This is a genomic window from Mycobacterium sp. 1164985.4 (assembly GCF_001668575.1).
Lineage (GTDB): Bacteria > Actinomycetota > Actinomycetes > Mycobacteriales > Mycobacteriaceae > Mycobacterium.
Map to the genome: position 1 here is coordinate 56,090 of NZ_LZMD01000093.1, position 54,619 is coordinate 110,708.

At 67.7% G+C, this 54,619-nt stretch carries 59 protein-coding genes (1 of these 59 only partly in view); 33 read left to right on the forward strand and 26 right to left on the reverse strand.

Annotated elements, in window-relative coordinates:
• Positions 1–1,600, forward strand: the 3' portion of a protein-coding gene (locus A5650_RS21715; protein WP_067296565.1) for a DUF3556 domain-containing protein. The gene continues 143 nt to the left of window position 1, outside the view; the window shows 1,600 of its 1,743 coding nt (coding positions 144–1,743); its start codon lies beyond the left edge, outside the window; the stop codon is at positions 1,598–1,600.
• Between the two features lie 18 nt (positions 1,601–1,618).
• On the opposite strand, the gene A5650_RS21720 is transcribed toward A5650_RS21715, so the two are convergent.
• Entirely contained in the window at positions 1,619–2,410 is a 792-nt protein-coding gene (locus A5650_RS21720) for a FadR/GntR family transcriptional regulator (RefSeq protein ID WP_067296740.1), read from the reverse strand.
• Between the two features lie 298 nt (positions 2,411–2,708).
• Here A5650_RS21720 and A5650_RS21725 point away from each other — a divergent pair, with 298 nt between their 5' ends.
• The 3 genes from A5650_RS21725 to A5650_RS21735 all read left to right on the forward strand — a co-directional run bounded on the left by A5650_RS21725 (position 2,709) and on the right by A5650_RS21735 (position 5,907).
• Entirely contained in the window at positions 2,709–3,866 is a 1,158-nt protein-coding gene (locus tag A5650_RS21725) for a thiolase family protein (protein ID WP_067296569.1), read from the forward strand.
• The gene (locus tag A5650_RS21730; protein WP_067296572.1) at positions 3,863–4,660 is read left to right on the forward strand and encodes a crotonase/enoyl-CoA hydratase family protein; all 798 of its coding nucleotides are present in this window, start codon (positions 3,863–3,865) and stop codon (positions 4,658–4,660) included. Before A5650_RS21725 ends, A5650_RS21730 begins: the two co-directional genes overlap by 4 nt.
• Before the next feature lie 104 nt (positions 4,661–4,764).
• Positions 4,765–5,907, forward strand: coding sequence for an acyl-CoA dehydrogenase family protein (locus A5650_RS21735; protein WP_067296575.1), 1,143 nt, complete (start codon positions 4,765–4,767; stop codon positions 5,905–5,907).
• 66 nt (positions 5,908–5,973) lie between these two features.
• On the opposite strand, the gene A5650_RS21740 is transcribed toward A5650_RS21735, so the two are convergent.
• The gene (locus A5650_RS21740; protein WP_067296578.1) at positions 5,974–6,726 is read right to left on the reverse strand and encodes a fasciclin domain-containing protein; all 753 of its coding nucleotides are present in this window, start codon (positions 6,724–6,726) and stop codon (positions 5,974–5,976) included.
• 171 nt (positions 6,727–6,897) lie between these two features.
• Here A5650_RS21740 and A5650_RS21745 point away from each other — a divergent pair, with 171 nt between their 5' ends.
• From A5650_RS21745 to A5650_RS21755, 3 genes are read left to right on the forward strand one after another with little or no spacing between them, the layout of a single operon-like run.
• On the forward strand, positions 6,898–7,422 hold the full coding sequence (locus A5650_RS21745) for a gamma carbonic anhydrase family protein (RefSeq protein ID WP_067296583.1): 525 nt from the start codon (positions 6,898–6,900) through the stop codon (positions 7,420–7,422).
• 34 nt (positions 7,423–7,456) lie between these two features.
• A complete protein-coding gene (locus tag A5650_RS21750; RefSeq protein ID WP_067296587.1) occupies positions 7,457–8,605 on the forward strand; it encodes an NAD(P)H-binding protein in 1,149 nt (382 codons plus the stop codon).
• Positions 8,602–9,324: a type II CAAX endopeptidase family protein gene (locus A5650_RS21755; protein WP_082950884.1), complete on the forward strand. Its 723-nt coding sequence runs from the start codon at positions 8,602–8,604 to the stop codon at positions 9,322–9,324. The genes A5650_RS21750 and A5650_RS21755 overlap by 4 nt, the downstream gene beginning before the upstream one ends.
• On the opposite strand, the gene tet(V) is transcribed toward A5650_RS21755, so the two are convergent.
• Both tet(V) and A5650_RS21765 read right to left on the reverse strand, forming a co-directional pair.
• A complete protein-coding gene (gene tet(V) / locus A5650_RS21760; RefSeq protein WP_067296746.1) occupies positions 9,325–10,584 on the reverse strand; it encodes a tetracycline efflux MFS transporter Tet(V) in 1,260 nt (419 codons plus the stop codon). It lies immediately after the preceding gene.
• A 90-nt stretch (positions 10,585–10,674) separates the two neighbouring features.
• The gene (locus tag A5650_RS21765; protein WP_067296590.1) at positions 10,675–11,493 is read right to left on the reverse strand and encodes an enoyl-CoA hydratase; all 819 of its coding nucleotides are present in this window, start codon (positions 11,491–11,493) and stop codon (positions 10,675–10,677) included.
• An 87-nt stretch (positions 11,494–11,580) separates the two neighbouring features.
• Here A5650_RS21765 and A5650_RS21770 point away from each other — a divergent pair, with 87 nt between their 5' ends.
• From A5650_RS21770 to A5650_RS21780, 3 genes are read left to right on the forward strand one after another with little or no spacing between them, the layout of a single operon-like run.
• The gene (locus tag A5650_RS21770; protein WP_067296594.1) at positions 11,581–12,672 is read left to right on the forward strand and encodes a CaiB/BaiF CoA transferase family protein; all 1,092 of its coding nucleotides are present in this window, start codon (positions 11,581–11,583) and stop codon (positions 12,670–12,672) included.
• Positions 12,673–12,690: 18 nt separating this feature from the next.
• Positions 12,691–13,443 carry a 3-hydroxyacyl-CoA dehydrogenase gene (locus tag A5650_RS21775; RefSeq protein ID WP_067296597.1) on the forward strand — a complete coding sequence of 251 codons (753 nt, stop codon included), beginning with the start codon at positions 12,691–12,693 and terminating at the stop codon, positions 13,441–13,443.
• Between the two features lie 5 nt (positions 13,444–13,448).
• Positions 13,449–14,447, forward strand: a complete 999-nt coding sequence (locus A5650_RS21780; RefSeq protein ID WP_067296600.1) for an NAD(P)H-dependent flavin oxidoreductase — start codon at positions 13,449–13,451, stop codon at positions 14,445–14,447.
• Between the two features lie 113 nt (positions 14,448–14,560).
• On the opposite strand, the gene A5650_RS27565 is transcribed toward A5650_RS21780, so the two are convergent.
• A complete protein-coding gene (locus A5650_RS27565; RefSeq protein WP_090278021.1) occupies positions 14,561–14,692 on the reverse strand; it encodes a hypothetical protein in 132 nt (43 codons plus the stop codon).
• A gap of 118 nt (positions 14,693–14,810) precedes the next feature.
• Positions 14,811–15,353 (reverse strand): DoxX family protein, encoded by a 543-nt coding sequence (locus A5650_RS21785; RefSeq protein WP_067296603.1) that lies wholly within the window; start codon positions 15,351–15,353, stop codon positions 14,811–14,813.
• A gap of 152 nt (positions 15,354–15,505) precedes the next feature.
• Here A5650_RS21785 and A5650_RS21790 point away from each other — a divergent pair, with 152 nt between their 5' ends.
• Genes A5650_RS21790 through A5650_RS21800 form a run of 3 tightly spaced genes read left to right on the forward strand, consistent with a single transcriptional unit; the run spans position 15,506 to position 19,078 of the window.
• Positions 15,506–17,788 (forward strand): MMPL family transporter, encoded by a 2,283-nt coding sequence (locus A5650_RS21790; RefSeq protein WP_067296606.1) that lies wholly within the window; start codon positions 15,506–15,508, stop codon positions 17,786–17,788.
• Positions 17,785–18,462: a TetR/AcrR family transcriptional regulator gene (locus tag A5650_RS21795; protein ID WP_067296609.1), complete on the forward strand. Its 678-nt coding sequence runs from the start codon at positions 17,785–17,787 to the stop codon at positions 18,460–18,462. Before A5650_RS21790 ends, A5650_RS21795 begins: the two co-directional genes overlap by 4 nt.
• A complete protein-coding gene (locus A5650_RS21800; RefSeq protein ID WP_067296612.1) occupies positions 18,443–19,078 on the forward strand; it encodes a class I SAM-dependent methyltransferase in 636 nt (211 codons plus the stop codon). Before A5650_RS21795 ends, A5650_RS21800 begins: the two co-directional genes overlap by 20 nt.
• On the opposite strand, the gene A5650_RS21805 is transcribed toward A5650_RS21800, so the two are convergent.
• Complete coding sequence (locus A5650_RS21805) at positions 19,075–19,788, reverse strand: NAD-dependent deacylase (protein ID WP_067296614.1); 714 nt, start codon at positions 19,786–19,788, stop codon at positions 19,075–19,077. The genes A5650_RS21800 and A5650_RS21805 overlap by 4 nt on opposite strands.
• 36 nt (positions 19,789–19,824) lie before the next feature.
• Between A5650_RS21805 and A5650_RS21810 the strand changes: the two genes are divergently transcribed.
• Positions 19,825–20,190, forward strand: coding sequence for an Rv1152 family transcriptional regulator (locus A5650_RS21810; RefSeq protein ID WP_067296619.1), 366 nt, complete (start codon positions 19,825–19,827; stop codon positions 20,188–20,190).
• 7 nt (positions 20,191–20,197) lie between these two features.
• Here the strand turns inward: A5650_RS21810 and A5650_RS21815 are convergent, their stop codons facing one another.
• From A5650_RS21815 to A5650_RS21825, 3 genes are read right to left on the reverse strand one after another with little or no spacing between them, the layout of a single operon-like run.
• The gene (locus tag A5650_RS21815; protein ID WP_067296622.1) at positions 20,198–21,004 is read right to left on the reverse strand and encodes a class I SAM-dependent methyltransferase; all 807 of its coding nucleotides are present in this window, start codon (positions 21,002–21,004) and stop codon (positions 20,198–20,200) included.
• A gap of 59 nt (positions 21,005–21,063) precedes the next feature.
• A complete protein-coding gene (locus A5650_RS21820) occupies positions 21,064–21,585 on the reverse strand; it encodes a DUF1697 domain-containing protein (RefSeq protein ID WP_067296625.1) in 522 nt (173 codons plus the stop codon).
• Positions 21,585–22,421 carry a class I SAM-dependent methyltransferase gene (locus A5650_RS21825; RefSeq protein WP_231992726.1) on the reverse strand — a complete coding sequence of 279 codons (837 nt, stop codon included), beginning with the start codon at positions 22,419–22,421 and terminating at the stop codon, positions 21,585–21,587. The genes A5650_RS21820 and A5650_RS21825 overlap by 1 nt, the downstream gene beginning before the upstream one ends.
• A gap of 30 nt (positions 22,422–22,451) precedes the next feature.
• Here A5650_RS21825 and A5650_RS21830 point away from each other — a divergent pair, with 30 nt between their 5' ends.
• Positions 22,452–22,895 (forward strand): PPOX class F420-dependent oxidoreductase, encoded by a 444-nt coding sequence (locus tag A5650_RS21830; protein WP_067296750.1) that lies wholly within the window; start codon positions 22,452–22,454, stop codon positions 22,893–22,895.
• Between the two features lie 43 nt (positions 22,896–22,938).
• Positions 22,939–23,106, forward strand: coding sequence for a DUF5302 domain-containing protein (locus A5650_RS26980; protein WP_156744256.1), 168 nt, complete (start codon positions 22,939–22,941; stop codon positions 23,104–23,106).
• A gap of 39 nt (positions 23,107–23,145) precedes the next feature.
• Here A5650_RS26980 and A5650_RS21835 read toward each other — a convergent pair whose 3' ends face one another.
• The 4 genes from A5650_RS21835 to A5650_RS21850 all read right to left on the reverse strand — a co-directional run bounded on the left by A5650_RS21835 (position 23,146) and on the right by A5650_RS21850 (position 27,527).
• A complete protein-coding gene (locus A5650_RS21835) occupies positions 23,146–24,345 on the reverse strand; it encodes an MFS transporter (protein ID WP_067296629.1) in 1,200 nt (399 codons plus the stop codon).
• A 44-nt stretch (positions 24,346–24,389) separates the two neighbouring features.
• Entirely contained in the window at positions 24,390–26,021 is a 1,632-nt protein-coding gene (locus A5650_RS21840; RefSeq protein WP_067296633.1) for a monocarboxylic acid transporter, read from the reverse strand.
• On the reverse strand, positions 26,018–26,359 hold the full coding sequence (locus A5650_RS21845) for a DUF485 domain-containing protein (protein WP_156744268.1): 342 nt from the start codon (positions 26,357–26,359) through the stop codon (positions 26,018–26,020). The genes A5650_RS21840 and A5650_RS21845 overlap by 4 nt, the downstream gene beginning before the upstream one ends.
• Before the next feature lie 244 nt (positions 26,360–26,603).
• The gene (locus tag A5650_RS21850) at positions 26,604–27,527 is read right to left on the reverse strand and encodes an acyl-ACP desaturase (protein ID WP_067296641.1); all 924 of its coding nucleotides are present in this window, start codon (positions 27,525–27,527) and stop codon (positions 26,604–26,606) included.
• Between the two features lie 174 nt (positions 27,528–27,701).
• Here A5650_RS21850 and A5650_RS21855 point away from each other — a divergent pair, with 174 nt between their 5' ends.
• Entirely contained in the window at positions 27,702–28,280 is a 579-nt protein-coding gene (locus A5650_RS21855) for an HhH-GPD-type base excision DNA repair protein (RefSeq protein WP_067296644.1), read from the forward strand.
• Positions 28,281–28,355: 75 nt separating this feature from the next.
• Here the strand turns inward: A5650_RS21855 and A5650_RS21860 are convergent, their stop codons facing one another.
• Complete coding sequence (locus tag A5650_RS21860; RefSeq protein ID WP_067081675.1) at positions 28,356–28,745, reverse strand: recombinase family protein; 390 nt, start codon at positions 28,743–28,745, stop codon at positions 28,356–28,358.
• 144 nt (positions 28,746–28,889) lie between these two features.
• Positions 28,890–29,558, reverse strand: a complete 669-nt coding sequence (locus tag A5650_RS21865) for a nitroreductase family protein (RefSeq protein WP_067296647.1) — start codon at positions 29,556–29,558, stop codon at positions 28,890–28,892.
• Positions 29,559–29,606: 48 nt separating this feature from the next.
• On the opposite strand from A5650_RS21865, the gene A5650_RS21870 reads away from it, so the two are divergent.
• On the forward strand, positions 29,607–29,753 hold the full coding sequence (locus A5650_RS21870; RefSeq protein WP_067081668.1) for a DUF1059 domain-containing protein: 147 nt from the start codon (positions 29,607–29,609) through the stop codon (positions 29,751–29,753).
• A gap of 27 nt (positions 29,754–29,780) precedes the next feature.
• Here the strand turns inward: A5650_RS21870 and A5650_RS21875 are convergent, their stop codons facing one another.
• Both A5650_RS21875 and A5650_RS21880 read right to left on the reverse strand, forming a co-directional pair.
• Complete coding sequence (locus tag A5650_RS21875) at positions 29,781–30,764, reverse strand: Rv1157c family protein (RefSeq protein ID WP_067296756.1); 984 nt, start codon at positions 30,762–30,764, stop codon at positions 29,781–29,783.
• 62 nt (positions 30,765–30,826) lie between these two features.
• Complete coding sequence (locus A5650_RS21880) at positions 30,827–31,396, reverse strand: hypothetical protein (RefSeq protein WP_067296650.1); 570 nt, start codon at positions 31,394–31,396, stop codon at positions 30,827–30,829.
• A gap of 177 nt (positions 31,397–31,573) precedes the next feature.
• Between A5650_RS21880 and A5650_RS21885 the strand changes: the two genes are divergently transcribed.
• On the forward strand, positions 31,574–32,734 hold the full coding sequence (locus tag A5650_RS21885; RefSeq protein ID WP_067296654.1) for a mannosyltransferase: 1,161 nt from the start codon (positions 31,574–31,576) through the stop codon (positions 32,732–32,734).
• Here the strand turns inward: A5650_RS21885 and A5650_RS21890 are convergent.
• The gene (locus A5650_RS21890; protein WP_067296657.1) at positions 32,712–32,996 is read right to left on the reverse strand and encodes a 4a-hydroxytetrahydrobiopterin dehydratase; all 285 of its coding nucleotides are present in this window, start codon (positions 32,994–32,996) and stop codon (positions 32,712–32,714) included. The two genes, A5650_RS21885 and A5650_RS21890, sit on opposite strands and share 23 nt — an antisense overlap.
• A 27-nt stretch (positions 32,997–33,023) precedes the next feature.
• On the opposite strand from A5650_RS21890, the gene A5650_RS21895 reads away from it, so the two are divergent.
• Complete coding sequence (locus A5650_RS21895; RefSeq protein ID WP_067296661.1) at positions 33,024–33,413, forward strand: (deoxy)nucleoside triphosphate pyrophosphohydrolase; 390 nt, start codon at positions 33,024–33,026, stop codon at positions 33,411–33,413.
• A 17-nt stretch (positions 33,414–33,430) separates the two neighbouring features.
• Here the strand turns inward: A5650_RS21895 and A5650_RS21900 are convergent, their stop codons facing one another.
• A complete protein-coding gene (locus A5650_RS21900) occupies positions 33,431–33,694 on the reverse strand; it encodes a hypothetical protein (RefSeq protein WP_067296664.1) in 264 nt (87 codons plus the stop codon).
• Positions 33,695–33,832: 138 nt separating this feature from the next.
• Here A5650_RS21900 and A5650_RS21905 point away from each other — a divergent pair, with 138 nt between their 5' ends.
• A complete protein-coding gene (locus A5650_RS21905) occupies positions 33,833–34,912 on the forward strand; it encodes a hypothetical protein (RefSeq protein ID WP_067296667.1) in 1,080 nt (359 codons plus the stop codon).
• Positions 34,913–34,979: 67 nt separating this feature from the next.
• Here A5650_RS21905 and A5650_RS26985 read toward each other — a convergent pair whose 3' ends face one another.
• A complete protein-coding gene (locus tag A5650_RS26985; protein ID WP_156744258.1) occupies positions 34,980–35,150 on the reverse strand; it encodes a hypothetical protein in 171 nt (56 codons plus the stop codon).
• Between the two features lie 55 nt (positions 35,151–35,205).
• On the opposite strand from A5650_RS26985, the gene typA reads away from it, so the two are divergent.
• Complete coding sequence (gene typA, locus A5650_RS21910) at positions 35,206–37,095, forward strand: translational GTPase TypA (protein WP_156744259.1); 1,890 nt, start codon at positions 35,206–35,208, stop codon at positions 37,093–37,095.
• Positions 37,096–37,141: 46 nt separating this feature from the next.
• Positions 37,142–39,007, forward strand: coding sequence for an ABC transporter family substrate-binding protein (locus A5650_RS21915; protein WP_502687088.1), 1,866 nt, complete (start codon positions 37,142–37,144; stop codon positions 39,005–39,007).
• Here A5650_RS21915 and A5650_RS21920 read toward each other — a convergent pair.
• The gene (locus tag A5650_RS21920; protein WP_082950886.1) at positions 38,937–40,199 is read right to left on the reverse strand and encodes a chloride channel protein; all 1,263 of its coding nucleotides are present in this window, start codon (positions 40,197–40,199) and stop codon (positions 38,937–38,939) included. The two genes, A5650_RS21915 and A5650_RS21920, sit on opposite strands and share 71 nt — an antisense overlap.
• 40 nt (positions 40,200–40,239) lie before the next feature.
• Between A5650_RS21920 and mshB the strand changes: the two genes are divergently transcribed.
• From mshB to A5650_RS21940, 4 genes are all read left to right on the forward strand, one after another.
• Positions 40,240–41,136: an N-acetyl-1-D-myo-inositol-2-amino-2-deoxy-alpha-D-glucopyranoside deacetylase gene (mshB, locus tag A5650_RS21925; RefSeq protein WP_067296674.1), complete on the forward strand. Its 897-nt coding sequence runs from the start codon at positions 40,240–40,242 to the stop codon at positions 41,134–41,136.
• Positions 41,137–41,276: 140 nt separating this feature from the next.
• A complete protein-coding gene (locus tag A5650_RS21930) occupies positions 41,277–41,690 on the forward strand; it encodes a hypothetical protein (protein WP_502687089.1) in 414 nt (137 codons plus the stop codon).
• A gap of 88 nt (positions 41,691–41,778) precedes the next feature.
• Positions 41,779–44,358 carry a bifunctional FO biosynthesis protein CofGH gene (locus tag A5650_RS21935; RefSeq protein ID WP_067296678.1) on the forward strand — a complete coding sequence of 860 codons (2,580 nt, stop codon included), beginning with the start codon at positions 41,779–41,781 and terminating at the stop codon, positions 44,356–44,358.
• 170 nt (positions 44,359–44,528) lie between these two features.
• On the forward strand, positions 44,529–45,077 hold the full coding sequence (locus A5650_RS21940; RefSeq protein ID WP_067296681.1) for a YceI family protein: 549 nt from the start codon (positions 44,529–44,531) through the stop codon (positions 45,075–45,077).
• A gap of 3 nt (positions 45,078–45,080) precedes the next feature.
• On the opposite strand, the gene A5650_RS21945 is transcribed toward A5650_RS21940, so the two are convergent.
• A complete protein-coding gene (locus tag A5650_RS21945) occupies positions 45,081–45,692 on the reverse strand; it encodes a DUF1353 domain-containing protein (RefSeq protein WP_082950888.1) in 612 nt (203 codons plus the stop codon).
• Between the two features lie 235 nt (positions 45,693–45,927).
• Between A5650_RS21945 and fdxA the strand changes: the two genes are divergently transcribed.
• Both fdxA and dapC read left to right on the forward strand, forming a co-directional pair.
• Positions 45,928–46,251 carry a ferredoxin gene (fdxA, locus tag A5650_RS21950; RefSeq protein WP_067081631.1) on the forward strand — a complete coding sequence of 108 codons (324 nt, stop codon included), beginning with the start codon at positions 45,928–45,930 and terminating at the stop codon, positions 46,249–46,251.
• On the forward strand, positions 46,251–47,369 hold the full coding sequence (gene dapC / locus A5650_RS21955; RefSeq protein WP_067296685.1) for a succinyldiaminopimelate transaminase: 1,119 nt from the start codon (positions 46,251–46,253) through the stop codon (positions 47,367–47,369). Before fdxA ends, dapC begins: the two co-directional genes overlap by 1 nt.
• Here the strand turns inward: dapC and A5650_RS21960 are convergent.
• Positions 47,366–48,937 (reverse strand): PucR family transcriptional regulator, encoded by a 1,572-nt coding sequence (locus A5650_RS21960; protein WP_067296688.1) that lies wholly within the window; start codon positions 48,935–48,937, stop codon positions 47,366–47,368. The two genes, dapC and A5650_RS21960, sit on opposite strands and share 4 nt — an antisense overlap.
• Before the next feature lie 93 nt (positions 48,938–49,030).
• Here A5650_RS21960 and pruA point away from each other — a divergent pair, with 93 nt between their 5' ends.
• Positions 49,031–50,665, forward strand: a complete 1,635-nt coding sequence (gene pruA, locus A5650_RS21965; RefSeq protein ID WP_067296692.1) for an L-glutamate gamma-semialdehyde dehydrogenase — start codon at positions 49,031–49,033, stop codon at positions 50,663–50,665.
• Positions 50,665–51,630: a proline dehydrogenase family protein gene (locus A5650_RS21970; RefSeq protein WP_067296695.1), complete on the forward strand. Its 966-nt coding sequence runs from the start codon at positions 50,665–50,667 to the stop codon at positions 51,628–51,630. Before pruA ends, A5650_RS21970 begins: the two co-directional genes overlap by 1 nt.
• Here A5650_RS21970 and A5650_RS21975 read toward each other — a convergent pair.
• Together A5650_RS21975 and A5650_RS21980 are read right to left on the reverse strand one after the other, a co-directional pair.
• Positions 51,627–52,130 carry an Rv2253 family sensor-like surface protein gene (locus A5650_RS21975; RefSeq protein WP_197501947.1) on the reverse strand — a complete coding sequence of 168 codons (504 nt, stop codon included), beginning with the start codon at positions 52,128–52,130 and terminating at the stop codon, positions 51,627–51,629. The two genes, A5650_RS21970 and A5650_RS21975, sit on opposite strands and share 4 nt — an antisense overlap.
• A 126-nt stretch (positions 52,131–52,256) precedes the next feature.
• Positions 52,257–52,742 (reverse strand): NUDIX domain-containing protein, encoded by a 486-nt coding sequence (locus A5650_RS21980; RefSeq protein WP_067296778.1) that lies wholly within the window; start codon positions 52,740–52,742, stop codon positions 52,257–52,259.
• Between the two features lie 93 nt (positions 52,743–52,835).
• Between A5650_RS21980 and A5650_RS21985 the strand changes: the two genes are divergently transcribed.
• Positions 52,836–54,236: an acyl-CoA synthetase gene (locus tag A5650_RS21985; protein WP_067296699.1), complete on the forward strand. Its 1,401-nt coding sequence runs from the start codon at positions 52,836–52,838 to the stop codon at positions 54,234–54,236.
• The gene (locus tag A5650_RS21990) at positions 54,233–54,583 is read left to right on the forward strand and encodes a VOC family protein (protein ID WP_067296702.1); all 351 of its coding nucleotides are present in this window, start codon (positions 54,233–54,235) and stop codon (positions 54,581–54,583) included. The genes A5650_RS21985 and A5650_RS21990 overlap by 4 nt, the downstream gene beginning before the upstream one ends.
• Positions 54,584–54,619 lie beyond the last annotated feature (36 nt).

Below are 54,619 nucleotides of genomic sequence, written 5' to 3' on the forward strand. Positions count from 1 at the left end.
CGTCAAGATCCTGCTCTACATCCTCGGCGCATGGCTGGTCGCGCTCAGCACCACGGGCATCGACGGTTTCACCAATGTCGCCTCCTGGTACAACGAGCCGATCGTGTTCGAGAAGGTCGTGCTGTACACGATGCTGTTCGAGGTTGTCGGCCTCGGCTGCGGGTTCGGCCCCCTCAACAACCGGTTCTTCCCGCCGATGGGCTCGATCCTGTACTGGTTGCGGCCGAAGACGATTCGGCTGCCACCGTGGCCGACCCGCATCCCGCTGACCAGAGGCGACACTCGCACGCCGTTCGACGCGCTGCTCTACGGAGCACTTCTGGTGCTGCTCGTCGTGGCGATCTTCTCCGACGGCACCGGCCCGATACCCGAACTCGGCACGACCGTCGGCGTGCTGCCGGTGTGGCAGATCGGCGCCATCCTCGGGGTCCTCGCCGTGCTGGGCCTGCGCGACAAGGTCATCTTCCTGGCCGCGCGCGGCGAGGTGTACGCCTCGCTCGCGGTCTGCTTCCTGCTCGCCGGCCCCGACATCATCATCGCGGCCAAGCTCGTATGCCTGACGATCTGGCTCGGCGCCGCGATATCGAAGCTCAACAAGCACTTCCCGTTCGTCATCTCCACGATGATGAGCAACAACCCGGTGTTCCGGCCCAAGTGGATCAAACGCAGGTTCTTCGAACACTTTCCGGATGATCTACGGCCGGGCCGGGCGTCGCGATGGCTGGCGCACTTCAGCACCGCAATCGAAGGACTGATCCCGCTGGTGCTGTTCTTCTCCCACGGCGGCTGGCCCACCTACATCGCCGCGTTCGTGATGCTGGTCTTCCACTTCGGCATCCTGTCGTCGATACCGATGGGTGTTCCGCTGGAGTGGAACGTCTTCATGATGTTCTCGGTGCTCGCATTGTTTGTGGGGCACACCGACATCGGCCTCGCTGACCTGCAGAGCCCATGGCCGATCGTGTTGTTCGCCGTCGTCGCTGGCACCGTGGTGATGGGAAACCTGTTCCCGCGCAAGGTGTCCTTCCTTCCCGGCATGCGGTACTACGCGGGCAACTGGGACACCGGGCTGTGGTGTGTGAAGCCGTCGGCCTCACAGAAGATCGAAGAAAACGTGGTCTCGATCGCGAGCATGCCCCAGGCCCAGATGGAACGGTACTATGGCAGCCCGGAAACCGCGCAGATGTACTTGTACATGGGATATGCGTTCCGCGCCTTCAACTCTCACGGTCGAGCGATGTTCACCCTCGCGCACCGGGTGATGGCGGGGCACAACGAGGACGATTACGTCCTGACCGATGGTGAACGCATCTGCAGCACTGCGATCGGGTGGAACTTCGGTGACGGGCACATGCACAACGAGCAGCTGATCGACGCATTGCAGAAGCGCTGCCACTTCGAGCCCGGCGAGGTGCTCGTCGTGCTCATCGACGGTCAGCCGATCCACAAACAGCGGCAGGAATACCGGCTGGTCGACGCCGCCACAGGGGAATTCGAGCGTGGCTACATCAAGGTCGCCGACATGGTGACGCGCCAGCCGTGGGACGACACCATCCCCGTGCACGTGACGTGGCAGAGAGACAAGGCCGACGCGCCATAGCTAGGCCATGACGCCGGGCTAGCCCATGACGTCGCGGACCTTGACATCCTCGAGGCCCTGCAACAGCAGTTCCCGTGCGGTGTCGAGGTGCTTGCGCCAGTGCGCTTCCGCGGCTGCGCCGTCACCGGATCGCAACAGCTGCATCAGCTTTCGGTACGACCGCATCAACTTGTCGAAGTCGGTCCGGGAGACGGGACGGCGTTCCTTGAACAGGAAGGCGTTGTGACGCACGGTGATCTCGTGCAGCATCCCGGCGATAATGGACAGCGTCGCGTTGCCCGAAAGCTCGACGACGCGCAGATGGAAGTCGCCGGTCGTCTCGGCCAGGGTGTCGTTCTTCCAGCCCGACGGCACATGCTCTTCGAGCAGCCGGTCCAGCTCGTTGAACGACTCCTCGGAACCGGACTCGGCCAGCAGCCGCACCGCCATCGGCTCGATACCGGCGCGCGCGGTCATCAGGTCGGCGATCGTCGCACCGGACAACTCCAGCAGCAGGCCGGCGGGACGCGCCACGATCTCGGGGCCTGGCACCCGCACGCGCGCACCGGTACGCGAACCGCGCCGCACCTCGACGAGGCGCTCGGATTCGAGAACCCGCACCGCCTCCCGCAGGGTCGGCCGGCTCACCCCGAAGTGGGCCATCAGCTCGGCCTCGTTGGGGAGGAAGTCGCCGTCCTTGAGTTGGCCGTCGACCACCATGCGACGCAGCGTGCCCGCGACGAGCTCGGCGGTCTTCGGAGACCGGACCGTCGTTCCGGCACCGACGCCGTCCGGACCGATCATCGGCGCCAGCGGTGTACTTCGAGCCACCACATCTCCCCAAGCGATTCTGGCCGTCAGCCAGCTGTACAACTCAGTAAACCATGTGCGTCGGCCACTGAGAGCAAAGGACTCGGCGCGGGCGCCGCGACGCGACATGTCGGGAGGGACGAAACCTTATCCCGAATGACCAGGTTGCGCGACCCTCCGCTACGTTCGGCGGCACCCGCGGCGGACCAGCAGGACGCCGCCCACCAACCAGTAGGTTGACCTAGTAAACCTTGTTCGTTTACGTTCGGGGGTGGACCCCGCGTATGGGTGAATCATCGAACTTCGAAGGAGAAGTGTCATGGCTGAAGCCGTCATCGTCGAGGCAGTACGGTCGCCCGTCGGCAAGCGCAACGGCGGGCTGTCCGGGGTTCACCCCGGTGAGCTGTCGGCCCAGGTGCTCAATGGCCTCGTCGAGCGTGCCGGCGTGGATCCGGCCCTGGTCGACGACGTGATCTGGGGCTGCGTCATGCAGGCGGGCGAGCAGGCGCTCGACATCGCCCGTACCGCCGTCCTGGCGGCCGGATGGCCGGAGAGCGTCCCCGGTGTGACCGTCGACCGTCAGTGCGGCTCGAGCCAGCAGTCGGTGCACTTCGCCGCTGCCGGCGTGGTCGCCGGTCACTACGACGTCGTCGTCGCCGGCGGTGTCGAGGTCATGTCGCGCACCCCGATGGGCTCGTCGCTGGCAAACGGCGGCCATCCTTACCCGGAGGCGTTCCGGGGTCGCTACAGCCAGACCCCGAACCAGGGCATCGGCGCCGAGATGATTGCCGAGCAGTGGGGCTTCGACCGCACCACGCTCGACCAGTTCTCCCTCGACTCGCACGAGAAGGCGGCCGCCGCGCAGGACTCCGGCGCCTTCGACGACCAGATCGTCGGCATCAAGACCAAGGATGAGGACGGCAACGAGAGCGTTGTGCTCAAGGACGAGGGCATTCGCCGCGGCACGCCGATCGAGAAGATGGCTCAGTTGAAGCCGGCCTTCAAGGAGGACGGCGTCATCCACGCCGGTAACTCCAGCCAGATCTCCGACGGTTCGGCGGCGCTGCTGTTCATGTCGGCGGAGAAGGCCAAGGAGTTGGGGCTCAAGCCGATCGCCAAGGTGCACACCGCGGTGCTGGCCGGATCCGATCCGGTGATCATGCTGACCGCGCCGATCCCGGCCACCCAGAAGGCGATCAAGAAGTCGGGCCTGAGCCTGGATCAGATCGGTGTGTTCGAGGTCAACGAGGCGTTCGCGCCCGTTCCGATGGCGTGGCTCAAGGACATCGGCGCCGACGAGAAGAAGCTCAACCCGAACGGCGGTGCGATCGCGCTCGGCCACCCGCTCGGCGGTTCGGGTGCCCGCATCATGACGACGATGCTGTACCACATGCGGGACAACGGGATTCAGTACGGTCTGCAGACCATGTGCGAGGGTGGCGGCCAGGCCAACGCCACCATTCTCGAACTGTTGTGACGACCGAAGTGACGACGCCCGCGGCGCTCACCGAGCGCCGCGGGAACGTCATGCTCATCACCATCAACCGTCCCGAGGCGCGTAACGCCGTCAACAGTGCGGTCAGCACCGCGGTCGGCGACGCGCTGCAGGCGGCGCAGGACGATTCCGAGGTGCGCGCGGTGGTCATCACCGGTGCCGGTGAATCCTTCTGTGCCGGTGCCGACCTCAAAGCGATTGCGCGACGGGAGAGCCTGTTCCACCCGGAGCACGCCGAGTGGGGATTCGCCGGCTACGTGCAGCACTACATCGACAAGCCGACCATCGCGGCGGTCAACGGCACCGCGCTGGGAGGAGGCACCGAACTCGCGCTCGCCAGCGATCTGGTGGTCGCCGAAGAGCGTGCGAAATTCGGTCTACCCGAGGTCAAGCGAGGCCTCATTGCAGCCGCCGGTGGGGTGTTCCGCATCGTCGATCACCTGCCGCGCAAGGTCGCGATGGAGTTGCTGTTCACGGGCGAGCCGATGTCGTCGGCCGACGCGCTCAGGTGGGGTCTGATCAACCAGGTCGTGCCCGACGGCACCGCGGTCGAGGCGGCGCTCGCGCTCGCCGAACGCATCACCCGCAATGCGCCGCTTGCGGTTTGGGCGAGCAAGCGGGTGGCGATGGGTGTCGACGACGGCGTCATCACCGGCGACGAAGCCGGATGGTCGAGGACCATGCGTGAGATCTCGACGGTGATCCGGTCAGAAGACGCCAAGGAAGGACCGCTGGCGTTCGCCGAGAAGCGCCAGCCCGTATGGAAAGCCAAGTAAGCGCCCTGACGAGCGCTTGCGCGAGGAAGAGATAACACCGACGAGCGCTTGCGCGAGGAAGAGATGACACCGACGAGCGCTTGCGCGAGGAAGAGATAACACCGATGAAGAGAACGATCTACGAAGCCGAACACGAAGCTTTTCGGGAAACCGTCAAGGAGTACATCGAGCGCGAGCTCGTCCCCAACCACGAGAAGTGGGAGACCGAGCGCATCGTCGACCGGTCGGCGTACACCGCTGCGGGCAAGTACGGACTCATCGGCTTCAACATGCCCGAGGAGTTCGGCGGCGGCGGCTCCGACGACTTCCGGTTCAACGCGATCATCGACGAGGAGATCGCCAAGGCCGGTGTCCATGGACCCGCGCTGAGCCTGCACAACGACGTCGTCGGGCCGTACTTCAAGGACCTGACCAATGACGAGCAGAAGCAGCGGTGGCTGCCGGGCATCGCCAGCGGCGAGACGATCATCGCGGTCGCGATGACCGAACCCGGCGCGGGCAGCGACCTGGCCGGCATCCGCACCTCGGCGGTGCGCGACGGTGACGACTGGATCATCAACGGCTCCAAGACCTTCATCTCGTCGGGCATCAACTGCGACCTCGTCGTCGTGGTCGCGCGCACTGACCCCGAAGCCGGTCACAAGGGCTTCTCGCTGTTCGTGGTCGAGCGCGACATGGAGGGTTTCAGCCGCGGCCGCAAGCTCGACAAGATGGGCCTGCACTCGCAGGACACCTCGGAGCTGCACTTCGAGAACGTCCGCGTGCCGAACGCCAACCTGCTGGGAAAGGAAGGTCGCGGTTTCTACCACCTCATGACCAACCTGCCCTCGGAGAGGCTGTCGATCGCCATCTCGGCCATCGCCGGCGCCCGTGCAGTTTTCGACGAGACGTTGCAATATGCGAAGGACCGCAAGGCTTTCGGCCAACCGATCGGCAGCTTCCAGCACAACCGATTCCTGCTCGCCGAGATGGAGACCGAGCTCGAGGTCACCGAGAACTACATCGATCGCTGCCTGCAGGGCGTCGTCGACGGTGAGCTGACCGCGGTCGAAGCGGCCAAGGCCAAGTGGTGGGCGACCGAGGTCGCGAAGAAGGTCGTCGACCAGTGCGTGCAGCTGCACGGCGGTTACGGCTACATGATGGAGTACCGCGTCGCCCGCGCCTACGTCGACGGACGAATCCAGACGATCTTCGGTGGCACCACCGAGATCATGAAGGAAATCATCGGCCGCGATCTGGGCGTGTAAGTCCGGCCCAACGCCAAAGCCCCCGAAACAACGGAGTTTCGGGGGCTTTCGCGTGTCGCGTGACGATCAGGCGGTCGGAGCCTCAGCCGGGGCCGGCTCGGCCGGAGCGGCCGGCTCGGTGGTCTTGGTGGTCGTCTCGGTCGTGGTCGTCTCGCTGGTCGACGTCGCCGACGGCGTCATCGCGTCCGGCGGGCTGGCCGGATCGAGCACCGCGTCGATCAGATAGATCCGGGCGTTGGCCGCCTGGATGCCACCGCAGACCACCTTGGCGGTGTCGTTGATCGTCACGTCGGCGTTCTCACCGGTCACCTTGATCTCGGCGCCCTGCTGCGTCGGCCGCTGACCCTTCACGTCCTTGGGTCCGAGGATCCCGAGAAAGACGTGGTAGTAGTCGAAGTCCGTCAGCGCGGCGGGGTTGGCCTTCAGCGCGTCCAACTGCGCGGGCGGAAGCGCGGCGAACGCCTCGTTCGTCGGCGCAAAGACAACGTACGGGCCGTTCTCCAGGACGGGCACCACGTTGACGGCGGGATTGAAGCCACCCGAGATCGCGGAGTAGAAGGTGCTGGCGTCCGGGATTGCCTGCAGGGCCTGACCGACGGGAAGGTTGTTCAGCGACTTCCAGTTGGGCACGGCCTCCTTGAAGGCGTCACAGCCCTTGCCCTCCGGGTTCGGCATCTCGACCTCCTTCGTGGTGGTCGGCTCCGCCGGCTGCTCGGGCGCGGGCGGGTCGGCGTACGCGGTTACGGCCAGCGGCACCGAAAAGGCGATCGCGGCGATTCCGGCGGTGGCACCAAGAGCTTTGCTGGTGCGAGTCTTCACTTACGGCTCCTCAGCTAGACAGGTCGAAACGCATGTTAAAGGCAGCGCTACGCGACTGCCAAAGTCGTCACCTCGCCAAACGGCCCCCGCATGCGCTCTGACCTGCGCGTTGTCAATCTGCCCACATGGTGCTCCGAACGGCCGCAAAAGAGCGTGCATACGATGGCCCGCATGCCCGAGCCGCTGATCGTTGCCATTCGTGGTCGCAGACCCTCCCTGCACGCCGAGGCGTGGGCGGCGCCCAATGCCAGCCTGATCGGGCAGGTGACGCTCGCCGCGCGGGCCAGCGTCTGGTACGGCGCGACGTTGCGGGCCGAGGCCGAGCCCATCGAGATCGGTTTCGGCACCAACATCCAGGACGGAGTGACCGTCCACGTCGACCCGGAGTTCCCGGTGTGCGTCGGCGACGAGGTCAGCGTGGGGCACAACGCCGTGCTGCACGGCTGCGTCATCGAGGACGGGGCGCTCATCGGCATGGGTGCGGTCATCCTGAACGGCGCGACGGTCGGGCAGGGCGCGCTGATCGCGGCGGGCGCGGTGGTGCCGCAGGGATTCGTCGTGCCGCCGCGCACACTCGTCGCCGGCGTTCCCGCCAAGGTGCGCCGCGACCTCAGCGACGCCGAAGTCAACCACAACCGGTACAACGCGCAGGTGTATCAGCACCTCATCGATCTGCACCGCGACGCGTCCGCGTAGATTCTCCGGGGTTCGATCCGGGTACAGGCCTAGCGTGAAACGTCTCCGTACCCTGGTGACCGGCGCCTCCGGTTACGTCGGCTCCCGGCTCGTCACCGCTCTGCTCACCGAGGGCCACCATGTCGTCGCGGCAAGCCGAAACCCGGACAGGCTAGCCGATTTCGGATGGCAGGATCGCGTGACCGCGGTCGCGCTGGACGCCCACGACGCGGACTCGGCGCGCTCGGCGTTCGCCGACGCCGGCCCCGTCGACGTCGTGTACTACCTCGTGCACGGGATCGGGCAGCCCGACTTCCGCGAAGCCGACAACCGCGCGGCGGCCAACGTGGCCCAGGCCGCCAAGGACGCCGGCGTGCGCCGCATCGTGTACCTCGGGGGTTTCGTGCCCGACGGCGACGACCTCTCCGAGCACCTGGCGAGCCGCGCCGAGGTCGCCGAGGCGTTGCATGTCGACGGCGGACCCGACGTGGTGTGGCTCGGCGCAGCCATCATCATCGGGGCAGGGTCGACGTCGTTCGAGATGCTGCGTTACGTGGGCGATCGGTTCCTGATCATTCCCATGCCGGCGTGGTCGGCCAACCCGATCGACCCGATCTCGATCTGCGACGTGCTTCACTACCTCGTCGCCGCCGCGGACAGTGAGCGCGTGCCCGCCGGGGCCTACGACATCACCGGCCCCGAAACCACGTCCTACGCCGAGCTGCTGCGGACCTACGCACGGATAGCGGGGAAGTGGCGGGCCGAACTTCCGGTCAACGGCGTCGACACCGGTCTCGTCTCCTGGGTGACGGCGGCGGTGTTGCCGGTCCCGGGCGGGCTGGCGGCCGACCTCGTGCAGTCGCTGGACCATCCGATGATGGCCTCCGAGACCGGGCTGCGTGAGTTCGTGCCGGACCCGCCCGCCGGGCTCATCGGTATCGAGGAGGCCATCACGCGGGCGCTGGCCAGCCGTCGGCGCCGGCCCGTCGACGACCTCACCGACCCGCACCACCTCGCCGACACCGATCCCGGCTGGGCCGGTGGCGACACCCTGCGTCTGCGGCAGATGGCCGGTGCGGTCACACCGTCGATCGCGCGGCCCGCACTGGGGCTCATCGGCGGAGTGCCCGGGCCCGTCGCCGGCGCGGTGCGCACCGGGCTCGACACGCTGCTGCACTTCATGCCGAAGGTCGTTCCGACGTGACGGAGCCAACGCAGACGCGCCCGGGTTTGCTTCGGGAGATCCGCGACATTGTCGGCGCGTGTCCCGTTCCACATCACGAGCCGCCCCGCGTCGTACGACGTAGGCGCATTATCGTCGCGGTCGTGCTCGTCATCGGCGCCGCGCTGCTCGGGTACTCGCTGACCCGCCCGCCCGGCGACCAATCGTTCTACTGGTTGACGCTGGCGCTCGCCGGGGTGTGGGCGCTCGGCGCGCTGGTGTCGGGACCGTTGCACATGGGCTGCATCCGCTTCCGCGACCGCAACCAGCGACCGGTGATCACCGGTATCGCAATGGGTTTGGGCCTGGGTGTGGTGTTCCTCGTCGGCGGTCTTATCGCGCGTGAGATCCCCGGTGTGCGCGAGTACATCACGCGCGTACTGGAGTACGCCGACTACGGTCCGCTGGTACTGGTCACGTTCATCACCGTGATCAACGGCCTGGCCGAAGAGATGTTCTTCCGCGGCGCGCTCTACACCGCGTTGGGAACCGTGAAGCCGGTGCTGATCTCGACCGTCTTCTACGTGATCGCGACCGCGGCCACCACCGGCAACCCGATGCTCGGCTTCGCAGCGATCATCCTCGGCACGGTCTGCGCGTTCGAACGCCGGGCGACCGGCGGCATACTCGCACCGATGCTGACTCACTTCTTCTGGGGCCTGGTGATGGTGCTCGCACTGCCGCCGCTCTTCGGCGTCTAGTCAGCGCAGGGGATGGGCGAGCTCGTCTCGTCGCATCCGGGCCGCCCATACCGCGACGGCCGCGACCAATACCGGGACAATGCCTGCGACGAGGAAAATCGTCTGTACCGAAACGACTTTCGACAGCGGTCCGACGATCGCGAACGACACCGGCATGAACGCCAGCGAGACGAAGAAGTCGAGGCTCGAAACACGGCCCAGCATCGCCGTCGGCACCCGTCGCTGCAGCAGCGTGCCCCAGATGACCATTCCCGTCCCGTCGGTGAACCCGATGACGAACGTCGCAACCGCCATCACGACGAACGAGGACGTGAAGCCGAGCACGACCAGCGGTATGGCGCCCACGCTCCACATCGCCATCATCACCGACAGATACCGGCGCGGCATGCGGCCCGACGACACCGTGAGTGCGCCGAGTGCACTGCCCAATCCGAAGAATGCAAGGATGAATCCGTACGTGCGGGCCCCGTCGGCGAAGCGGTCCTTGGCGATGAACGGCAGCAGCACCTCGATCGGCCCCAGAACGACCAGCACAAATATGCTCGCGAACAACAGCGTCCACAACAGCCAGGGGGTGCCGAGCATGAACACGAAGCCGTCGCGCAGATCGCGCAGCACATGTGGGCTCTGCTGTGCTGCAGGCGGTTTCAGGGCCGGTCTGGTCGCCACCAGTAACGCCAGGCCAAGAGCGAACAAGACGGCGACCGCCACTGCCCCGACCGCGGGGAAGGTCGCGCCGACGATGACGCCGACGGCGGCCGGGCCGATTGCGCGCTGGAAGACCGGGCGCACCACGCCCTCCACGCCGTTGGCCGCGAGCAGCTGCTCGGGCGGAAGGAGCCGCGGCAGGATCGCGCTGTAGGCGGGAAAGAAGAACGCCGCCGCGGTTCCCAGCGCCGCTGCGCCCACTGAGAGGTGCCAAATCTGCAGCGCGCCAAACAGTCCCAGGACCGCGATCGCCGACGAGGCGACCACGTTGACCGTCTCGACCCCGATGATGACCGACCGCTGCGGGAAGCGGTCAGCGGCGATACCGCCGACCAACACGAACGCGACCAGGGCGCCGCCGAAGCAGGTCGTCACGATCGACAGCGACACGGGATCGTTGTTCAGTTCGATGACCTGCATGGCCAGCACCACCGCGAACATGCCATCGGCGAAGATCGACAACGTCACCGCCGCGATCAGCAGGCGGTACTCGCGGATGCGGAACGGTGCGAGCACGCGCCAACGACCGGCGATGTGCGCCGGCCGTTGAATGTCGAATTGCGTACTCACCTGTCGATGGTCGCGGAGGCGCGGCCGCCGAGTCCACCGATTTTCCGGGGGCGAGCGCTCAGCCCGAGATGCTCAGAAGTCGGAGAAGCTCGCCTTGCGGCGCTGCTGGAACGCGGTGATGCCCTCGATGAAGTCCGGCGAACTCAGCAGCGACAGCTGGCCCTCGCGTTCGCGGCCCAGCGCGGGCTCGAACTCGGTGAGCGTCGCGGCGTTGATGGCGTGCTTGGTCTTGCGCAGCGCCACCGCAGGGCCCGACTTCAGCGTGGTGAGCACCCTGTCGACCTCGGCGTCGAACTCATCGGCCGGATACACCGCCGCCGCCAGTCCCCAATCGTAAGCTTCACGCGCCGAGACCTTTTCGGCCAGCAGCGCCATCCGGGCCGCCCGGGTGCGTCCGACCGCCGCCGCCACCAGCGCCGAGGCGCCGCCGTCGGGCATCAGCCCGATCTTGGTGAACGCCAACATGAAATACGCGTTGTCCGAAGCCAATACGACGTCGCAGGCCAGAGCCAGCGATACGCCGACACCGGCCGCCGCGCCGTGCACCGCCGCGACCACAGGCTGGGGAAGATTGACGATCGCGCGGACCGCGTCGTTGGCGGCGTCGAGCACCGAGGCCGGGCCGTCGACGGTTTTCTGCGCCTGGTCGTCGCCGCTGATGCCGGCGCCCGAGCAGAACCCGCGACCCGTGCCACCGAGCCGTACCACCTTGACTCGTTGATCGGAGGCCGCGGTGTTGAGGGTGTCGGCGATACCGGCCAGCATCGCTCGATTCAGGGAGTTGAGGCTCTCCGGTCGATTCAGCGTCACCGAAAGCACGCCGTCGGCGAGCTCGACCGTCAGATCGTCGACACCGGCATACGCGGGTGCGCCCGAATCGAGGGTTGTCATGACTGCACCCTAGAACCGGACGACTTGGTTATACAAGTAAGCTATGTCGGCGATCCGGAAGCGATTGTCCAACGAAGGGCGGTAAGCATGGCGGGACCTCTGCACGGACTGCGGGTGATCGAACTCGCGAGCATCGGACCCGGCCCGCATGCGGCGATGATCCTCGGTGATCTCGGCGCGGACGTCGTCCGCATCGAACGCCCGGGCAAGCTCGGCGGGATCCCGACCAGCAAGCGCGAGGCCGCGCTGCGCAACCGTCGCTCGGTGGCCGCCGACCTCAAGAGCGACGAAGGCCGCGAGCTGGTTCTGCGCCTGGTCGCCAAGGCCGACGTGCTGATCGAGGGCCTGCGCCCCGGTGTCACCGAACGACTCGGCCTCGGCCCGGAGGACTGCGCGAAGGTCAACGAGCGGCTGATCTACGGACGCATGACCGGCTGGGGTCAGACCGGGCCGCGCCGGCTGCAGGCCGGCCACGACATCAACTACATCTCCCTCAACGGTGTGCTGCACTCGATCGGCCGGGCGGGCGAGCGACCGGTCCCTCCGCTGAACCTCACCGGTGACTTCGGCGGCGGCTCGATGTTCCTGCTCGTCGGCATCCTGTCGGCGCTGTTCGAACGCCAGACCTCAGGCAAGGGCCAGGTGGTCGACGCCGCGATGATCGACGGCTCGAGCGTGCTGGCGCAGATGATCTGGGGCTTTTTGCAGGACGGCCTGTGGACCGATCAGCGCGGGGTCAACATCCTCGACGGAGGTGCGCCGTACTACGACACCTACACCTGCGCCGACGGCCGCTACATCGCGGTGGGCTGCATCGAGCCGCAGTTCTATGCCGAGTTCCTCAAGGGCCTGGGCCTGGAGAACGCCGACCTGCCCGACCAGAACGATGCGAGCCGCTGGCCGGAGCTGCGCGCGAAGCTCAGCGAGGTCATCGTTAGCAAAGACCGCGACCACTGGGCCAAGGTGTTCGCCGAGAGCGACGCCTGCGTGACGCCGGTCCTGTCGTTCAGCGAGGTCGAATCCGAACCGCATGTCACCGAGCGCAACACCTTCTATCGCGACGGTGACCACCTGCAGCCGATGCCCGCGCCGCGGTTCTCCCGAAGCGTGCCGCCGGCACCGACACCACCCGGCCAAGCCGGCGCCGACACCGAAGCCGTCTTACGAGACTGGGCCTAGAGAAAGGAACACCCTCAAGTGGAGATCAAGGACGCCGTAGCCGTCGTCACCGGTGGCGCATCGGGCCTCGGCCTGGCAACCACCAAACGCCTGCTCGACAGGGGCGCATCCGTGGTCGTCATCGACCTCAAGGGCGAGGAAGCGGTCAAGGAACTCGGGGACCGCGCCCAGTTCGTCGAGGCCAACGTGACCGATCCGGAGCAGGTCAGCGCCGCGTTGGACGCGGCGGAGAAGATGGGCCCGCTGCGGATCAACGTCAACTGCGCGGGGATCGGCAACGCGATCAAGACGCTGAGCAAGGACGGGCCGTTCCCGCTGGACGGCTTCAAGAAGGTCATCGAGGTCAACCTGATCGGCACGTTCAACGTGCTGCGTCTGTCCGCCGAGCGGATCGCCAAGACGGAACCGATCAACGGTGAGCGCGGCGTCATCATCAACACCGCGTCCGTCGCGGCGTTCGAGGGTCAGATCGGACAGGCCGCCTACTCCGCGTCCAAGGGTGGCGTGGTCGGCATGACGCTGCCGATCGCGCGGGACCTGTCGCGCGAGTTCATCCGCGTCGTCACGATCGCGCCGGGTCTGTTCAAGACACCGCTGCTGGGTTCCCTGCCCGAAGAGGCGCAGCAGTCGCTGGGCAAGCAGGTCCCGCATCCGGCCCGCCTCGGTGATCCCGACGAGTACGGTGCGCTGGCCGTGCACATCGTCGAGAACCCGATGCTCAACGGCGAGGTGATCCGTCTGGACGGCGCGATCCGGATGGCCCCGAGGTAGACACGATGAGCATCAGGACGAAGTTCACCGAGACGTTCGGCATCGAGCATCCCATCGTGCAGGGTGGCATGCAGTGGGTCGGCCGCGCGGAACTGGTTGCGGCCGTGGCGAATTCGGGGGCGCTCGGTTTCATCACCGCGCTGACCCAGCCGACGCCTGCCGACCTGGCCAACGAGATCGCCAAGTGCCGCGAGCTGACCGACAAGCCATTCGGCGTCAACCTGACGATCCTGCCGACGATCAACCCGCCGCCCTATGACGAGTACCGGCAGGTGATCGTCGACTCCGGCATCAAGATCGTCGAGACCGCGGGCTCCAATCCGGCGCCGCACTTGCCGATGTTCCACGAGAACGGCATCAAGGTGCTGCACAAGTGCACCTCGGTGCGGCATGCGGTCAAGGCGCAGAGCCTCGGCGTCGACGGCATCAGCATCGACGGTTTCGAGTGCGCGGGTCACCCCGGCGAGGACGACATCCCGGGCCTGGTTCTGATCCCGGCAGCGGCGGCCAAGATCGACATCCCGATGATCGCCTCGGGCGGGTTCGCCGACGCGCGCGGTCTGGTGGCGGCGTTGGCGCTGGGCGCCGATGGCATCAACATGGGTTCGCGGTTCATGTGCACCGTGGAGTCGGCGATCCACCAGAACGTCAAGGAAGCGATCGTTGCCGGCACCGAGCTTGACACCGAGCTGATCTTCCGGCCGCTGCGCAACACCGCCCGGGTGGCCAGCAACGCCGTCTCGCGCGAGGTTGTCGAGATCCTCAACCGTGGTGGTCAGTTCGAGGACGTCAAGGACCTGGTCGCCGGCAAGCGCGGGGTGAAGGTCTACGAGGTCGGCGATCTCGACGCCGGCATCTGGAGCGTGGGCACCGCGATGGGCCTGATCAACGACATCCCGACCGTCGGGGACCTGGTCGCGCGGATCGTCGACGAGGCCGAGGAGATCATCAGCGGTCGGCTCAGCGACATGATCGCCGATGACGAAGAAGAGAATGTGGCTTAAAGAAGAGGATCGGAGTTAGCGGGCGGATTCGCCAAGAAGCACTATCGGGCCAGGCTCGGGCTCTGAGGCCGAACCGTCGGAGCGAACGCGCGACCCCTCGGCGCGCGTTCGGATCAGACGGCGGTGCGCAGGGGGTGCTCGTCGTCGAGCTGCTCCGAGGTGTCGCCCTCTACCAGGACATCGCCGTGGTAGAGCGCCTCGAAGTCAACCTTGATGACATCGGCACTGGTGTCGTCGATCCACATGTACTCGACAGTAAGTGTTACCTCTAAGGAATCTTTGAGTCACGATTCGGAATATCTTGGCAATTCTTACCCGTCGGTAGGGTCACGCACTACCCGCCGGTAGCTTTTTGCTGAGCGGCTAGGCTCGGGCCGTGAAGTGAATGGGGTTTGTGCCGAGCAAAGCCACCCAGGTCAGGATCGCCGCGGCGAGCGCCACGATCAGCAGGCCCACGGCGATCCGGCGTCCCCACGCCAGGCGGCCCAGCACCTTCGCGTCGAGCGAGTAGGCGCCTGCGCCGAGAAACAGCAGCGCAGCGGCCCCAATGCCGATCATGAACGGGACGTTGAACGGTTCGGACCAGAAGACGGACTCCGACACGTTGACGGCCCAGGCGTCGACCATCGCCGCGACCACCGCGCAGGCGGCCAGCGGCGTCAGCGCGCCGAAGATCAGTCCCAGACCGCCGAGCGTCTCGGCGGCAGTGACCATGAAGGCCGCCAGGGCGGGCAGGCGCCAGCCTGCGGCTTCCATGAATCCGACGGTGGCGCCGAAGTCGAAGAGTTTGATGAGCCCCGCCTGAAGAATCGCGGCACCGACGCCGATCCGCAGGATGAGCAGGCCGATGTCCGTCGCGGTGTTTCGTGTGCTGATCGCGGCCGTCGCCGCGTCCGTCGTTGTCATGCCGATAACGACTATCAGACGAGCCACAACTCATCGCGCGGATTCGCGGTGAACGCTGCAAGGCCCTGAACCGTGTCCGAAGGGGGCGTTGACGCGGTTGACTTACCGTTGTTAAGTTACCGGCGTTAGTCCGAGGAGCGAGAGGACGCGCAGTGCTGCAACGAATCGCGCAGCTGGCCATAGCGGCGCCGCGGCGCATCATCGCGATAGCCGTCCTCGTGATGGTGGCGTGCGCGGTGTTCGGGATCCCCGTCGCCAAGAACCTCTCGGCCGGCGGCTTCCAGGATCCGACGTCGGAGTCGGCGGAGGCCACCCGGCTGCTGGTGGACAAGTTCGGCCAGGGCGACATGGAGCTGATCCTGAGCGTGCACTCCGACGACGGTGCGCAGAGCCCGGCGGCGCGTGCCGTGGGCGAGGAACTCGTCGCCGAACTGCGTGCCGCGCCGTCGGTCGTTGACGTCACCTCGCTGTGGAACGCGCCGCCGACCGCCGCGCCGGCGCTGGTCAGCGAGGACGGGAAGACCGGGTTGATCGTCGCAGGCATCACCGGCGGTGAGGGCGGTGCGCAGAAGTATGCGAAGGAGCTCACCGAGCGGCTCGTACACGACCGCGACGGCGTCAGTGTGCGGGCCGGCGGCGAGGCGATGATCTACGTGCAGATCAACGGGCAGAGCGAGAAAGACCTCCTGAAGATGGAGGCAATCGCGATTCCGCTGTGCTTCCTGGCCCTGGTGTGGGTGTTCGGCGGACTGCTCGCCGCTGCGCTGCCGCTGGCCATCGGCGGCTGCGCGATCCTCGGTTCGATGGCGGTGCTGCGTGCGGTCACCTACGTCACGGACGTCTCGATCTTCGCGCTCAACCTCTCGGTGGCCATGGGGCTGGCGCTGGCCATCGACTACACGTTGCTGATCATCAGCAGGTACCGCGACGAGATCGCCGACGGTGCCGACCGCGAGACCGCGCTGGTGCGCACCATGGCCACCGCGGGACGAACGGTGTTGTTCTCGGCGCTGACGGTCGCGCTGTCGATGGTCGCGATGGTGTTGTTTCCGATGTACTTCCTGAAGTCGTTCGCATACGCGGGGATCGCGGTGGTGACGTTCGCCGCCGTCGCCGCGATAGTCGTGGCGCCCGCGGCGATCGTGCTGCTCGGCGAGCGGCTCGACGCGTTTGATGTGCGTCGCCTCGGCCGCCGCCTGTTCGGCAGGCCGGAGCCGGTGGGCAAGCCCGTGGAGCAGACGTTCTGGTACCGGTGCACGAAAGTTGTGATGCGCCGGTCGATTCCGATCGCGTTGGTGATCGTCACGCTGCTGCTGGTGCTCGGCGCGCCGTTCCTCAACGCGCGGTGGGGCTTTCCCGACGAGCGCGTGCTGCCGCAGTCCGCCTCGGCGCGGCAGGTCGGCGACGATCTGCGCGCCAACTTCGCCGTCGACTCGGCCCGCAATGTCGCGGTCGTCATACCGGACACCCAGGGCGTCACGCCCGCGATGGTTGATCGCTACGCCGCCGAACTCTCTCGTGTCGCCGACGTGTCCTCGGTCTCGGCACCCGGGGGCACCTTCGTCGACGGCACACCGGTCGGCCCGCCGTCGGCGGCGACGGGCCTCAAGGACGGCAGTGCTTTCCTCACGGTGGCCAGCACCGCGCCTCTGTTCAGCGATGCCTCCGAGGCGCAGCTCGACCGGCTGCAGGCCGTCGGCACGCCCGGCGATGTTCCGGTGCTGCTGACCGGCACCGCGCAGGTGAACCGCGACAGCGCCTCGGCGATCACCACGCGCCTGCCGCTGGTGCTCGGGGTGATCGGGGTCATCACGTTCGTGTTGCTGTTCCTGCTGACCGGAAGCGTCGTGCTGCCGTTGAAGGCGTTGGTGCTCAACGTCTTATCCCTGACCGCTGCGTTCGGCGCGTTGGTGTGGATCTTCCAGGAGGGTCACCTCGGCGCGCTGGGAACCACGCCCACGGGCACCCTGGTGGCGAACATGCCCGTGTTGTTGTTCTGCATTGCGTTCGGGTTGTCGATGGACTACGAGGTCTTCCTGGTTTCGCGGATCCGCGAGTATTGGCTGCAACTGGGCGACGACGGAACGCTTTCGGCCCGTGAGCGCAACGACGAGAGCGTCGCGCTCGGACTGGCGAAGACCGGCCGCGTCGTGACGGCGGCGGCGCTGTTGATGTCGATCTCGTTCGCGGCACTGATCGCGGCCGAGGTCGCGTTCATGCGGATGTTCGGTGTCGGGTTGACGCTTGCGATCCTCGCCGACGCGACGCTGGTACGGATGGGTCTGGTGCCGGCGTTCATGCATCTGCTCGGGCGGTGGAACTGGTGGGCGCCCAAACCGTTGGCGAAACTGCACGACCGAATCGGTTTGCGCGAGTCGGGCGAACCCGCGCCCGCAACCGCCGGGAGTCCGACCGAACCGGCGGGGACGCGATGAAACGGCGGCGCGCGCCGCGTGGATCCGGTGAGCAGCTGCGCGAGGAGATCCTCGACGCGACAACCGACCTGCTGCTCGAGGCCGGCACCGCGAAAGAGGTCTCGATCCGGTCGGTGGCGCAGCGGGTGGGCGTGACCCCGCCGTCGATCTATCTGCACTTCGCCGATAAGGACGCTCTACTTGACGCGGTGTGCGCGCGGTACTTCGAGAAGCTCGACGAGGAGATGCAGTCCCTGGCGGCCGGGCAGCCGTCGACGATCGAGGTGCTGCGTGCCCAGGGACTGGCGTACGTCCGGTTCGCGATGAAAACCCCCGAGCTGTACCGCATTGCGACGATGGGGGAGACCCGGCCGGGAAGCGATGTGGACGTGGCGTTGAACAGCTCGGCGTTCGTGCATCTGCGCGCCGCGGTCGAGGGCCTGATCGAGGAGGGAATCTATGCGCCGGGTGATCCGACGGCGATGGCGCTGGAGTTGATGACCGTCGCGCACGGGGTGGCCGCGATGCTCATCTCGAAGCCGTACCTACCGTGGGGTGATGTCGAGGAGTTCGCCGACCGGGTGCTGGCGGCTGTGTGCTTCGGTCAGATCGCCCGAGGCGCCGTCGACCTCGACAGGCCAGCGGAAGCCGTCGCACAGCTGAAAGGGGCGCTACATGTCGGACACGGTCGATAACCCGTTCTTCGCGCGGTTGTGGACGGTGATGTCCACCCACGAAACCGACGCCATCCGGCAACTCCGGCGAGAGAATCTCGCGGGGCTGTCCGGTCGGGTGCTGGAAGTCGGCGCGGGAACCGGGACGAACTTCGAGTTCTACCCCGACGCCGTGACCGAGGTGGTGGCCGTCGAGCCCGAGCGCCGTCTGGCCGAACATGCCCAGCGGGCCGCTGCCGCTGCGCCAGTGCCCGTCACCGTCACCAGTGACACCGTGGAACGGTTCATGGCTTCCGGCAACGAACCGTTCGACGCCGTCGTCTGCTCGCTCGTGCTGTGCTCGATCGAGGACCCGGAGACCGTTCTGCGGCAACTCCATTCGCTGATGCGGCCGGGCGGTGAACTTCGCTACCTCGAGCACATCGCCAGCGCAGACGGCCGCGGGCGGCTGCAGCGGATCGCCGACGCGACGGTGTGGCCGCGGTTGTTCGGCAACTGCCACACGCACCGCCACACCGAGCAGAGCATCGTGAGCGCGGGGTTCGACGTCGCAGGGTCGCGGCGGGAGTGGACGATGCCGCGGTGGCTGCCGCTGCCCGTATCCGAATTCGCGATCGGCCGCGCGGTCAAGCTCTAGCCGAGCAGGGCCGGAAGCCGCTGCAGCAGGTTCGGCAGTGCATTCGCCGCCGTCTCTCGCACGGAGGCCGTCGCGGAGTCCGACAGCGGTGTGGGTTCCGGATTGACCTCGATGACCGGGATGCCGTTGGCGAGTGCGATCTCGGGCAGGCCCGCCGCGGGATAGACGATCGACGAGGTGCCGACGACGATCACCAGGTCGGCGCCGCTGACCGCCTCGACGGACCGCTGCCAGGCGTCCTCCGGCAGCGCCTCGCCGAACCAGACCACATTGGGCCTGATGAGCCCGCCGCATACGCACCGCGGCGGGTCGACGGTCTCCACCGGTTCCGGCATGGCCGGCAGCTCGCCGGAGTACGTCCCCTGACAGTGGTCGCAGCGGAACTCGAACAGGCTTCCGTGTACGTGGTAGACCTTCTTGCTGCCCGCGCGCTCATGCAGGTCGTCGACGTTCTGGGTGACGACGTGCACGTCGGCGTAGTCCTGCCAGGCGGCCACCGCCAGGTGCCCGTTGTTCGGTTGCACCCCGCTCATCATGTAGTGGCGCCACAGATACCACGCCCACACCTTTTCGGGGTGGGCTCGCCACCCCTCCGAACTGGAGATTTCGTAGGGGTCGACCTTCGCCCACAGTCCGGTTTCGGCGTCGCGGAAGGTCGGCACCCCGCTCTCGGCCGAGATGCCCGCACCGCTGAAGACCGTTAGCTGCACATGACCAAACTAGCCCGTGTGGGCAATACTGGGCACGTGGCCAACTTGGGGGATTGGGTACGCATCGACCAGCGCTCTTCCGGCGCCCTGTTCGACCAGCTCAGAACGCAGATCATCGATGGCGTGCGCGACGGCAGGCTGCCGCCGGGCACCCGGCTGCCGACAGTGCGCGAGCTGGCGGGTCAGCTCGGTCTCGCGGTGAACACCGTGGCCCGTGCCTATCGCGAGTTGGAGTCGGCGGGAATTCTCGAAACCCGCGGCCGCTTCGGCACATTCGTCGCCCATAAGGATCCGGCCGACGCCGCGATGGCCACAGCGGCCAACACGTTCGTGTCGGCGGCCAAGTCGCTTGGAGTGGGCAAAGACGAGGCTCTGCGGTATGTGGAGACGGCGTTCGGATAGCGGATGCTCAACCGAATTCGAGGACGGTGAAGACCGGTCGCACGGAGTCGAGCCACGGGAGCCGCTGAGCGCTCCAGATCAGCGCGTTGAGCACCGTGCCCTGTCCCGGCGGCAACGCCACGTCGTGCACCGCGCGGATCCCGGGGATGTCGTTGACGAGGTCGGCGACCTGTGACGGTGTCATGTGGAACGGCATCGGCGGAACGCGGTACCCCAGCGATGGCCGCAACAGGCCGCTGCTGATCGCGCGGGCGAACCAGGCCGGCGGCAGTTCGAACATCATCTGGCCGCCGGGGAAGCGGGCCGCGCACTCACGGATCAGGCCGAGCGCCTCCTCCGGCTGCAGGTACATCAGCAGCCCTTCGGCGGTGATGAACACGCCGTGCTCGGTGTCGACGTGGTCCATCCAGCTGTAGTCCAGCGCCGACAGGGCCAGCATGCGCACGCGATCCGACGGCGGCAGCAAGCGGCGGCGCAGCTCGATGACGGGTGGCAGATCGACGGTGAGCCAACGAAATTCGTGCCCCACCTCGCCGGTGTCGAGCCGGTAGAAGCTGGTCTGGAGGCCCTCGGCGAGCGCCACGACCGTGGCGCGAGGGTGATCGGCGAGGTAGCGCCGTGTCTCGCGGTCGAAGCCCCGAGCGCGCACCGCCATGTCCTGACGGCGGGACGGCCCGAACTTCGCGAAGTCGAAGTCGATGGAGTCGACGAGCTGAATCGCCATCGGGTCATCGATCAGTCCGTCCGGGCGGGCGGCCTCCGTCGCTCGCACCTTCAACGTCATCAACGCTGTCTCGGAGACACCGGTCAGCATGGTCGCGTCGGCCCTGGCGGACGGGGCATTCGGTTTGGAACTCACGAGCTCGAATCTACCTAGCGCAGGACCTTGTCCAGCGTTCTCAGGTTTCTGGTGGTAGTCGAAGACTTGTAGCGCTTCTTACCCATCGTCTTGCCGATGGTGGTGTCCAGCGTCGCGGTCTTGGGCACCTGCCAGTAGATGACCCCGTCACCGCGCTCGATCTTCTCCTGAGGAGGGGCGTCCTTCGCCAGGTCGGCGAGTTCGTCGAGCACCTGTTCGTCGGTCACGAACGTGACATAGGAGTGGTGGTCGGGCACCTCGCGCTCGAACGGATAGGCGCGCGAGATGGCCGCCACCGTGTCGATCGGATAGGCCAGCACCCAGGCGTCGTAACCGAAGGAGTCGCGCAGCGCCTTCTCGGCCTTCTTCCGCACCGCGTCGACGCCTGAACCACTGTCGAAGAGCACGTTGCCGCTGGCGAGAATGGTTCGCACCGAACGAAATCCGGCGTCTTCGAGAGCCTTCGCGACGTCGGCCATCTTGAGGTTGACGCCGCCGACGTTGACGCCGCGCAGGAAGGCGGCATAGCGCGTCATCAGCCGAACTCCAGCAGAGTGTGGCTGGGCCGGCCGTGGCGCAGGAAGCCGATGCGGTCCCACGCATCCGATGCCAGCACCTTATAAGCGCCCCGCCCAGGCGGCAGGGGGACATCGTGGGCCGCGTGCACACCCGGGATGCACCCGGCAAGTTTCACGGCCTCGTCCGGGCTGAGCCCGAAGGGCATGGGCGGGGTGACGTAGCGATCGGAGAGTTTGAGCTTGCCGCGCACGGTGCGCCGGCTGAACCAGGGCGGGACGGAGTCGAACATCAACCGCCCGCCGGGGAAGCGCGCCGCGCAGTCGCGGATCAGGCCCAGCGCGACATCGGGATCGAGATACATCAGCAGCCCCTCGGTGGTGATGAAGACGCCGTTCGACGCGTCAACGCGGTCCATCCAGCTGAGGTCCAACGCCGATTGTGCCAGCGCAACGATCCGATCCTCGTATGGCAACAGCTGCTCGCGCAAGGCGATGACGGGCGGCAGATCGACGGAGTACCACGTCAATTCGTCGGTGACGCCGTGTCGCTGCAGTCGCCAGAAACTGGTCTGCAAGCCTTCGGCGAGTGCGACCACTGATGCCTTCGGATGCTCGGTCAGGTACTCCCGTGTGGCGGTGTCGAAAGCGAGGGCGCGCAGCGCATGTGCCTGTTTGGGTTTGCCGAACTTGCCGTAGTCGTAGTCGATCGTGTCCAGCAGCGTGACGGCCCACGGGTCGCGGATGACGCCGTCGGATCGCTTGGCCTCGGTTGCGCGGTAGTACAGCGTCCACAGTGCGGTCGCCGATACGCCCTCGAGAACGCTGCCGTCGATTCGCGATGCCGGACCGGTCACATCTCGATGGTAGAGACGTAGGCTCTTGGCATGGGACGCCATGTGTTCGACGATAAGCTTCTCGCACTGATCGGCGGAAACTCGCTGGGCGTCCTGGCGACCCTGAAGCGCGACGGGCGCCCGCAACTGTCGAACGTGTCGTACTACTTCGACCCGCGCGCGCTGACCATCCAGGTGTCGATCACCGAACCGCGGGCGAAGACCCGCAACCTGCGGCGTGACCCGCGCGCGTCGCTTCACGTCAGCTCGGACGACGGCTGGTCCTATGCCGTCGCCGAGGGGGACGCGATCCTCACGCCGCCTGCCGCGAGGCGCGATGACGACACCGTGGAGGCGCTGATCGCGTTGTACCGCAACATCGCCGGTGAGCATCCCGACTGGGACGACTACCGGCGCGCGATGGTCGACGACCGCCGGGTGCTGATGACGTTGCCGATCAGCCACGTTTACGGCATGCCGCCCGGCAAGCGCTGAAAAGCAGGCGACGGCCGGCGGATCGAGGGGCTAGGCTCCGGTCATGGCTGAAGAACCGGAAGACGACACCAAGCGCAAGTTCCGGGAAGCGCTGGAGCGCAAGAAGGCCAAGGCGGCCGGCGGCGGCGATCATAAGGACGGCGGAGCCAAGCAACCTCGGGTGCACGGCCCGGTCGAGCATCGCCGGGAGTTCCGGCGCAAGAGCGGCTGACCCGCCGGACGACGATCAAGCGGCGAGGAGTTCGGCCGGCTAACCCGAGCGCGCTTCGCGCAGCAAGATCGCCGCGAGGCAGATTCCCGCGAGCACGGCCACTGCCACCGCGAAACTCACACCCGCCGTGCGTAATCCCCACTGCTGGGCGGCCAGGCCTTCGCCGACGACGGGCACCGAGATCGCCACGTAACCGATGACGAAGAACGTGGAGTTGACCTCCGCGCGCCGGTCGGCCGGGCTGCGTTCGGAGATCGCCGCCAAGCCACGGCTGAAGCTCATGCCCTGCCCGATGCCCGACACGACGGCGGCCGCGATCAGCCCGATCAGCGACGACAGTTGCAGTGCCACAGCCAGAGTCGCCATGCCGACCACGAGGACTCCGCAGCCGACCGCCAACGCCCGCTGCGGCGCCATGGTGTTGGTGACGATCTGCGTCAGGGCGGAGGCGGCGAAGATCGAGCCGGCGATCAGGCCGGCGACCGCCTGGTTGTCGATGCCGACGACTTCGGTCACGAAAGAGGGCGCAACGGCGGCGAACAGACCCGTCACCGCGAACCCGGCGAATCCGGCGATCGCGGCGAGGACGAACACCGAACGCACCTCGGGCGGCACCGAAAGCCGCTGCAGGGCGATCCGTCCCGACCGCGGCGACGTCTCCGGTACCACCAGCACCGCCACGCCCGCGAGCGCCGCCAGGACGATGTGCACGATGAAGCTCAGGTGCAGCGGATGCGGCGCGTATTCGACGAGCACACCGGCCATCATCGGGCCGGCGCCGAGTCCGCCGATGTTGGCGACGGTTGCGACCGCGGCCGCCCGCGTGCGCCACCGCGGCGGCGCGGCCTCGACGACCGCCGCGGTGGCCGTCCCGGTGAAGACCCCCGCCGACAGTCCGGAGAACACGCGGCCGACGAGCAGCAGGGGCACCGAATCCGCGGCGAGGAACACCCCGGCACTGATCAACGCGGCGACCACACCGCCGAGCAGCACCGGCCGCCTCCCGATCGCGTCCGACCACCGGCCGAACGCCAGCAGCGCGAACAGCACGCCGCCCGCGTAGGCCGCGTGCACGACGGTGGTGGTCAGCACAGAGAAGTGCATCTGCTCGCCGTAGAGCGCGTACATCGGCGTCGGCATCGTGGTGCCGAGCATGATCGCGGCGAACGCGTACGCCAGGAGGCCGAAGGCCAGGCGTTGCGCGGTCACGGTGGGACCCGCGGGGGCGGCGTCGAGCATGTCTGTTGATAACCACCCCTGCGGGCGCCCTAATCCCCGTCAGGTCAGTGTGTGACCGCTTTCTCCGCGCCGATGCCGGTCAGCGAGCGCACCTCGAACTCGGCGTTGATCTCCGGGTCCCCCCGGTCGGATGAGCTCAGCGTGCCGATCGCGCCGAGCAGGAACGCCAGCGGGATCGACACGATGCCGGGGTTGGCCAGGGAGAACCACGCGAAATCGACACTGGACAGCATCGCGGTCTTCGACCCTGACACGGCGGGGGAGAAGATGATCAGCACGATTGTCGAGATCAAGCCGCCGTACATGCTCCACAACGCCCCGCGCGTATTGAAGCGCGGCCAGTAGAGCGAATACAGGATAGTCGGCAGGTTGGCCGCGGCCGCCACCGCGAACGCGAGAGCGACCAGAAACGCGATGTTCTGCTCTGCCGCCAGGATTCCGAGACCGATCGCGAAGACTCCCAGCACCACGACCGTGATCCGCGAGACCCGGACCTGTTCGTCCTCGCTGACCCCGTGGCTCTTCATCACGCTGGCGTAGATGTCGTGTGCGAAGGACGTCGCCGCGGTGATGGTCAGGCCGGCGACCACCGCGAGGATGGTCGCGAACGCGACCGCCGAGATGATGCCGAGCAGGATGACCCCGCCGAGCTGGAACGCCAGCAGCGGCGCGGCCGAGTTCTGGCCGCCGGGAGCGGCCAGGATGGTGTCGGGTCCGACGAGCGCGGCGGCGCCGTATCCGAGTGCGAGGGTGAACAGATAGAACGCGCCGATGAGCGCGATCGCCCAGACCACCGAACGGCGTGCCTCCTTGGCGGTCGGCACGGTGTAGAACCGCATCAATACGTGCGGCAGACCCGCGGTGCCGAGCACCAGCGCCAGGGCCAGCGAGATGAAGTTGATCTGCGATGTCAGCGAGGCGCCGTACTGGGCGCCGGGCGCCAGAACGTCGCGGGCGGCGACGGCCTCGTTCGACGAGCCGGACACCGCCGACTGTGCGGCGCCGAGGATCTCGGAGAAGTTGGCGCCGAACTTGGCGAGCACCCACACCGTCATCAGCGCCGCACCGCCGATCAGCAACACGGCCTTGATGATCTGCACCCACGTGGTGCCTTTCATGCCGCCGATCAGCACGTAGACGATCATCAGTACGCCGACGACGGCGATGACGAAGGCCTGGCCGAGGTCGCTGTTGACATTGAGCAGCAGTGCGACGAGTCCGCCGGCGCCGGCCATCTGTGCCAGTAGGTAGAACAGGCAGACGGCCAGTGTCGTCGTGGCCGCGGCAAGTCGTACCGGGCGCTGTCGCAGGCGGAAGCTCAACACGTCGGCCATCGTGAATTTGCCTGCGTTGCGCAGCAATTCGGCGACCAGCAGCAGCGCGACCAACCAGGCCACCAGGAAGCCGATGGAGTAGAGGAAGCCGTCGTAGCCGTAGACCGCGATGGCGCCGGCGATGCCGAGGAAGCTGGCGGCCGACAGATAGTCACCAGAGATCGCGATGCCGTTCTGCGGACCGGTGAACGACCGCCCGGCGGTGAAGAACTCAGCGGCGGTCGCGTTGCGCTTGCTCGCACGGATCACGATGTAGAGCGTCACCGCGACGAACAGCGCGAAGATGCCGATGTTGGCGACGGGACTGCCGACGGCTGAGTCGGCGGCCAGCAGGGTGCTCATGCGGCGCCACCCTCCAGCTTGGTGCGGATGGCCTCGGCCCGCGGGTCCAGCTCCCGGTTGGCGAAGCGCACGTAGATCCCGGTGATGAGGAAGGTGGAGACGAACTGCCCGATGCCGATCAGCAGGCCGACGTTGATGTCGCCCCACACCTTGGTCGCCATGAAGTCGTGGGCGAAGGCGCCCAGGACCACGTACACCGAATACCAGACGAGGAACAGTGCGCTCATCGGAAAGACGAAGCGCCGCAACCTACTCCGTAACTCCTGGAATTCGGGGCTGGCCTGTACGGCGCGATATTCCTCGCCGGTGATCGGGGTGTCCAAGGACGAGCGTTGGATTTCGGGCACGGGCGACTCCTCATCCTCGATATCGGCGAGCGCAACGGCTTCCGCCGGTTGTCAAGACTCTCGTCCACGGATAGCGGCGGGTTCATCCGACACGCCGCAGGAGACAGCAACGACTCCGCGGCATGGCCGAGAAAGGCTGTTGACAGAAATCGGCCTGTTCTGTGCAAGACAGCACCGGGGGCCATGCTCGGCGCCGGAAGCGCGAGCACGATCAATCGGCGTTATGAGGTTGCCGTCACACCATCGAGCGTTCCGCGTCGCGTGCGGCACGCTTTTCTTCGTAGTGTTTCGCCTTCGCGTCGAGCGCGGCGAGGAAGAACGAGAGTTCGTCGCGCGCCTGTTCGCCGACCGACCCGAAGTCGGTGCGCTCGAAGACCCGCCAAAACCGCAGCACCGGTTGAATAACCGCATCGTGGTGTAGACGCAGATCGTAGATGCCGGCTTTTGCGATCGTGATGGCGTTCTTCGCGTAGTCTGTCATGTCCTGGCCCGGCATCTGAAATCCGATGACTTCGTCACGAACCGTCTTCATTGCCGCGTCAGGGGCTATGTCGAACGCAGCGTTCATCAGATTTCGGTAGAAGATCATGTGCAGGTTCTCGTCGGTCGATATACGCGCGAGCAACTGCTCCGCAAGCGGACAGCCAGTCGCGCGCCCGGTGTTGCGGTGCGCAATTCGAGTGGCAAGTTCTTGGAAGGAGACATAGGCCAAAGCCTGCAGCACGGTTTTGTCTCCACTGTCATAACCCACGGCCATGTGCTCCATGCGCAGAGCTTCCAATCGGACAGGATCCACTCCGCGCGTGACGATGAGATAGTCCCGGATCGCGATCGCATGCCGAGCCTCCTCGGCAGTCCAGCGGCCGACCCACTGCCCCCAGGCCCCATCACGGCCGAAGCGGGTGGCGATCTCACGGTGATAGGAGGGCAGATTGTCTTCGGTGAGCAAATTGACGACCATGGCCGTCTGAGCGACCGGGTCGAGCGGTGAATCTTCGGGCCGCCAATCAGTCCCGCCCAGAAAGGAAAAGTCACGCCCGCGTGACCAAGGCACGTAATCGTGCGGCTGCCAGTCCCTCGCGACGCTGAGGTGGCGGTCGAGGTTGGCCGCCACTACCGGTTCCAGTTCGGATAACACACCGATCTGCGAATCTGTCACGCTAGCTACGCTAGCGTAACCTACGAGGCCGTAAGTGCGGTTTCCGCGGAGTTGTACCAGTTAAACCTGCAGTGGCCGCGAGTTTGCGGACTTACGGACTCGGAGCACCGATTTGCCGCCACTTCGACGATCGGGCGGAAGGGTGACCCCACCGCGCAGCCTTAAACTGGCCCTGTGGCCAAACTGCAGCTAGTTCAAGATCCGGCGGCCGACGAGCTGCTGGAGTCCGACCCGTTCGCGCTGTTGGTCGGGATGCTGCTCGATCAGCAGTACCCGATGGAGGCGGCGTTCGCCGGACCGAAGAAGATCGCCGACCGTCTCGGTGGTTTCGACGTCCGCGAGATCGCCGACTACGACCCCGAGAAGTTCGCCGAGTTGTGCTCGAAAACGCCTGCCATACACCGTTTCCCGGGCTCGATGGCCAAACGAGTTCAGGCGCTGGCACAGTTGCTTGTCGATCGCTACGACGGTGATGCGGCTGCGTTGTGGACCGCCGAGGACCCCGACGGCGCCGAGGTGCTGCGTCGGCTCAAGGCGCTTCCCGGGTTCGGTGAGCAGAAGGCGAAGATCTTCCTGGCGCTACTCGGCAAGCAATACGGCGTGACGCCGCAGGGCTGGCGGAAGGCGGCCGGCGACTACGGCAAGGCAGGGTCGTTCCTATCGGTGGCCGACGTGGTCGACGCGGGTTCGTTGGAGAAGGTGCGGTCGTACAAGAAGCAGGCGAAGGCGGCCGCGAAGGCCGCCAAGGCCTGAGCGATTCAGCCGGGGCAAAGGCCGCCAAGGCCTGAGCGATTCAGCCGGGGCGAAAGCCGCCAAGGCCTGAGCGGGCTAGGAGTTGGCGACCGCGGAGTCCTCGGCGTCCAGTCGCGCCAGCGTCTTGATCACGCCGGCGACGACGTGGCCGGTGGAGGTCCCGGTGTCGATGCCCTCCTTGAGCGTGCGTAGCCGCAGGCCGCGGTCGCAGAGTTCGGCGACGGTGCGGATGACGTCGGCGCCGGTGCGGCCGAGCCGGTCGAGCGCGACGACGACGATGGTGTCGCCCGAGCGGGCATAGCTCAGCATCGCGTGCAGTCCCGCGCCGATGCGGTCGGCGGAGTCGGAGAGCCTGTCGGTGAACACCCGTCGGGGGTCGACTCCAGCAGCGTTGAGCGCCGCGAGCTGACCCTCGAGGCCCTGCTCGGCGGCGCTTGCTGTGGCGTAGCCCAGCGTGCAGGTCACGTCCCCAAGGTCTCACGAAGCGGGTCGCCTCGAAATAGCTGCCGTGATGTCTGCGCCGAACCGTTACCGGACGTCGACATCCGAGAGATGAAGTAGCGCACGAACCGGGTTGGATCGAGGTGGCCGGTCACGTCGACGCGTGGCTCACCGCGCGCGGCTTGTGAGTGGATCACCGTCGAAGCGCTCCCGGGTGGCGATCTCGGAGACGGGTCTGCGGGTCAACCTCGTCAGCTGGCGGACCGGCTTTCCGAGCGGCAGGAGCGCTGCGACGGCGTAGCTGTCGGGGATCCCCAGCAGTTCGCGGACGCGGGGCTCCTCGGCCACCGCCGCGGTGGTGAGCACACCGCCGAAGCCCTCGTTGCGGGCGGCCAGCAGGATGTTCCACACGAACGGGTAGACCGAGGCGCCCGCGATCAGGCCGACGCGATCGAGGTGTTGGTCGAACGCGGCCACCACGCCGAGGTCGACGCAGACCACGAGCACCACCTCCGCGGTGCGCAGCGGCGACTGGTTCGGCACATGCACGGCCGCAATGGTCTGCTCGTCAACTTGGCAGGGCTGCAACGGATTCCACGGGCTCTCCCCGTTGCGCAGCTGTGCGATGTAGCGCTTGGCGCCCGGTATCCCGCATTCGATCAACGCTTCGCGCGTCGCCGGATCGCGGACCACGATCAACCGGTTGCCCTGGCGGTTGCCTCCGCTGGGTGCGAAGCGGGCGTTGTCGATGATGCGCTCGAGGACGTCGTCGGATAACGGATCGCCGGTGTACTCGCGCACCGCGGCCGTCGTGCGCATGACGTCGTAGAGGTCCATGGCTATATCTTGGGCCTTGTCGGTCACGACTTGTGCGAAGGTGGGGAGATGAAGACGCACCTCAACTGCCCGTGTGGCGAAGCGATCGTCGGTAAGGATGAGGACGATCTGGTCGAGAAGGCCCAGGCGCACCTCTCCGAGGCGCACCCCGGCCGCGACTACGACCGGGACGCGATCCTCTTCATGGCCTACTGACCCCGCTCGGCGGAGTTTGTCGACCGGTTACGGGACGACCGTCGAGCCGATCGTCGGCATGAACTGGCACTGCCGTTCGGTGGTCGTCACCTGTCCGAAGATCGTCGAGAGGATGCTGCCTGAGCCGGTGTCGACAATCGCGGTCAGCGTGGTCGGCCCCTCGGGGTTGATGTCCGACCGCGGCTTGAGCGTCGCGCTGCCCGACTTGCCGGTGGTCAGGTTGACCCACGTGACGTTGAGCGGCAGCTTCTGCTCGGCCGCGGGACCCGGCGTGCCGACCGCGGTGAATACATAAGCGGTCTGACCGGGGCCGGGCCCCGGCGTCGGGATCTTGGCCGGCCCGGCGACCGAGATCGCCGTGGCGAGGACGTTTCCGCCGTCGGCCAGGCAGCCGTTGCTGATCGACGGATACATGAAGTCCTGCGTGGGCGGGGCTTCCGGGCCGAAGGCCGGACCGGGTGCGGCAGCCTCAGGCGCCGGCGCGGGCGCCGGTGCGGGCGCAACCTCCGGAGCAGGCGCGGGGGCAGGTGCGGCCTCGGGCGCCGGTGCCGCCGCAGCTGCGACGGGCGCGGCCTCGGGTGCGGGGGCCGGCGCCGCCGCCGGTGCGGGTGCGGCAGCCGCCTCCGGCACCGGCCCGACGGCGTGTGCCGGATCGATGCCCGGCGGCAGGTGCGCTTCCTGGCCGGGCACAGCGCCGGGGGCCGGATTGTGGGCGACGAACTGGTTGACCGCCGACGCGACATTTCGCGAGTCGGCGGGGACGACCGCGTCACCGGCGAACACCGCGGCTGCGGCCATCAGCGTCGACGCGGCGTTCGTCGGATCGGCGGCGGCCTGCTGAATCGCCGGGCTGATGCCCTGGACCGCCGACAGGCCGGGCGCCTGCAGTCCCGGGATCGCCGGCGAGGGCGCGGGTTCGGCGCCGGCCACACCGGCCACGCCGCCGACAAGCAGCGTGGCCGATGAACCGATCGCGACGGCGACGGTGGCGAACATCCTTCGAGCTGACATGGCTCCCTCAGGGGTTGTAGTGGTCGTGTCTGCCAGTTGGTCGTTCGGCGTCGCCGCCGTCATCACGGAAGAGCCGACAGCGGCATCAGCAGCGGCGCCATGCCAGCGCCTGCCGGGGCGGCGGCGGGCGCCGCGGCAGCCGGAGCGGCCGCAGCGGCCACAGGTGCGGCGGCCGACGGCGTAGCCGCCTGCGCGGCCGCGGGCAGCAGACCGGTCAACGGCGTGCCCTCAGGCAACAGAGAGGCCAGGCCGGTCGGCAGGTTGGACAGCAGGCTGGCCGGGTTGGCCGGCGCGGTAGAGGCCGCTGCGGGTGCCGCCGGTGCCGCGGGCATGCCGGGCAGCGAGGCCGGAGGCTGCGGCAGAGTGACCGACGCCGTCGCCGACGGCTGAGTCGCGGCCGGGGCGGCCGGAGTCGATGCGGTGTTCAGCAGCGACGTGACGCCCTGCATGAGTTGCGTCGCGGCGGCCGGGTTTGACGCCAGCTGCTGGATCAGCGGCAGGCCCGGCACGGTGGGCGCGGGTGCCGGCGCCGCGGGTTGCGCGGACGCGGTGGCGCTCAGCGCCAGCGCGGCCGAGACCGCCCCCGCAGCGGCGATCATCGTGGTCGCGAACAGTTTTCCGGTGCTGTGCATGGTTCTCCCAATCGGTTGTGTGGCACGCCTCCGCCCGAAGCTACGGAGTTACTGATGTGACTCAAGTGACACGTGTGGCAGTGATTCAACCGTTACTCAAGCGAGGGGTTTCGGTGACCGGCCGATAGAGTCGGGCGAATAGACACCTCGACAAGCGCCGCCCCGTCACCGTCGCGGATGGCCTCCCGACTGGCCGCTGCGGCGCCCGTGCTGCTGGCGTTCAGCATCGCGGCTCGACTGGCGTGGACCTACCTGGTGCCCAACGGCGCGAACTTCGTCGACCTGCACGTCTATGTCGGTGGCGCCGGCACGCTGGACCAGCCCGGCGCGCTCTACGACTACGTCTACGCCGACCAGACCCCGGACTTTCCTCTGCCGTTCACCTATCCGCCGTTCGCGGCCGTGGTGTTCTACCCGCTTCACCTGCTGCCGTTCGGCCTTGTCGCGTTCCTATGGCAGCTCGGGATCATCGCCGCGCTCTACGGCGTGGTGCGCCTCAGCCAGCGGCTGCTGGGCTTCGGCGACCCGCGGGTCGCGATGCTGTGGACCGCGGTCGGCATCTGGATCGAACCATTGCGCAGCACCTTCGACTACGGGCAGATCAATGTCGTGCTGGTGCTGGCGGTTCTGTATGCCGTCTCCAGCACGCGATGGTGGGTGTCGGGTCTGCTGGTCGGCGTCGCGGCCGGCTTGAAGCTGACGCCCGCGGTCTCCGGGCTGTACTTCCTTGGCGCGCGGCGATGGGCCACGGTGGTGTTCTCAGCGGTGGTTTTCCTTGCCACCGTGGGGGTTTCGGCCCTGGTGGTCGGGGACCAGACCCGGCGCTATTTCACTGAGCTGCTCGGCGACGCCGACCGGGTGGGCCCGATCGGGACGTCGTTCAACCAGTCGTGGCGCGGCGGGATCTCACGGATCCTCGGCCACGACGCGGGTTACGGGCCCGCCGTGGTGGCCGGAATCGTGGTGACGGCGGGTTTGGCGATCCTGGCGTGGCGGGCCATCGGCGGCGCGTCGGACCGGTTGGGCGAGATCGTGGTGGTCCAGTTGTTCGGCCTTCTGCTGTCGCCGATCTCGTGGACGCATCACTGGGTGTGGCTGATCCCGTTGATGATCTGGCTGCTGCACGGGCCACTGCGCGGCAGGCGCGGCGCGCGCGTGCTGGGCTGGGGCTGGCTCGCCCTGACCCTGGTCGGGGTGCCGTGGTTGCTGAGCTTCGCCCAGCCGACGATCTGGGTGATCCCGCGACCGTGGTATCTGGCCTGGGCCGGGTTGATCTACATCGTCGCCACGCTGGTGACGCTGGCGTGGATCGCCTCTACTGGTCGACGAGCCCGTTGATGTCCTTGGCCATCTCGAGGTCCTTGTCGGTGATGCCGCCTTCTGAATGCGTCACCAACGCGAAAGTCACTGTCCGCCAGCGAATATCGATATCGGGATGGTGATCCTTGGCCTCCGCGTGCTCGCCGACCCGGCGGACTGCGTCGATGCCGTCGAGGAAGGCGGGGAATTTGATCGAGCGGCGCAGAGCACCGTCGGCGCGTTCCCAGCCGGGCAGATCGGGCAGTGCGGCGTCCACTTGTTCGTCCGTTAACACAGCCATGGCTTCGACCGTATACCGTCAGCCGCAGTGTCGAACCAGATCGTTGTCGCCGGCGCCCTCATCTCGGAGGCTTCGCTGCTCGTGGCGCAGCGCGACCGGCCAGCCGAACTCGCCGGGTTGTGGGAACTGCCCGGCGGCAAGGTGGCGCCGGGTGAGACGGACCAAGCCGCGCTGGCCCGCGAATTGCACGAGGAGCTCGGTGTCGTGGTCGACGTCGGCGCGCGACTCGGCGACGACGTCGCCCTCACCGAAACCATGGTCCTGCGGGCTTATCGCGTCACTCAGACCGGCGGTAGCCTGCACCCCAACGACCACAGGGCGCTGCGCTGGGTCACCGTCGGCGAACTCGACGGCCTAGCGTGGGTGCCCGCCGACCGCACGTGGCTGGCCGCGCTCAGGCGAGCGCTTGGCAGGTAACCCGGCGGAACGGGGCTTCAGTAGCGCAGCCGGTCGTCGACCACCCGGACCGGCGGGCGGTGGTGCGCCGCGTAGATCGGGTGCATCAACGCGGGATGTCGGCAGTGGACGCAGGATCCGGGTGACCGGTTGGTCGACGAGAACGTCATGTGGTGGCAGTGCGCACAGCGCACGACGTGGAACACGCCCATCCAGTTGAGCAATCCGAGGTAGATCGCTGCCGTCGCGAAAGCCGCCAGCAGCGCGGCCAGGGCGATGGTGGAGACCTCGTAGATCGCCATCTGAGTCTCCTTTCTCTCAGCGCTTCCGACAGTAATTCGCGTACCTGCACGCCCGCTGTGAACATTTGCCCGTGACTTCGCGGCCGGGTTTTCAAGATCGGTCGTTCGGCGGCCGGTGCTCACATAGTCTTGCCGTCCATGCGCGTGCTGCGGTTCGTGTGGCGAGGTGTGCTCGCCTTCGACCGGATCGGTTCGCGCATCCCGCAACTGGTTCAGATGTGGCTCGTCGAGTTGTTCTTCGCGCTCCCGCTGACCTTCTTCGTCGCCAAGATGATCGATATCCGCGGTGCCTTCGGCGTGCCCGGCACCGGCGAACCGATGCCGGGCGTGTTCTGGGGTGCGTTGGTTGTCTCGCTGGTCTGCGGATTCTTCTTCTTCCGCAGCCTGATCAGGCCGCGTGTCAAGCACGGAGCGTGGACACCGATGGTGCGCGCGGACATCGGCGATGCGACCGTGGTCGGCGGAAACCGCGCATGGCGGGTCGAATACGAGTATCTGACCAGTCATCCGTCGTACTCGCTGTTGCTCCTGCTCACCGCGCCCATCCCCGCCGTCATGGTGCTGATGACGATCAACCACGGCGACAGCACCTTTTATTGGCGTGTCGCAGGTGTCGTCGGGCTCATCGTGTTGGCGCTGATGGCGCTGGCCCGGCTGCTGAGTTGGTACGTATTCCGCTTCGGACGGCGAGAGATCGACGATCATGCAGCAGCACAGGGCGTTTCGGATCGAAAGCTCGGCTGGGAGATGGCGTGGAAGCCGCTGCTCATGCTGATCGTATTGGTCTATGCGATCGCCGGAATCCCGATCGCCTACATGTGGTGGGACGAGCTGCGCACCATCGACACGTTGCCCATCGTGACCGTCGCCGACAGCGTCGACGCGGTGGGTCAGTATCGGCGCGTCGACGGTGCTCTCGCCGGCGATCCCGTGTACTGGGCGCCGCGGGGTACCGGGCGCGGCGGCAACAATTTCTCGGGAGCCGGTGTGCTCGTGGACCTTTCGGCTGGCGGCGAGGTGCTGTTGCTGGCCGAGTCGCTGTCGGTGCCCGACTTCGTCGGTGTCATGAAGGACGTGCGGGACAACACGATTCATACACACGGCCGCGTGATCGACGAGATCACCGAAACCCAGCAGAAATACTACGGCTTCGACGAAGACGCTTTCCCCGATGCCCCGCGCGACGGCCGGGTGATGGTGCTGCTGTCCTACCCGTAGCCGGTTTGACTCTGCGCTGAGGGCGTTGTTTCCAAACGAGATCGCGCCCTGGACGCAGAGTCAACGCCTACTTCCGTCGGCGGGCGCGCTTGTGAACCTTCACCAGATCCTTGCCGCGGATGCCGTTGCGTTCGGCCTTGCGCACCTGATGAACCACGACCGGGCAGCGCTTGCAGCGTGGTTGGCTGCGGCAGCACTTGTTCTTCGGCTTGAGGTCGGCGAGCTTGCTGGGCTTCAAGTGACGGGCATCTCTCGTTTTCGTGATTGGCCGACCGCACTGCGACAATCTCGAAGTGGATTTTAGAAACGTCGCCATCGTGGCACACGTCGACCACGGGAAGACCACCCTGGTCGACGCGATGCTGCGCCAGTCCGGCGCTTTGACACACCGGGGTGACGACGCCACCGAGCGCATCATGGATTCCGGTGACCTCGAACGCGAAAAAGGCATCACGATCCTGGCGAAGAACACCGCCGTGCACCGCCATCACGGCGACGGCACCGTGACCGTCATCAACGTCATCGACACCCCCGGACACGCCGACTTCGGCGGCGAGGTCGAGCGCGGGCTTTCGATGGTCGACGGCGTGCTGTTGCTGGTCGACGCGTCGGAGGGCCCCCTGCCGCAGACCCGCTTCGTCCTGCGCAAGGCGCTGGCTGCCCACCTGCCGGTCATCCTCGTGGTCAACAAGACCGACCGCCCGGACGCCCGGATCAGCGAGGTCGTCTCCGACAGCCACGACCTGCTGCTCGACGTGGCATCCGACCTCGACGAGGAGGCTCAGAAGGCCGCCGAGGAGGCGCTCGGGCTGCCGACGCTGTACGCGTCCGGCCGGGCCGGCATCGCGAGCACCACCGAACCCGCCAACGGTGAGAACCCGGACGGCACAAACCTCGACCCGCTGTTCGACGTTCTCATGGAGCACATCCCGCCGCCCACCGGCGATGCCGAAGCGCCCCTGCAGGCGCTGGTCACCAACCTCGACGCCTCGGCGTTCCTGGGGCGTCTGGCACTGATCCGCATCTATAACGGCAAACTGCGCAAGGGCCAGCAGGTCGCGTGGATGCGCGAGGTGGACGGCGTGCCCGTCGTCACGAACGCCAAGATCACCGAACTCCTCGCGACCGTCGGTGTCGAGCGCAACCCGACCGACGAGGCCGTCGCCGGTGACATCGTCGCCGTCGCCGGCATGCCCGAGATCATGATCGGTGACACCCTCGCCGACCCCGACCACGCGCACGCGCTGCCGCGCATCACCGTCGACGAGCCGGCCATCTCGGTCACCATCGGCACCAACACCTCGCCGCTGGCGGGCAAGGTGTCCGGCCACAAGCTCACCGCCCGGATGGTGCGCAACCGGCTGGACCAGGAGCTGGTCGGCAACGTGTCGATCAAGGTCGTCGACATCGGCCGCCCCGACGCGTGGGAGGTGCAGGGCCGCGGTGAGCTGGCCCTGGCGGTGCTGGTCGAGCAGATGCGCCGCGAGGGCTTCGAGCTGACCGTCGGCAAGCCGCAGGTCGTCACCCGCACGATCGACGGCAAGCTGCACGAGCCGTTCGAGGCGATGACCATCGACTGCCCCGAGGAGTTCGTCGGCGCCATCACGCAGCTGATGGCCGCGCGCAAGGGCCGCATGGAGGACATGACCAACCACGCAGCGGGCTGGGTGCGGATGGATTTCATCGTGCCGAGCCGCGGGCTGATCGGCTTCCGCACCGACTTCTTGACGATCACGCGCGGCACCGGCATCGCCAACGCGGTGTTCGACGGCTACCGGCCGTGGGCGGGGGAGATCCGTGCCCGCCACAGCGGCTCGTTGGTGTCGGACCGCAGCGGCCAGATCACGCCGTTCGCGATGATTCAGCTCGCCGATCGCGGACAGTTCTTCGTCGAGCCCGGCCAGGACACGTACGAGGGTCAGGTCGTCGGCATCAACCCGCGCGCGGAGGATCTCGACGTCAACGTCACCCGGGAGAAGAAGCTGACCAACATGCGCAGCTCCACCGCCGACGTCATCGAGACGCTGGCCCGCCCGCTGGAACTGACCCTGGAACAGGCGATGGAGTTCTGCGCGGAAGACGAGTGCGTCGAGGTGACCCCCGAGGTCGTCCGCGTGCGCAAGGTCGAACTCAACGCGAGTCTGCGCGCCAGGGCCAAGGCGCGCGCGAAAGCCCGCGGCTGATTTGGCGGTCGCCGATCGGCCGGCCGCACGCAAGCTGCCCGATACCCTGTTGGTCGTGTCCGGCCCCCGACGCGTCATCGCGGTCTTGTCCGCGATGGTGACTCTCGTGGCCGCCTGCACCGTCAGCCCGCCGCCCGCGCCGCAGAGCACCGACACGCTGCAGTCGCCGCCGCCCCCTCCGATGAAGGCGACGCAGATCATCATGGCGATCGACTGGATCGGTCCGGGTTTCAATCCGCACCTGCTGTCCGACCAGTCGCCGGTCAACGCCGCGATCAGCTCGCTGGTGCTGCCCAGTTCGTTCCGCCCCATCGCCGATCCCAAGACGCCGACCGGCTCGCGGTGGGAGCTCGACACGAGCTTGTTGGACTCGGCGGAGGTGACGAGCCAGGACCCGTTCACCGTCACCTACAAGATCCGCCCCGAGGCGTCGTGGACCGACAACGCGCCCATCGCCGCCGATGACTACTGGTATCTGTGGCAACAGATGGTCAGCCAGCCCGGGGTCGTCGATCCGGCGGGCTACGACCTGATCACCGGCGTCCAGTCGGTCGAGGGCGGTAAGACCGCGGTCGTGACGTTCTCGCAGCCGTATCCGGCGTGGCGCGAGCTGTTCAACAACATCCTTCCGGCCCACATCGTCAAGGACGTGCCGGGCGGATTCGCCGCCGGCTTGGCGCGGGCACTGCCGGTGACGGGCGGACAGTTCCGCGTGGAGAACATCGACCCCCAGCGCGACGAGATCCTGCTGGCCCGCAACGACCGGTACTGGGGTGCGCCCGCGAAGCCGGACCAGGTGCTGTTCCGGCGCGGCGGCGACTCGGCGGTGCTGGCGGACTCGATCCGCAACGGCGACACCCAGGTCGCCCAGGTGCACGGTGGGGCGGCCGCGTTCGCCCAGCTGTCCGCGATCCCCGATGTGCGCACGGCGCGGATCGTCACGCCGCGCGTGATGCGGCTGAGCCTGCGCGCCCAGCAGCCGGCGTTGCGCGAGTCGCAGGTCCGCAAGGCGATCCTGGGCCTGCTCGATGTGGACCTCCTCGCCGCGGTGGGCGCCGGCGACGACAACACGGTGACGCTGGCCCAGGCTCAGGTGCGCTCGCCGTCGGACCCCGGGTACGTCCCCACGGCACCGCCCGCGATGGCCAAACAGGACGCGCTGGGGCTGCTGGCCGATGCCGGTTACGAGCTGGAGCCGGTCTCGACCAGTACGCCGCCTACGCCGGGGAATCCGCCGCCGGACGGCGACCGCGGCCGCATCACCAAGGACGGTGAACCGCTGACGTTGGTGATCGGTGTGGCGGCCAACGACCCGACGTCGGTGGCCGTTGCCAACACCGCGGCCGACCAGCTGCGCAACGTCGGCATCGCAGCATCGGTGACGGCTCTCGACCCGGTGGCCCTCTACGCCGATGCGCTGCCCAACAACCGGGTGGACGCGGTGGTCGGCTGGAACCATGCGGGCGGGGATCTGGCTACGGCGTTGGCATCGCGTTTCGGTTGTCGGGCGTTGGAGGCGACGCCGGTGGCGACGGCCCAACCCGGTCCCCGCACGACGACCAGCGGTACGCCTACACCGACCACGACACGGTCCACGCCGACCGCGACGACGCCGAGTCCGCGGCCCGATCCCGAATCAGGCGAGCTCGTGCAGGCGCCGAGCAATATCACCGGGATATGCGATCGCAGCATCCAGCCGAAGATCGATGCGGCGCTCGACGGCAGCGAGGACATCGCTGACGTCATCACGGCCGTCGAACCGCGCCTGTGGAACATGGCGACAGTGCTGCCGATCCTGCAAGACACCACGATCGTGGCCTCCGGCCCGAGCGTGCAGAACGTCAGCCTGTCCGGTGCGGTACCGGTCGGCATCGTCGGCGATGCCGGTGACTGGGTGAAGACCAAGCAGTGAGTCCGTGCGCCGCGAACGCCGCGATCGCGAACACCACCAGAAGCCAGTAGGGCGGGTGCGCGAGCTCCCAGACGAACAGCGCCGCGAACGCCGGTGACCGCTGGGTGATCGCCAGCACTCCCGCCGCACACGTCAGCGACAACGCGGAGCCGTGCAGCTTTGTATCGGCCCACTCATTCAGCGCGAGTGCGACGAGCGATCCGGCGGCCGCACCCGTCGCCAGCGCCGGCGTGATCAGACCGCCGACGGCACCGGCGCGCAGAAACACCGCGGTGAGAAGCGGTTTCAGTAGCAGGAGCATCGCCGCCCCGCCGAGGGTGAGGCCGCTGTTCACGCTGACTGTCAGGATGCTTCTGCCGTTGCCGGGCAACTCGGGCCACCAGATCGAGCACACACCGGTGGCCAATCCGGCCGCGGCGACCGTCAGAACCAGCACCCACGACCGCATCTGGACCCGCGGGCGGGCGGCGGACATGACCCGGTCGAACCCCAGGCCGATGGCGGCAGCGAGCGGTGAAATGGTCACGGCCAGAACCGCAAACAGCGGTGACAGCTCGAAATCCGGCCACGTCAGCGGATGTTCGAGATGCGTGACCGGGGCGGCGACGGCGACGGCGAGGCTCGAGCTGATCAGCGCCGCGCCGACGGCGCGCGGATGCCACGTCTTGAGCAGGATGCTCGCGGTGAACAGTGCGCCGCCCAGCGGCACGCTGTAGACCGCGCCCAGCCCGGCGCCCGCCGCGCACGCGAGCAGGATCTCCCGGTCGCGGGGCGTCAGCGTGAGACGCGTCGTGCCCAGATCGCCGAGTGCGGCTGCGATCTGGCGAGGCGCGCCTTCGCGGCCCAGCGATGCGCCCGACCCGACGAGAAGCACCTGCAGCGCGGCGTCGATGCACAACGGGGTGCGGGGCAAGGGGCGGGGTTCGGCGATCGCCGCCGACAGCGATGGGATCTCGGTGCGTCGGCGCAGCAGCCACCACCCGCAGCCGGCCAGCGCGCCGCCGACCATCGGGCCGACGGCGCGTCGGATCGGACTGCTCCCGCCGACGCCGGTCAGCAGGCTGCCGAACGAGTAGTGGTACGTGAGGTGTTCGACGCCGTGCAACAACAGCGTCGTCGCCGCGCCGGCGACGCCTGCGAGCAGCCCGATGATGACGATCGCGCAACCGAACTCGACGGTGCGCCGGGACACCTCGTGAATGTATGCCAGCGGGCAGGGCAAGCTGGTGCGAATGGACCCCAACACGACGGATCCCAGCGGCGGCCGGTTGTTGTTCGTGCACGCCCATCCTGACGACGAGACCCTGACGACCGGGGCCACGATCGCCCACTACGTCGCCCGCGGTGCCCAGGTGCGCGTCGTCACGTGCACGCTCGGGGAAGAGGGTGAGGTGATCGGAGACCGGTGGGCCGGCCTGGCCGTCGACGAGGCCGACCAGCTCGGGGGGTACCGCATCGGCGAGCTGACCGCGGCACTCAACGCGCTGGGCGTGGAGGGACCGGAGTTCCTCGGCGGGGCCGGGCGCTGGCGCGACTCCGGGATGGCGGGCACGCCGCGCCGCCACCGACAACGCTTCGTCGACGCCGATCCGGCCGAGTCGGTCGGCGCGCTCGTCGCGGGCATTCGCGAGCTGCGCCCGCACGTCGTCGTCACCTACGACCCGCACGGTGGGTACGGCCATCCCGACCACATCCACACCCACGAGGTGACGATGGCCGCCGTGACGGCCGCCGCGGGGTCGCAGTTCCCCGGCGAGCCGTGGGTCGTGCCGAAGGTGTACTGGTCGGTGATGTCGAAGGAGTGGATCGCCGAGGGGCTGGCGGGACTCGACGACGCGCCCGCCGAGTGGATCCGGGTGGCCGCCGACGAGGTGCCGTTCGGCTATCGCGACGACGAGATCGACGCGGTGATCGACGATCCCGGACAGCATCGCGCGAAGGTGGCGGCGATGCGAGCACACGCGACGCAGATCGCCGTCGCGCCCAACGACCGCGCGTTCGCGCTGTCCAACAACATCGCGCTGCCGCTCAGCGCGGTCGAGCACTACATCCTGGTCGCGGGTCCGGCCGGCGAGCGCGACGCTCGAGGCTGGGAGACCGACCTACTCGCCGGGCTGGACCTTCGATAGCGGCGCGGCGAAGGAGTAAGCTCCCCGTCAGTCGGCGGCGCGATGAAGGGACTGCACATGGATCCGGATCTCGATCCCAACCTGCAGCACTGGCAGGACCGGTTCGACAGCCTTCAGTGGGTGATCGGCTCGCTGACCGGATTGCTGGACAGCATCCCGACCTGAGTTCGCTCACCTCCGCCGCCGAGCCTCGACGCGTGGCGGTCCTTACCCTGCTGGCCATTGACGGGGTGCTGTGCGCCATCGCCGCGGCCTTCTTGCTTCCGCTCCGCCTCGGATCGACACCCTTTCCGATCAGCGCGCTGATCGCCGGCCTCGTCAATGCCGCCCTCGTATGGGCCGCGCTGCACTGGACGTCTTCGCCGCGAATCGCGGCCCTTCCGCTGTGGACCTGGCTGCTCACGGTGCTGTTGATGACGTTCGGCGGGCCGGGGGAGGACATCATCTTCGGCGGCGTCGGCGTCATGGAGTATGCGGCGCTGCTGCTCATCGCCCTCGGCTCGCTGCCGCCCGCCGCGGTGCTGTGGCGGCGGGTGAACCGAGGACTAGGGTGACCCGTATGTCAGGCGTAGGGCAGGCCGATGCGATGCCAGCATCTGAGACAGCCGGGATGAAACCCGTCGACGGTGGGGTTACAGGGGAGTGGCTCTGAACCCTCAGCGCGGCGCCGATCTGCCCAGCCCGGTGATACCACCGAAACCCGATCAGCCCAGTCCTGCGGCTCTGCGGCGGGTGCTGCGCCGCGCTCGCGACGGGGTGGCGCTGAACCTCGACGAGGCCGCGATCGCGATGACCGCCCGCGGCGACGACCTCGCCGACCTCTGTGCCAGCGCTTCGCGGGTGCGCGATGCCGGGCTCGAAGCGGCAGGACGGCGCGGGGCGTCGGGACGCCTGCCGGTCAGCTACTCGCGCAAGGTGTTCATCCCCGTCACCCACCTCTGCCGCGACACCTGCCACTACTGCACGTTCGTCACGGTTCCTGGCCGGCTGCGCGCCCAGGGCATGGGCATGTACATGGAGCCCGACGAGATCCTCGACGTCGCGCGCCGCGGTGCGGAATTGGGTTGTAAGGAAGCCTTGTTCACGCTCGGCGACCGTCCTGAGGCGCGCTGGGACGAGGCCCGCCAATGGCTCGACGAGCGGGGCTACGACTCGACGCTGGACTACGTGCGCGCGATGGCGATCCGGGTGCTCGAGGAGACCGGGCTGCTGCCGCACCTGAACCCCGGCGTGATGAGCTGGTCGGAACTGTCTCGACTCAAGCCGGTCGCGCCGTCGATGGGCATGATGCTGGAGACGACGTCGCGCCGCCTGTTCGAGACGAGAGGCCTGGCCCACTACGGCAGCCCGGACAAGGACCCCGAGGTCCGGCTGCGGACGCTGGCCGACGCGGGCCGGCTCTCCATCCCATTCACCACCGGCTTGCTCGTCGGGATCGGCGAGACGCTGCACGAGCGTGCCGAGACCATCCACGCGATTCGCCGGTCGCACAAGGAGTTCGGGCACGTTCAGGAAGTGATCGTGCAGAACTTCCGCGCGAAGGACCACACCGCCATGGCCTCGTCACCCGAGGCGGACTTCGAGGACTTCCTGGCGACGATCGCGGTCACCCGCCTGGTGATGGGGCCCAAGATGCGGATCCAGGCACCGCCGAACCTGGTGTCGCGCAACGAGTGCCTGGCCCTGGTCGGCGCGGGTGTCGATGACTGGGGCGGCGTGTCGCCGCTGACCCCCGACCACGTCAACCCCGAGCGACCGTGGCCCGCGCTCGACGAGTTGGCCGCCGTGACCGCCGACGCCGGTTATGACCTGGTGCAGCGGCTCACCGCGCAGCCGCAATACGTGCAGGCGGGTGCGGCGTGGATCGACCCGCGGGTGCGCGGACACGTCGACGTGCTGGCCGACCCCGACACCGGGTTCGCGCTGGACGTCAACCCGACCGGCCGGCCGTGGCAGGAGCCCGACGAGGCGTCGGAGTCGTTGGGCCGCACCGACCTTCACTCCGCGATCGACGAGGCCGGCCGGCTCACCGAGACCCGCAGCGACCTCGACAGCGCGTTCGGCGACTGGGAGTCGATCCGCGAGAAGATCTCCGAACTCGCGGCCAGGGCACCCGAACGCATCGACACCGACGTGCTGGCCGCGCTGCGTGCCGCCGAACGCGATCCGGCAGGGCTCTCCGACGACGAGTATTTGGCGCTGGCCTGTGCCGACGGTACCGCGTTGGACGCCGTTGCCGCGCTTGCTGATTCGCTGCGCCGCGATACCGTCGGGGACGAGGTGACCTTCGTCGTCAACCGCAACATCAACTTCACCAACATCTGCTACACCGGCTGCCGCTTCTGCGCGTTCGCGCAGCGCAAGGGCGACGCCGACGCGTATTCGCTTTCGGTCGACGAGGTCGCCGACCGGGCGTGGGAGGCGCACGTCGCCGGCGCGACCGAGGTGTGCATGCAGGGCGGCATCGACCCCGAATTACCCGTCACCGGCTACGCCGACCTGGTGCGGGCGGTGAAGAAGCGGGTGCCGTCGATGCACGTACACGCGTTCTCTCCGATGGAGATCGCCAACGGTGTCACTCGCAGCGGGCTGTCGATCCGCGAGTGGTTGACGTCGCTGCGCGAGGCGGGTCTGGGCAGCATTCCGGGCACGGCCGCCGAGATCCTCGACGACGAGGTCCGGTGGGTCCTGACCAAGGGCAAGCTGCCGACGTCGATGTGGATCGAGGTCGTGACCACCGCCCACGAGGTCGGGCTGCGGTCGAGTTCGACGATGATGTACGGCCACGTCGACCAGCCGCGGCACTGGGTCGGCCATCTGCGGGTGTTACGCGAGATCCAGTACCGCACAGGCGGTTTCACCGAGTTCGTACCGCTGCCGTTCGTGCATCAGAGTTCGCCGCTGTACCTGGCCGGCGGTGCACGCCCGGGCCCGACGCACCGCGACAACCGTGCCGTGCACGCGCTGGCGCGGATCATGCTGCACGGCCGGATCGCCAACATCCAGACCAGCTGGGTCAAGCTCGGCGTCGAACGCACGCAGGTGATGCTCAACGGCGGTGCCAACGACCTCGGCGGCACGCTGATGGAGGAGACCATCTCGCGGATGGCCGGTTCGGAGTTCGGGTCCTACAAGACGGTCGAGGAACTCGTCGCGATCGCCGAGGGCATCGGCCGCCCGGCGCGCCAGCGCTCCACGACGTACACCCCCCTCGCCGCCTAACCGTCTCCGCGCGAGCGTGCGTGTTTGCACACGCCACGCCGCGACATTTCAGCGCTTCGTGCACGCTCGCCGCACCCTTGAGGAATGAAATCGGACCGTGGTCCGTTTACCGGGGTGGGTGACGGTCGTCGGCCGGAGCCCGAGCAGACAACCACGAAGGAGAAGCAACCATGACCACAGCCGTCGACACGGGCCTGACCGCAGGCACCTGGACCATCGACACCGTTCACTCGACCGTCGGGTTCTCCGTACGCCACCTCATGGTGAGCAAGGTGCGCGGAACATTCGACACCTTCGACGGCGCGATCACCGTCGCCGAGGACGGCACGCCGTCCGTCACCGCCCAGATCGCGGTCGACTCCGTCAACACCCGCAACGAGCAGCGCGACGGCCACCTCAAGTCGGCCGACTTCTTCGACACCGCAGCGCATCCGACCGCCACCTTCACCTCGACCGGAGTCCGGTCCGACGGCGACACCTATTTCGTCGACGGCGACTTCACGCTCAAGGGCGTCACCAAGCCGATCACCCTGCAGGTCGAGTTCCACGGCGTTAACCCCGGGATGGGCCACGGTGAGGTCGCCGGCTTCGACGCCTCGGTCGTGTTGAACCGCAAGGACTTCGGCATCGACATCGACATGCCGCTCGAGACCGGCGGCACGGTCGTCGGCGACAAGGTCACCGTCACCCTCGAGATCGAGGCCGTCAAACAGGCCTGATCGTCACGTCTTCAACGGGAGCGGTGGTGGTGTCTCGTCGGGCACCACCACCGCGACGACCGACTCGAGAATCCAGAACACGACCGTCGCCACGACGATCACCAGCGCCGGCGCGACGACGATCGGCGCGGCGACGAACAGCACCAAAAGCAGCGCGCCCGGCAGGTCCTTCCACCACCCGGCGCCTCCCTTGCCCTGCACGATCGCCGACAGTCGCACCGTCGCCCAGATGATCCAGCGGCGCAACAGGCTCACGCCGTCACGTTGCATCTGCAACCGGAAGCGGTAGTCGGCGGCGCGACGGTCACAACCCGTGCGGTCGGGAAAGCGCCACAGGTAGTCGTGCAGGACCGCGGCGCGCGCGTAGCGGCCCGCGCGGGGGACGAACCAGGCGACCATTCCGGGCACCGACGCCAGGTCGGTCGGAAAGTCGGCGCAGACCTCGAACCGCTCGTTGGGTCCCTCGAATCCGAGTGGCTGCGTGGTGCGCCATTCGTCCCACGCACCCTCCTTGAAGAACCTCTTGGCGGCGCGCACGGCGTCCAGTTCGGACGCGGTCAGCTGGCGGACATGAAGGACGGCGGACTTCTCGACGGGCGGGGCGCAACGTTCCATCTCGCAGGTATAGCAAGGGTGAGCCGCGAGAGAGGGGTGTCTGCTAGGCAGCTGTATCTGCAACGTTTAGTATCAGTAACCACACGCAACCCCTAACCCGGGTTGCGTGTGAAGTTAGGGCACACTGAGACGACCGTGCAGGTATCGACCACGGATACTTGCGGCCGAGCTTGGATGCCCACCCCGTACGGCAGCCCACCGGACAGGAGATCGAGGAGACCTTGAGGAGAACACGGTGACGTATGTCATTGCCGAACCTTGTGTCGACGTCAAAGACAAGGCGTGTATCGAGGAATGCCCTGTCGACTGCATCTACGAGGGCGCTCGCATGCTCTACATCCACCCGGATGAGTGCGTGGACTGTGGTGCCTGCGAACCGGTGTGCCCCGTCGAGGCCATCTACTACGAAGACGACGTGCCTGACCAGTGGAGCAGCTACACGCAGGTCAACGCCGACTTCTTCACCGAGTTGGGTTCGCCCGGCGGTGCGTCGAAGGTGGGTCAGACCGACAACGACCCCGAGCCGGTCAAGAGCCTGCCGCCGCAAGGTGAGGACTGATAACGGCTCACGCACGGCTCCGTAGGCGCGTCAGCGCGTCGCTGCCCGCGTTCCCCTGGGACACCCTGGCCGACGTGACCGCGCTGGCGCGCGCACACCCCGACGGCATCGTCGACCTGTCCGTAGGCACTCCGGTCGACCCGGTGGCGCCCGTCATCCGCGATGCGCTCGCGGCGGCCAGCGCGTCACCCGGCTACCCGACGACGGCGGGCACCCCAGCGCTGCGGGAGGCCGCCGTGAACGCGCTGGAGCGGCGCTACGGCGTCTCGGGCCTCTCGCCCGACGCCGTGTTGCCGGTGATCGGCACCAAGGAGCTCATCGCCTGGTTGCCGACGCTGCTGGGCCTCGGTCCCGACGACATCGTGGTGGCGCCCGAGCTGGCGTACCCGACGTACGACGTCGGCGCGCGGCTGGCGAGTGCGCAGATCGTGCGGGCCGATTCGCTCACACAGCTGGGTCCGCAGACCCCGGCCCTGGTGTTCCTGAACTCGCCGAGCAATCCGACGGGCAAGGTGCTCGGCGTCGACCACCTGCGCAAGGTGGTCGGCTGGGCGCGCGAACGCGGGGTCCTGGTCGTCTCCGACGAGTGCTACCTCGGCCTGGGTTGGGACGCCGAACCGCTCTCGGTGTTGAATCCTTCGGTCTGCGACGGTGACCACACCGGGTTGCTGGCTGTGCATTCGCTGTCGAAGACCTCGTCGCTGGCCGGCTACCGAGCCGGGTTCGTCGCCGGCGACCCGGAGGTGGTCGCCGAACTGCTGGCGGTCCGCAAGCACGCCGGAATGATGGTGCCGACACCGGTGCAGGGCGCGATGGTCGCCGCGCTCGACGACGACGAGCACGAACGCGAACAGCGCGCCCGATACGAGAAGCGGCGCGATATCCTGCTTCCCGCGGTGCGTTCGGCGGGGTTGACCGTCGAGGACTCCGAGGCCGGGTTGTACCTGTGGGCTACGCGCGGCGAGCCGTGCCGCGACACCGCCACCTGGCTCGCGCGGCTCGGCATCCTCGTCGCGCCCGGCGAGTTCTACGGCGCGCGGGGAACCAAGCATGTGCGGATCGCGCTGACCGCGACCGACGAGCGTATTGCCGCTGCGGCGCAGCGCCTTTCGGCCTAAGCCTCTGTCGCGCGTAGGCCAAGCGCGAGCACCAGCCGGTCATCGGGATCGGTCAACGACGTCGACAGCAGCTTCTCGATCCGGCGGATGCGGTAGCGCACGGTGTTCGGATGCACGTGCAACCGGTGCGCGACCGCAGCGATGTCGCCGAACGCGTCGAGGTAGGCCGCGAGCGTCTCCGCGAGGACCGGATCCTGTTCGCGCAGTTGACGTATCCGCGGGTCGACGAGGCGCGGACCCATCCGGGAGACGATCTCGTCGAGCAGCACGGTGGTCCGTGCATCGTCGAGCGACGCAACGACGCCGATGGCGCCGGGGTGGCGTTGCGCGCTGTCGAAGACCCTGTCCACCTCGGTGCGTGCGCTCGCGGCGGCCGCCAGTCCGATGAGCGGGGCGGCGACGACGGCCCGCAGCGCGAGGCTCAGTTCACGATCGAGCGTCGCGACCAGGCCGCGCACCCAGGACATCACCGACGACGCCGCGCCGATTTTCGGCAGCAGCACATAGACCCGGCCGTCGCTCGAGGCGATCTGCGCATCTGGCCGAAATGCACCGGCGCTCAGCGCGATCACACCGGCCGGTGCTGTGCCCTCGAGGTCAGCGAACCCGACCAGCGCGGCGCGACCGTCGGCAGGGATGCCGAGTTCCCTTGCGAGAGCGACGACATCGGCGGCTTCCCCCGACAGGCCGAGCAATTCCTGTACGTGTCGGGTGTGCGTCGACGGTGAGGCTGACAGCCGCGACATGATCCTGGCCGCCAAGACCGCCCCGCCCCGCAACACGTCCTCGACATCTTCTGCCAGCGGCGTCGAACCCTGTTGGAGCCAAATGGTTCCCGCGAAGCGGGTGGCCTTGCGGTCGGGGAGATGGATGCCGACGGCCAGACGCGGTCGCAGTCCGAGCTCCGGCCGTTCGGCGACACGCACGACATCGACGCCCGACCGAAGGGCGTCGAAGATGCCCCACTGCGCGATCCAGGCCAGGTGCTCGGGCGGGCCGGCGCGCCCCAGGATGGTCAACCGGCGCAGTTCGTCGGCCTCGTCGCTGGAGGCCGAATAGGCCAGCACATGGGAGTCCTCGTCCTCGATGCTGATCATTCCGCGGGTGCGGTCGGCGATCGACTGGGCCAGGCCGAACAAGTCGGTGCCCGGATCGTGATGCGGGTCGCCGCGGTCGCCGTGGTGGTCGAAGGCGTGGTTGACCAACTTGTACAGGGACTCCCAGCGGGCCTGCGGTTCGACGGCCACGACCGCGGTGCCCAGCGCGACCGCCCGCTCGACGGCGGCACTCGTGGGGTGTTTGACGAAGATCGCCGCCGGCGCCCGGCCCGTTCCCGCGAACTGCCGTTCGAGCCACCGCACCGCCTCCGTGTCGTCGACGCCGAGCAGGAAGAACAGGTCGGCGGATCCGGGGCCGACGGCCAACCCCAGCCGAACGTCGTCGGCGTCGACCAGCGCGACCGACGCGACCGGCATATCCAGGCCGCGCGGCGCCTCGACCAGCGTCACCATGGTGCGGTCCAGCGCGAGCAGCAACTGACCCAACCCCAGCCCGGACCGTGGCTCCATCGCATGCCCCTTTGTCTGATCCGACTATAGGTCGCCGATTGCGTTGTCGAATCGTCCATCGGATTCGGTGTCGGATTCGAGCATCATTTCGCCATGGACGCCATCACTGACGTACCGCTTCCGACCAACGAGCCGGTCCACGACTACGCGCGCGGCTCGGGTGAACGCACCCGACTCGTCGAAGCACTGAGCACCGTCGCCGCCGATCCCGTCGATCTGCCGCATGTCATTGGCGGCCGGCACCGCATGGGCGAGGGGGAACGGATCGACGTGGTGCAGCCACACCGCCACACCGATCCTTCTGGGCGGCTGGGCACGCTCACCAACGCCACCCACGCCGACGCCGCCGCTGCCGTCGAAGCCGCGATGGCAGCCAAAGCGCAGTGGGAGGCCACGCCGTTCGACGAGCGGGCCGCGGTCTTTCTGCGGGCGGCCGACCTGCTCGCGGGGCCATGGCGCGAAAGGCTCTGCGCCGCCACCATGCTCGGGCAGTCCAAGTCGGCGTATCAGGCCGAGATCGACGCGGCTTGCGAACTGATCGACTTCTGGCGCTTCAACGTCTCCTTCGCGCGGCAGATCCTCGCCCAGCAGCCGATCAGTGTGCGCGGGGTATGGAACCGCACCGATTACCGGCCGCTCGACGGATTCGTCTACGCAATAACGCCGTTCAACTTCACCGCGATAGCGGGCAATCTGCCGACGGCGCCGGCATTGATGGGCAACACCGTCGTGTGGAAGCCGTCGCCCACCCAGACCTTCGCCGCCTATCTGACCATGCAGTTGCTGGAACAAGCCGGCCTGCCGCCCGGCGTCATCAACATGCTCACCGGCGACGGGATGGCGGTCTCCGATGTGGCGCTCGCAGATCCGCGCCTGGCCGGCATCCACTTCACCGGCTCGACCGCCACCTTTCAGCACCTGTGGCGGGAAGTCGGCGCCAACATCGACCGCTACCACGGCTATCCGCGCCTGGTGGGCGAGACCGGCGGCAAAGACTTCGTCGTCGCGCACGCCAGCGCGCAACCCGACGTGCTCCGCACCGCGCTGATCCGCGGCGCGTTTGACTATCAGGGTCAGAAGTGCTCGGCGGCGTCGCGGGCATTCGTCGCGCGTTCGGTGTGGCAGCGAATGGGCGACGACTTCCTCTCCGCGACAGAGCAACTGCGCTACGGTGACGTCACCGACCTGACCAACTTCGGCGGCGCGCTGATCGACGACCGCGCGTTCGCCAAGAACGTCAAGGCCATCGAGAGGGCGAAGGACGCCCACGTGACGATCGCCGTCGGCGGTGAATACGACGACTCGGAGGGCTATTTCGTCCGGCCGACGGTGTTGCTGTCCGACGACCCGGCCGACGAGGCGTTCAGCACCGAGTATTTCGGTCCGATCCTGGCCGTGCACGTTTACCCGGACGACGACTACGACCACATCCTCGACATCGTCGATACCGGAGCGAAGTACGCGTTGACCGGCGCCGTGATCGCCGACGACCGGGCGGCGGTGCTGCAGGCCCAACGACGACTGCGGCACGCCGCCGGCAACTTCTACGTCAACGACAAGCCCACCGGCGCCATCGTGGGGCAGCAACCGTTCGGCGGGTCGCGCGCCTCGGGCACCAACGACAAGGCCGGGTCGCCGCTGAACCTGCTGCGGTGGACGTCGGCGCGGTCGATCAAGGAGACGCTCGTGCCGCCGACCGACCACAACTACCCGCACATGGAGCAGTGATGGGGGTCTTCGACCGCTTCGCGCGACCGGCGATCCTGGCCGCCAGCCGGCGCGATCATCTGCGCAGGACCGCTGAGCGACTGCCCCTCACGCGCGAGGTCGTGCACCGGTTCGTGCCGGGAGAGACGGTGCACGACGCGCTCGACTCCGTTGCGCGCTTGCGCGCTTCGGGGCGCCTCGTGTCGATCGATCACCTCGGCGAAGACGTGACGGATGCCGACACCGCGACCGAGAACGTCAACGCGTACCTGACACTGCTCGACGGCTTCGCACGGCGCGACGAAGAGCCGGCCGCCGTGGCGCCGCTGGAGGTTTCGCTGAAACTGTCGGCCCTCGGCCAGGCGCTGCCTCGCGACGGAGAGAAGATCGCGCTGGAGAACGCTCACACCATCTGCGAGCGGGCGCGGCGCATCGGGGCGTGGGCGACGGTAGATGCCGAGGACCACACCACAACCGACTCCACGCTGTCGATCGTTCGCGATCTTCGGACTGAATTCCGTTGGCTGGGAACGGTGTTGCAGGCCTATCTCAAACGCACACACGCCGACTGTCAGGACTTCGCCGCGTCGGGGGCGCGAATCCGCCTGTGCAAAGGCGCGTACGACGAACCGGCGTCGGTGGCCTATCGCGACCGCGACGACGTCACCGACTCCTATCTGCGGTGCCTGCGTGTGCTGATGGCGGGCGCCGGCTATCCGATGGTGGCATCCCATGATCCGGCGATCATCGCGGCGGTTCCCGGGCTGGCCGCCGAGAACAGCCGCGGCGCCGAGGATTTCGAATACCAGATGCTGTACGGCATCCGCGATGCCGAGCAGCGCAGGCTGGCCGATGCCGGTAACCATGTGCGGGTGTACGTGCCGTTCGGCACCCAGTGGTACGGATACTTCGTGCGCAGGCTCGCCGAACGCCCGGCGAACCTGATGTTCTTCCTGCGGGCGCTGGCCGAACGCCGCAGCGCTTAGACGGGGCGGGCGGCGACGGGCATCAGAACCGTGCCGCGGCACGGTCCCGCGAGGATCTCGGTGTGCCACGTCCCGAACAGCTGTCCGTCGATATCGGGGGCATAGAACACGCGCGACCGGGCCGGGGCGTACTGGGTGGGCACGCCGTCTCCCTGGAAGCACTCCCACTGCCAGTTGTAGGCGTACTGCCACCGAGCGCCGTCCCAGGTGTAGCGGACCGGTTGGGGGATGGTCGGATTGCTCGGCGCCGGTCCGTCGACGACAGTGGCCACGCACAACCCTGCCGAGCAGTCGGTCACCAGCACGTACTGCGCGCCGAAGTCGGGCTCGGGTTGTCGCGCGGCGATGCTGGTGCCCATCTTGTCCGACGCGTAGGTGACGATCTGGTAGCGCCCGTTCCATGCCGGGTTCGCTGCATCTGCTGACGGCAGCACCGAAAAGCCCGCGGCCGCAGCATAAGTCACCCCGAACAGCGCGCTGGTCAGGGTGCGGACAGACATGCCGGGAACACTACTGAGCCGAATCGCCGCCGCCAGCCGCGACACGGTTTGCTGAAGGCTACGACACCGTCACGGATTGGTCTCGATGCGCGGTCGGTCACCGCGGCCGCCGGTTCGCGGTTCGAATCAGCGCCCCGACAGCAACAGCAGACCCCATGCCGCGATCGACTGGGCGTCGGTGATGACGCCGTCGCGCATCATCTGCTCGACCTCGATACAGGTGAACCACTCGCTGTGCATGTCCTGTTCTTCGTGTTCGCGATCATGCTCACCTTCGGTGATGCCCGTGGCCAGGAACACCCAGCCGCGCTGGCTGCTCATCCCCGGCGCCACGTCGAGCAGGCCGAGGCGGACGAACTCCGTCGCGCGCAGACCCGTCTCTTCGCGCAGTTCGCGCGCCGCGAGATCGGCGGGCACGAGGTCCTGCTGGTCAGGCGCGGTGCCCTGCGGGAACTCCCACCGCCGCAGGCCCAGTGGATAGCGGAACTGCTCGACCAGCCGGATCCGGTCGCGATCTCGCGCGATCACCAGGGCGTACGTCGGCTTGTCGACCACCGCATAGATGCCGTCGCTGCCGTCGGGCCGGCGGATGTCGTCCTCACGCAGCGTCATCCAGTTGTTCCGGTACACCTCGCGTGAGGCCAGCCGCTCAATGTGGGTCACGCGCCCAGTATCGCCGAGTCGATGTGGGTAACCTCGCTGCTTATGCTGCTGGCTTCGTTGAACCCCGCCGCCGTCGCGGGTGGCGCCGACATCGAGGACGCTGTCCGCATCGACGGGGCGCAGTTGTCGCGTAGCGATCTGGTAGGGGCGGCGACCTCGGTGGCCGAACGCGTCGCCGGTGCGCAGCGGGTCGCCGTGCTGGCCACGCCGACGGTCCAGACGGTGCTGGCGGTGACGGGTTGCCTGATCGCCGGTGTGCCCGCTGTGCCGGTGCCCGCCGACGTCGGCGCCGCCGAGCGTAGGCACATCCTCACCGACTCGGGCGCGCAGGCGTGGCTGGGCCAGAAGCCAGACGAGACCGAGGCTCTGCAGCACATCCCGGTGCGGCTGCACGCGCGCTCGTGGCACCGCTACGCCGAACCCGCCGACGAGTCGCCCGCGCTGATCATCTACACCTCCGGCACGACCGGCCCGCCCAAGGGCGTCTCCATCAGCCGTCGCGCGATCGCCGCCGACATCGACGCGCTCGCCGAGGCGTGGCAGTGGACGCCCGGCGACGTTTTGGTGCACGGGCTGCCGCTGTATCACGTGCACGGGTTGATCCTCGGCCTGCTCGGTTCGCTGCGCATCGGAAATCGGTTCGTGCACACCGGCAAACCCCGCCCGCAGGACTACGCGGCCGCCGGCGGGTCGCTGTACTTCGGGGTTCCGACGGTATGGTCGCGCGTGGCCGACGACGTGGAATCCGCCGCAGCGCTGAAGTCGGCTCGGCTGCTGGTCTCGGGCAGCGCCCCGCTGCCGGTGCCGGTGTTCGACAAGCTGGCCGAGCGAACCGGGCACCGGCCGATCGAGCGTTACGGCTCGACGGAGTCGCTGATCACGATCAGCACCCGCGCCGACGGTGAGCGCAGACCGGGCTGGGTGGGCCTGCCACTGAGCGGTATCGAGACTCGGTTGGTCGACGAGCGCGGTGCCGCGGTGCCGCACGACGGGGAAACCATTGGCCAGCTTCACGTTCGCGGCGCGACGTTGTTCGACGGCTACCTCAATCGGCCCGATGCGACCGCCCAGGTGCTCGACGCCGACGGTTGGTACCGCACCGGCGACGTCGCGGTGATCGACTCCGACGGCATGCACCGCATCGTCGGACGCGAGTCCGTCGACCTGATCAAGACCGGCGGCTTCCGGGTCGGGGCGGGGGAGATCGAGACCGCGATGCTGGGGCACCCGGGCGTGCGCGAGGTGGCGGTGGTCGGCGTACCCGACGACGACCTCGGTCAGCGCATCGTCGCGTTCGTTGTCGGCGATGCCGGCCCCGACGAGTTGATCGAGTTTGTGGCGCAACAGCTTTCGGTGCACAAACGGCCGCGTGAGGTGCGGCTGGTCGACTCGCTGCCCCGCAACGCGATGGGCAAGGTGCTCAAGAAGGAGCTGGCACGGTGACACTCGAGTTCGACGAGATCTGCATCGACGCACACGATGCGTCGGCGCTGGGCAAGTGGTGGTCGCAGGTGCTCGGCTGGCCACACGACGTCGACGCCGACGGCGATGTCGTGCTGCACGCGCCGCCGGGTGCGGGTCCGAACTGGCTGTTCCTCGCAGTGCCCGACGAGAAGGTTGTCAAGAACCGCATCCACTTCGACTTTCGGCCCGACGACCAGCAGACCGAGGTCGAGCGCGTCGTCGCCCTTGGCGCACGGCACGTCGACATCGGCCAGGGCGACGAAACCTGGGTTGTGCTCGCCGATCCCGAGGGCAACGAATTCTGCATCCTGGCCGCCGAAGATTGACCCCTCGGCCCCTATTAGCGCGAGCGTGCGTGTTTG

Bases quoted from the DNA above. Each gene is read 5' to 3' on its own strand.
- A5650_RS21745 (WP_067296583.1), top strand. From the start codon at position 6,898: ATGCCCGAGCCGCTGATCGTTGCCATTCGTGGTCGCAGACCCTCCCTG.
- A5650_RS21785 (WP_067296603.1), bottom strand. From the start codon at position 15,353: ATGACAACGACGGACGCGGCGACGGCCGCGATCAGCACACGAAACACC.
- A5650_RS21940 (WP_067296681.1), top strand. From the start codon at position 44,529: ATGACCACAGCCGTCGACACGGGCCTGACCGCAGGCACCTGGACCATC.
- A5650_RS21980 (WP_067296778.1), bottom strand. From the start codon at position 52,742: ATGACGCTGCGTGAGGACGACATCCGCCGGCCCGACGGCAGCGACGGC.
- A5650_RS21765 (WP_067296590.1), bottom strand. From the start codon at position 11,493: ATGACAACCCTCGATTCGGGCGCACCCGCGTATGCCGGTGTCGACGAT.
- A5650_RS21725 (WP_067296569.1), top strand. From the start codon at position 2,709: ATGGCTGAAGCCGTCATCGTCGAGGCAGTACGGTCGCCCGTCGGCAAG.
- A5650_RS21840 (WP_067296633.1), bottom strand. From the start codon at position 26,021: ATGAGCACCCTGCTGGCCGCCGACTCAGCCGTCGGCAGTCCCGTCGCC.
- A5650_RS21975 (WP_197501947.1), bottom strand. From the start codon at position 52,130: ATGTCTGTCCGCACCCTGACCAGCGCGCTGTTCGGGGTGACTTATGCT.
- pruA (WP_067296692.1), top strand. From the start codon at position 49,031: ATGGACGCCATCACTGACGTACCGCTTCCGACCAACGAGCCGGTCCAC.
- A5650_RS26980 (WP_156744256.1), top strand. From the start codon at position 22,939: ATGGCTGAAGAACCGGAAGACGACACCAAGCGCAAGTTCCGGGAAGCG.
- A5650_RS27565 (WP_090278021.1), bottom strand. From the start codon at position 14,692: ATGTGGATCGACGACACCAGTGCCGATGTCATCAAGGTTGACTTCGAG.
- A5650_RS21735 (WP_067296575.1), top strand. From the start codon at position 4,765: ATGAAGAGAACGATCTACGAAGCCGAACACGAAGCTTTTCGGGAAACC.
- A5650_RS21890 (WP_067296657.1), bottom strand. From the start codon at position 32,996: ATGGCTGTGTTAACGGACGAACAAGTGGACGCCGCACTGCCCGATCTG.
- A5650_RS21970 (WP_067296695.1), top strand. From the start codon at position 50,665: ATGGGGGTCTTCGACCGCTTCGCGCGACCGGCGATCCTGGCCGCCAGC.
- A5650_RS21945 (WP_082950888.1), bottom strand. From the start codon at position 45,692: ATGGAACGTTGCGCCCCGCCCGTCGAGAAGTCCGCCGTCCTTCATGTC.
- A5650_RS21830 (WP_067296750.1), top strand. From the start codon at position 22,452: ATGGGACGCCATGTGTTCGACGATAAGCTTCTCGCACTGATCGGCGGA.
- A5650_RS21795 (WP_067296609.1), top strand. From the start codon at position 17,785: ATGAAACGGCGGCGCGCGCCGCGTGGATCCGGTGAGCAGCTGCGCGAG.
- A5650_RS21820 (WP_067296625.1), bottom strand. From the start codon at position 21,585: ATGACGCGCTATGCCGCCTTCCTGCGCGGCGTCAACGTCGGCGGCGTC.
- A5650_RS21780 (WP_067296600.1), top strand. From the start codon at position 13,449: ATGAGCATCAGGACGAAGTTCACCGAGACGTTCGGCATCGAGCATCCC.
- A5650_RS21865 (WP_067296647.1), bottom strand. From the start codon at position 29,558: ATGGACCTCTACGACGTCATGCGCACGACGGCCGCGGTGCGCGAGTAC.
- A5650_RS21870 (WP_067081668.1), top strand. From the start codon at position 29,607: ATGAAGACGCACCTCAACTGCCCGTGTGGCGAAGCGATCGTCGGTAAG.
- A5650_RS21880 (WP_067296650.1), bottom strand. From the start codon at position 31,396: ATGCACAGCACCGGAAAACTGTTCGCGACCACGATGATCGCCGCTGCG.
- A5650_RS21960 (WP_067296688.1), bottom strand. From the start codon at position 48,937: ATGGAGCCACGGTCCGGGCTGGGGTTGGGTCAGTTGCTGCTCGCGCTG.
- A5650_RS21900 (WP_067296664.1), bottom strand. From the start codon at position 33,694: ATGGCGATCTACGAGGTCTCCACCATCGCCCTGGCCGCGCTGCTGGCG.
- A5650_RS21985 (WP_067296699.1), top strand. From the start codon at position 52,836: ATGCTGCTGGCTTCGTTGAACCCCGCCGCCGTCGCGGGTGGCGCCGAC.
- A5650_RS21815 (WP_067296622.1), bottom strand. From the start codon at position 21,004: ATGCTGACCGGTGTCTCCGAGACAGCGTTGATGACGTTGAAGGTGCGA.
- A5650_RS21905 (WP_067296667.1), top strand. From the start codon at position 33,833: ATGCGCGTGCTGCGGTTCGTGTGGCGAGGTGTGCTCGCCTTCGACCGG.
- A5650_RS21875 (WP_067296756.1), bottom strand. From the start codon at position 30,764: ATGTCAGCTCGAAGGATGTTCGCCACCGTCGCCGTCGCGATCGGTTCA.
- A5650_RS21800 (WP_067296612.1), top strand. From the start codon at position 18,443: ATGTCGGACACGGTCGATAACCCGTTCTTCGCGCGGTTGTGGACGGTG.
- A5650_RS21885 (WP_067296654.1), top strand. From the start codon at position 31,574: ATGGCCTCCCGACTGGCCGCTGCGGCGCCCGTGCTGCTGGCGTTCAGC.
- A5650_RS21835 (WP_067296629.1), bottom strand. From the start codon at position 24,345: ATGCTCGACGCCGCCCCCGCGGGTCCCACCGTGACCGCGCAACGCCTG.
- mshB (WP_067296674.1), top strand. From the start codon at position 40,240: ATGGACCCCAACACGACGGATCCCAGCGGCGGCCGGTTGTTGTTCGTG.
- A5650_RS21770 (WP_067296594.1), top strand. From the start codon at position 11,581: ATGGCGGGACCTCTGCACGGACTGCGGGTGATCGAACTCGCGAGCATC.